Here is a 57158-nt window from a genome sequence, read left to right as displayed (position 1 = left end):
GATAACGCAGGACCATGCGGCGCGGGGTGGGGTCGACTCGCGCAGGCGCAGCAGCGCTGACAGCGCAATCATGATCGGCAGGGTCATCACCAATAGGGTGATCAATGACAACAAAACAGGTGACATGCCGGGGGCCAGTTCTGCGATCAGCGGTGTGGTGTGCATGTCTGTTCCGTCTTCTCCGGCCTTTTGGTTCTGGGGTCGTTCATCTTGGGGGCGTATCGCCCCAAGTCTTTGTTTGCCCCAGACTGCGCTTAGCGCACGGCCTCAATCGGGCCGTCGGCGCGGCCATTGATAAACTGATCCAAATATGGATCGCCCGATGTGTCCATGTCTGCAACGGGTCCGGTCCATTTGATCACACCGTCATGCAGCATTGCAACGTTGTCGGCAATGGCGCGAACCGAGGTCATATCGTGGGTGATGGTCATCGCCGTGGCGCCCATTTCCACCACAATTTCACGGATCAGGTCGTTAATGACGCCGGACATAATCGGGTCGAGGCCCGTCGTCGGCTCATCAAAAAAGATGATCTCTGGCTCGGCCGCGATGGCACGCGCCAGCCCCACACGTTTCTGCATTCCGCCGGACAGCTCAGACGGGAACAAATCCGCCACATCCGGTTTCAGGCCCACGCGGCGCAGTTTCTCAATCGCGATTTCGCGGGCCTCGGTCTTGGGGCGTTTCAGGCTGCCGCGCATCAGACGGAAGGCGACGTTCTGCCAGACGCTGAGGCTGTCAAAAAGGGCGGCGCCCTGAAACAACATGCCAAAGCGCGCAAGGAAAGCGTCACGGTCGCCGACGCCAACGTTCTGACCATCCAGCGTGATCTGGCCGCTATCCGGTGTGATCAGCCCCAGAACGGATTTCAGCAGCACCGATTTCCCGGTGCCCGACCCGCCGATGATCACCATGGAGCTGCCCTTGGCAATCGTCAGGTTGGCGCCGCGCAGAACCTGCTTGGGGCCAAAGGATTTGTGAACGTCGCGTAGTTCGATCATGCTGAGAAAAACACCTCGGTCAGAATGTAGTTCGCGGCAAAGATCAGGACCGAGGCCGCAACAACCGCCGATTTGGTCGCAGCACCCACGCCCTGCGCCCCACGGCCAGAGTGCATGCCGTAAAAGCAGCCCACGGTGGCGACGATGAAACCAAAGACCGCACCTTTGACAAGGCCGGACATCACATCGCCAAATTCTAGGAAATCATAGGTGACCTTCAGATAGGTGGCAGCGTTGAAATCAAGGCGGGTCACCCCCACCAGATAACCGCCCATGATGCCGATCACATCGCCCACGCCGACCAGACAGGGCACTGCAAGCGTTGCCGCCAGAACGCGGGGCAGGGTCAGGTATTTCATCGGGTTGGTCGACAAGGTGACCAAGGCATCAATCTGTTCGGTCACTTTCATCGTGGCAATTTCGGCCGCGATGGAACTGGCAACGCGCGCTGCCACCATCAGACCGCCCAGAACAGGGCCAAGTTCGCGCACCATGCCAATGGCGACGATGGAGGGCACCACAGCCTCTGCCGAAAAGCGTGCGCTGCCTGCGTAGATCTGCAATGCCAGCGCACCGCCGGTGAACAGTGTGGTCATGCCCACCACAGGCAGGCTCAACCAGCCGATTTGCACCAAGGCGTTCAGAAATTCGCGGCCATAAAACGGTGGGCGCAGCAGATGGGTCACCGTTTCCAGCGCAAACAGGGTCAGACGCCCCACCACTGCCAGCATCGCCAGCACCTGCGCCCCAAAGGCGCCCAGACCACGTAGCAAGATCATCCGCCGATATAATGGCGCCCATAGCGCCGTCCCAGAGAGGTGAGGATTTCATAACCGATGGTGCCTGCGATATCCGCCAGATCATCCACGGTTTGTTGCGCGTTCAGGATCTCAACCGCCTCAGGTTCCGCAGCCAGATCGGTGACGTCCACAGTGATCAGGTCCATCGACACACGGCCCACCACCGGACAGGCCACGCCATCCGCATAGACGTTCAGCGATGCGCCGTTCAGCCCGTTGCCGATCACGCGGTGCAACCCGTCCGCATAGCCCGCCGCAACTGTGGCGATGCGGCTGGGGCGTTTGGCGATCCAGTTGTTGCCATAGCCCACGCTTTCGCCTGTCGCGACATCGCGCACTTGGATCACGGGCAGCGATACGGTGACAACCGGCTGCGCCTCCTCAAACGGGAAGCCGCCATAAAGGCCGATGCCCGGACGCACCAGGTCGAAGTGGTAGTCAGATCCCAGAAGGATGCCGCCGGTGGCCGACAGGGCGCGCGGTACGGTGACGCCTGCGGTCATCTCTTTGAAACAGGCCAGTTGCTGGGCGTTCATCGGATGATCCGGCTCATCCGCACAGGCCAGATGCGACATCACCAAGCGCAGATCGCCACACTCAGCCCGTTGGCGTTGTTCGGCCCATTCCGCAGGTTCCATGCCCAGACGGTTCATGCCGCTGTCGAGCTGCACGCCATAGCCGCGATGGGGTAGGGCAGAGCGGTGGCGGTCGAGTTGCGCGGTGGAATTTAGCATCGGGATCAGATCCAGATCGCGGATCAGATCGGTGTCGCCCGCGCCGTGGCCGGAGAAGACGCAGATCTCGGCCCCGTCACAGATTGCATCGCGGATTGGCACTGCTTCTTCTGCGGCGGCCACAAAGAACCGGCGCACGCCAGCCTGACACAGGGCCTTGGCCACATTGGCCGAGCCGAGGCCATAGCCGTCCGCCTTGATCACCGCAGTGGTTTCCACAGAGGCGGCGGATTTTGCATTAAGCGCCCGCCAGTTGGCAATCAGCGCGTCAAAGTCGATGGTGAGGGTCGATACTGTCATGCGCCTGTTTTGCCAGACCGTTGTTGCGGGTCAAGGTGAAAGCGCATGGCAGGGATCAAAACGCTGCGCGTTGTGGCGCGGCTGTGCGATTTGAGTATTTGGGGATCATTGAAAGGGGGACAGCGGTGCCCCCCAGTATGCGTCAGGATCAGTGATAACCCTGATCGTCCTGCTGCCATTTTTTGACGAGGTTGCCAAAGCGGGTGAACTGCGCCTCAAACGACAGTTCAACCGTGCCGATGGGACCGTGACGCTGTTTGCCAACGATCACCTCGGCTTTGGCGTGCAGGCGTTCCATGGCCTCGCGCCATTCCTGCATTTTTTCCAGCTCTTCCTCGCCGGGTTTTTCCCGTTCCTTATAGTATTCCTCACGGAACACGAACATAACCACATCCGCATCCTGTTCGATTGACCCGGATTCACGCAGATCCGACAGCTGCGGGCGTTTATCGTCGCGGCTTTCCACGTTACGCGACAGCTGGGACAGGGCAATCACCGGGATGTTCAGCTCTTTGGCGATCGCTTTCATGCCCATCGAAATCTCGGCGATTTCGTTCACACGGTTGTCGGACATACCACGGCAAAGCTGCAGATAGTCGATCACCAGTAGGTCGAGGCCATGCGTCCGTTTCAGGCGCCGCGCGCGGGCGGCAAGCTGGCTGATCGGGATCGCCGGCGTGTCGTCGATGAACAGCGGGCAGGCTTCCAGCTCTTTTGCGGCCTGCACGAAACGGCGGAATTCTTCCTCCGTCATGTCACCCTGACGGATTTTGTGGGATGAAATTTCCGAGGCTTCGGCCAGAACACGACCCGCCAGCTGTTCGGCGCTCATCTCGAGCGAGAAGAAGCCGACAACGCCGCCTTCAATCGCGCCTTCGGTGCCGTCCTGTTTCAACCCGCGTTTATAGGCCTTGGCCACGTTGAACGCGATGTTGGTGGCAAGCGAGGTTTTCCCCATCGACGGACGACCGGCAAGGATCAAAAGGTCCGACGGGTGCAGGCCGCCCAGCTGTTTGTCCAGATCCACCAGACCGGTGGAGATACCAGCCATGCCGCCGCCACGCTGATAGGCCTCGTTGGTGACGTTCACCGCTTCGGTCACAGCCTTCAGGAAGGATTTGAAACCGGATTCCGTTTGACCCTGTTCAGACAGCTGGTAGAGCTTTTGTTCTGCCTCAACGATCTGCTCTTTCGGCTCTGACGCCACGTCCACACGGCGCGCCTTTTCCGAGATGTCACCGCCAAGGCGGATCAGCTCGCGCCGGATCGCCAGATCATAGATCATCTGCGCATAGTCACGCACCGCAAAGGCCGAGATCGACGCACCCGCCAGACGCACCAGATAGGCGGGGCCGCCAAGGGCCTTCAGCCCCTCATCCTCTTCCAGAAACGCCTTCAGCGTGACCGGTGTGGCCAGCTGGTTCTTGGCGATCCGTGCGGCGGCCACCTCATAGATGCGCTGGTGCACGGGTTCGTAGAAATGATGCGCGGTGATGATCGACGCGATCTTGTCGTAGACATCGTTGTTGGTCAGCACCGCGCCCAGAAGCTGCTGTTCAGCCTCGATGGAATGCGGCATCGGATCGCTGGCATCACTTGCCTCTGGCTGCATTTCAGCCGGTGCGGTTTGGTTGATCGGTGCGATTTCGTTCATGGAATGATGTCCCCCGCTAGGGCGAGGTTCTACGCTATGGGACCAAGGGGCGGCAAATGGTATATTTCTGGGGGTTAGCCTGTGAATAGGCTGGGGATAACCCGTTTTCCTACCGCATTTTGTCGTGTGGTCGCTGTCTGTGTCAATATCTGGGTTCTGGATGGTCCCAGAGGTGACAAAGGCACGCCTGATGATCCTATGCGGATCGGCGTGCCTTTGCTGATGATTGCGGCGAAAGACTTAGTCTTTCTTGTTCGCTTCCTGCCAGGCGCGGGGATCGTTGAGGAAGGCCTCGACCTCGCTCAAGGTTTCCTCATCAAAGGCTTTCTGCGCTTTGGCTTCGGCCAGAACATCCCACCAGGTGCAGAGGTAGTGCAGTTCCACGCCGTGATCGCCCAGACGTTTCGTGGTTTCTGGGAAGATGTCGTAGTAGAAGATCACTGCGGTGTGGCCACAGTCGGCCCCCGTGTCACGGATCGCATCGACGAAGGACAGTTTGGAACCGCCGTCGGTGGTCATATCCTCAACCAGCAGAACGCGCTGACCTTCGCTCATCACACCTTCGATGCGGGCGTTGCGACCGTAGCCTTTGGGTTTCTTGCGCACATAGGTCATCGGCAGCGCCATGCGTTCGGCAACCAGCGCGCCAAACGGAATACCTGCGGTTTCACCACCTGCGACGTTGTCAAACGCCTCAAACCCCGCGTTGCGCATGACGGTCACGGTCAGGAAGTCCATCAGCGTGGTGCGGATGCGCGGGAAAGAGATCAGTTTGCGGCAATCCACATAGCTGGGCGAGGGCAGGCCAGAGGCCAGCGTATAGGGTTCACGCGCGTTGAAATTCACCGCACCGATTTCCAGCAGCATACGGGCAGAGAGGCGGGCGATTTCTTCTTTCGACGGGTAGGCGGTGGGGATCATTGGGCAGAACCTTTTGGATACGATCAGCAGCTTGCGCGCTGATAGCCGATCTAGGGCCGCGATGTCGAGAGGGGTTGCGCGCAGGCTACGATAGGCTTCTGATTTTAGTCCCGCCCAACAGGCACTGTTGGGCCGCGCCGTTGCGCCCCCGTCAAACCAAAGGTTTGCCTCCGGCAAAACGGGCGGCGCGATTGCGCCTCCCCTCGGAACGGCGCTCGGTTGCAAGATCATGCCAAAAAATGCGGGCTGCGCCTACCCAGACAGGCGCAGCCCTTTCGTTCAAATGACGACTTACGCCACTTTCCAATGCACCGGGAAACCGGGGTCGAAGACGGTGACGGGGCCGTCTTCGCTGACGATGTGGCTGGGGAACGTGGTTGCAGCGTCGTTCTTTACCAGTGTCAGCGAACCTGCGTTCACCGGCAGGCGGTAGAAGGCGGGGCCGTTTTCACTGGCGAATTTGGCGAGGTTGTCCAGCTTGCCCTCTTCCTCAAATACATGTGCCAGAAGCGGCATGGTGTTTGTGGCGGTGAAACAGCCAGCGCAGCCGCAGGGTTGCAGCTTGTTTTCATCCGTGTGCGGCGCGGAGTCGGTGCCGAGGAAGAAACGCGCATCGCCCGAGGTGGCGGCGGCGCGTAGCGCCAGACGGTGTTCTTCGCGTTTGGCCACGGGCAAGCAGTAGTAGTGCGGCTTGATCCCACCGGCCAGAATGTGGTTGCGGTTGATGATCAGGTGGTGCGTGGTGATCGTGGCGCCCAGATCGCTGTCCTGACTGCGCACATACTCAGCTGCATTGGCGGTGGTGATATGTTCCATCACCACCCGCAGGCCCGGCGTGCTGCGGCGGATTGGGTCCAGCACGCGGTCAATGAACACCGCTTCGCGATCAAAGATGTCGATGTGGTTGTCCGTCACCTCACCATGAGTGCACAGGGGCAGGCCAATCTCGGCCATCTTTTCCAGCACGGGGCGGACCTTGTCGAAGTTGGTCACACCGGATGCAGAGTTGGTGGTGGCGCCTGCGGGATACAGCTTCACCGCTTTGACCAGACCGCTGGCATGGGCGGCGGCGACGTCTGCGGGATCTGTATCCTCTGTCAGGTAGAGGGTCATCAGCGGTTCAAACGCCATGCCTTCGGGCAGGGCCGCCAGAATGCGGTCGCGGTAGGCGCCAGCCTGCGCACCGGTCACAACCGGCGGCACCAGATTGGGCATGATGATCGCACGGCCAAAATCGCGGGCGGTTTCGGGCAGGACGGCGGCCAGCATCGCGCCATCGCGCAGATGCAGGTGCCAGTCATCGGGGCGGGGGATGGTGATCGTGGTGCTCATGCCCCCGCGCTTACACAAAGAGAGGTGTAAACGCTAGGGGCAGGGCATTCATTCTGCGTCTTTTGCAGGGGCTGTTGTTGGCGCGGTTTCAGGCGCAACCTCGACGCCGGGAATACGGATCTTGCCGGCGCGCGCCGCACTCTCCAGGGCGTTCAAGCGGCGCTGGATACGTGGGGCGTGCATGCGTTTGACCACGTTTTGACAGATCAGCGCTGTCATCCACGGACGTTCGGCGCTGTCCATACGTGCAATCAGGCCACGCAGATAGCGCGGGTAATCGCGACGCGCCCGCAGCAGGCGCGCAAATTCCATCTCATCAAAACGCCCCTCGCCAATTGCTTCGATCATTGGAAAGAGAACCTCCATCGACATCAGGTCCGATTGCAGCACGCTGCCCATGTTTGGCATCCGCAGTTTTGTCACATTGCGGCGGGTAAAGAGTGCGGCGTGCATGGCGTCAAATTCTTCGCGGGGATCGTAAACGATATAGCCCTGCTGTGCGGCATCCATCATATCGGGCGCATAGCCGAAACGATCGGTAAAGGAGGTGCGGCGCATTTCGATGAAACGTGGGTCCCATTCGGTGACGCGCGGGTCCAGCGTGGCCTGCGGTTGCACTGCCAGAACATGTGCGCCGGGCGCGGCAACTGAGTAGGCGGCGGCGGCATAGCCACAGGGGCCAGCGCCGTAAAATACGACACGATCGAATTCCTCAAAGAAACCATCATCGATCAGACGGTCAAAGAAGCCGTAAATTTCAGGCGCACGGAACCAGGTGTCGCCATCACTGACAACAGACAGGTGTGACCAGCCCAGGGCACGGGCAAAGTCCCACCCAAGCGGCTGTGCTTCTTCCGAGAGGGATTGAATGCCTGCCAGCGTTTCAAAGGTGACCAGCAGAATGGGTTTTTCGTCCACAAACCCAGCCACATGGCGTTTGCCTAGCGGCTGAAAGAAACCGGTTTCTTCGGTCACTTCGCGGTAGCGTTCCAGCCATTCAGCCTTTTTCAGACCGTTTAGCGGGGTATCTAGCGGGTTCGGGGCGTCCAACATCACTCAATTCCTCAACAACCTGGCCCTTTTGGACCTGACTTATGCAGGCCGGACCTTGGGGCTTTGGGTGAAATGTGCCGCTGATTTGGGGCAAAAATGCGGAGAATTGGCGGGAATAGCGGGGCTTTTGCCGCACAATGGGGCGGCAATAAGGCAGATTATTTGGCTTTGCGGGCTTTGTTGGCGTGATGCAACAGAAACCGCGCGGCCTGTTCGCTGACAGGTTGGCTGGGTGGTGTCATCACCAATCTGGCAAAAAGTGCGCGATAGGGTTCTTCGTCCATCAGCGCATCAAAGCGCGCATGACGCCATGCAACTGCCTGATCGTGCAGACGGGCCAGATCGGCATCCGCCCTAAGTGCGCCAAGGGCGGCCTGCATCTGCGGGGCAAGCGCAGTTATGCTGCGATCCTCGCTGGTGTTGAAGTTGCGTTCAACCCAATAATCCATGCCCAATTGATCGCCGTCATGCACCGCGCGGCCGCGGTCGGATTTCAGCACATAGCTTTCCATCGCGCCCAGCGGGTAGTGGTTTAGCTGCGCCAACGCGTAGTTCGACCGCCCGAAGGGGGAAAAGATCTGGCTGCGGGCAAATTTCGGCGGCAACTCGCGCCCCTCGCCATCAAACCAACGTTGGTCTTGCAGCCGGTCGGGATCAGGTTGGCGGGGGCGGTGGACGCCTAGTTTGCCGTAGCTGCCGTCATTGCGATAAAGGGTTTTGAACATCGACGCGCGCCATGGCCAATACATCACCACGGGGGCGGCGCGGAAAAACGTCTGTGTGACAGGGGCATCCACAAACCGTGCTTGCCCCGCGTTGCCAAACAGCCGCCATGTCAGCGGGATCGCGGTGGCATCGGGCAGGGCGTCCAGCAGCGCAGACAGGGTGTGATCACCCACATGGATGTTCACAAATTCATCAACGTCCAAGGTCATCACCCAGTCTGCGGTCTGCATCAGGGGATGTTTTTCCGCCAGCTTGTAAGCAGTAAACTGAATGCCGCCTTTGCCATAGGGGCCATCATTGCGCACATGGGTCAGCTGTCCCATGTCCTGCAAACGGTCCAACATCAGGTCGGTGCCATCCTGACAGTCGTTGGAGAATACGAGAAAATCAGTGAAGCCGACCATCCGGTGATGGGCCAACCACTCCAGTAGAAAGGCACCTTCGTTGCGTACGGTCAGAACCGCCAGCGCGCGCACCGCCTAGCTCTCCATATCAAGGGCCAGCGCATAGGCCACGCGCTCGACCTCGCTGAGTTTTAGCTTGATCGCCTGCTGGTAGAGGTCTTCGAACTCATCCATGCCATGCAGCTCTGCCGCTTTAGCCTGGTGCCAAGCATAGCCCTTTTTGTGCCATTCGCGCAGGGTGTCATCCTGCATCAGCCGGTCATATTCTTCCTGCAAACGCGGCAGGTTGCGTTGGATGGTGACATCGGTGAAATCGGACCAGTCCATGCGGATCCAGTAATTGAGCCCGATCGAGCGATCCACATGCAGGGCGCGGCCCCGCTGGCGTTTGACCAGATAGCTTTCGGCGCTGCGCAGGGCGTAGTGGTTCAGCTGGATCAGATCATACCCGATGGATTTCTTGGAGCTGCGCCAGCCCTTTTCAGCCGCCTCACGGGTCATATCCTTGCCCGATCCGTTGACCCATTTGACCTTCGTTTTGAACCCGTCATCCAATTTGTTCGGACGGTGGCAAGAGATTTTCTCATAGGCGCCGATGTTCTTGAACATCGTCTTGAATCCCCAAACGGTGTGGGGTTTCGGGCAAAACTTGGGGGCGGCTTTGTCGAACTGACCGATGACAAACTGATCGTTCAACGCGCGCACATCGTTGTGGCCAAACAGCCGCCATGTCATCGCGACATTGGTGGCATCCGGCACCTCCTTGAAGAAGTCCTGAAGCGTGCCATTGCCGCAGCGCACGTTGATAAATTCGTCCACATCAATATGCGCGATCCAATCGGCGTTTTGCAGCACTGGTTCCTTTTGCGCCTGATTAAGGGCGTATTGCTGGGGCGAATTGCCTTTCCAGTCGTCGTTATTGCGATGCTGCAGCACGCCCATCTCTTGTAGGCGGTCCAAAATCTCGCTGGTGCCGTCGGAACAATCGTTGGTGTAGATGAGGAAGTTATCCACCCCCATTGCACGGTGATAGGCGACCCATTCGACGATATAGGGGGCCTCGTTTTTCATGCAGCCAACGATGATGTTGCCGGTAGAGCCCTTTTTCAGCTTGCGCGGTTTGATCGCCTTGTAGGGCTTGCCCAGCTTGGTTTCCTCGACCAAACCGATGTCGTTGTGCGGTTTGAAGGATGAGGTTTGCAGCTTCTCAAAATTCTGCACCGCCAGCGGCGGCATGATTGCGCGCGCGGCGTCGGACAGGCCGTCCTTGGCTTTTGGTTTGTCAGCTTTCGGCGCTGCCTTTTCGGGTGCGGGTGCGGGTGCGGGGGCTGACGACGCAGCGGCGTGCAGTTTGTCCAGCTCCGCCTGTTTTGCGTCGCGCTCTTCACGGGTGAATTTGTTGATCCGGTGCAGGAAAGACAACAGATACTGCGTGGCACGGAACCCGCGTGTCGGGTCAGCCTCTTCCCAGTCAGGCAGGGGGGCGTCGGGTTTCAGACTGTCCTTGGTCAGCGCGGGGTGCGCCTTGATCAGCGCCTTGTTGGCTGCCGTGAAGCCATCCGAAATGGTCGACAGGCTGCCTGCAGCCAGCGGCGGGCCGTCGACCTCAACCTCTGCCATGAACTTGCGCCACATCTGGCGGTTGATCAGCTTGTTCGATTTCTTCAGCAGATGCAGGAACAATTCGTTCATCATCCGTCCGCGCGTCAGCCATGCGGCGGCGGGCTGCTGTGGCGCCGGCGCGGCATTTGCGCGACCGATGGTTTGGTCGATGTCAAACATGGCGCGGATTTCATCGGTGACGTTTTCCGAATAAATCAATGCCTCATCATAGGGGCGGAACCGAACCGATCCTTTGCCAAAGACCGCTTCCCATTCGGCTTGCAAGCGGGTGTAGTCCAGCCAGAACGGCGGGTGCTGGATTTCCAGAAACTCGCCATGTTCGGGCACGATCTCATGCGCCTCCAGTAGGGCGTCATCCCACCAGTCGGCGGTGCCCGCCATATCCATTTCACGCGACAGAGAGGTTGCGCGCCCCTCCATCACCTGCGCGCCATAGCGGCGTGCCAGTAGGCGGGCCTGTTCGTCGATATGGGCGACGACGATGACCTCTGCCTCCAGTGGGGCCAGCAACTCTTTCATGCGTTCGATTTCCGAACGGCGCGCCAGCGATTCACCCAACTGGCTGGCCGACAGGATCAGCTTGTCGGGGCGCACGGCAGCCACATCGCGCACAATGGCGCGCTGCACCTCCAAAAACAGCTCGCGCTGCTTGGCGGGATCAATCTGGCCCCGGTTGTAGCGCAGGGTGTCAACGTGATCGGGATCAGTCACCGCCATATAAAGGCGGGTGTGGTTTTTGCCACCTGCGCCGCGCGGAAACAGGATGCCTTTGCTTTCCAGCTGTTCGCGCTTTTGCGCCATCACGTCCTGAATGCGGGCCGCGCCCACCTGTTCCAAACCAATGTGCAGGTAAATCTGCATCAGACGGCCTCCGTCTTGTTGGTGTCATCGTTGTCGGGGTCGGATGCGTCCGTGCCCTGAGCGTCGGTGGCGGGTGTTACTTTGGGGTTGGTGCGGTTGCGATTGGCGTGGCCCCACCAGGGCACTTTGCGCCCGATCAATGCGGCCAGTTGCGCACGTGCAGCGCTCGTCCGGATATCAAGGCGCAGGTAGGCATCGCTGCCAGCAAAAATCTGGTCTAGGTGGTCATAATGCGCGCTAATCCAGCGCTGGCGCTCATGATCCGCGCCGCCATATCCCTGTGGTAGACCAGGTTGATCATGTCCCGGCAGACGTTCCGACCCCAGATTGGACCAGCGGAGCATTGAATCCGAGATGTCCGCCACAGGCCGCCAGCTGGCAAAGAACTTTGCCTCGGGGTGGTGGGTACGGATGGCGGTGATAATGCCGAAATCCATTTGCGGCCACAACGATTGCCCCGCGCGCAGCAGGCTGATTTCGCTGAAGGCATCAAATTCATCCAAGTAAGCCAGCGGGTCGCCAGTGCGGTAGTAGGCCTCATAGATCAGGTTGGCGACATATTCGTCTTTCAGGTGATCATCCTTGGTCTGGCCTGCACGAATGCGATGATCCGCTGTGTGCAGACAGGCCCGTCGCAGGGCGCGCGCCACTGTGGTGGTGCCCGTTTTCGGCAATCCCAGATTGATGACGCGCAGCCGGCTCATACCGGCAGGTCCAGACGTTTGATCAGATCTTCTTCTTGCGGGGGCAGTGTCGAGGCCGCGCGCAGCTGATCGCGCATTGCCTGATAGGCAGGTTGCGATAGCAGCTCATCCCGCTTGGCACGGTGCAGTTCGCAGGATTGATCGTGCAGCGCCTTGATCTCAGGGTCGGATTTCAATTCTTCCAGCGCGGCTTCCAGATCGGGCAGATAGCGTTGGATGCTGGTATCTTCCCATGCGGGGTCATTGCGTTCGCGCCAATAGGTGTCATCAAACGCACGGTTTTCGCGGTTCACATCCCCACGGTCGTTTTTCACCAGATAGCTGTCCAGAGAACGCAGCGCGTAGTGGTTCAGCGTTGCAAATCGGCGCGCACCCTGGGCGGGGAATTTGCGGATGCGGCGCGGGTTGGCTGCGACCAGAAACTTGTGCTGCACATCGCGACCTGATCCATCGGTCCAGCTGGGCCGTTTACGCGGCGGGAGTTTTTCACGGAAAAACGGACGGTGCGCGCCGAAATACTGCAGCGGGAAATCATGACGCATCAGTGATTTCACCTCGATCGCAGTATCACCGCACCAAAGGTCAGGATTGTGGGACCGGGTGAACTGGCTGATCACCGGGCGATCTTCGAACGCCTCAATTCCGTCGCTGGCAAAAAACTGAAAGTTGAGAGAAATAGCTTGCGGATTGCCACAAGCCTCGACCAAGGCAGGGATCGTGTGATCGCCCACGTGAATGTTCAAAAACTCATCCACATCTGCAACCCAGACCCAATCTGCCTCTGTCACGATTTCCTGTTTGGCGGCGTGTTTCAACGCCTCCATCTGGTAATTGCGCCCTTCGGCGGGGTTTGGCAGGTGCTGTACAATGCCCCGCACCGCCAGAGCATCCAACATGGTGTCGGTGCCATCGGTGCAATCGTTGGAATAAAACAGGTGATCGGTGACCCCGATCAGCCGGTTGAAAGCAATCCATTCCAGCAGAAACGGGCCTTCGTTTTTCACGCAGGTGACAGCCGTTATTCGCATCTGCCTGCCTCTCTGTCCGATATGCGGATCACTGGGGAACTCTCTGCTCTCGAAACGACTGATATTGTTGATGGTTTAGTCGTCTGTTTCCTGTTTGTGTACAATTCCACAACGGGTGCGTCAATTGTCCGACGGCTGCTTTCGCCTGCCTGTCGCACGGGATCCACACTGGGCGTTGGGGGCAGGCGCCGCGGTATCACATCTAGGTCAGGGGGATCACCATGCTTGACCTTTCGCGGGGAACGCGCATCTCTTGGCGGTAGGGAGGACGGCAATGGAACATGTGACGTCGATTGAGGATTTACAAAACCAACTGGCAGGGCAGGGGTATGTCTGTGGTCGCGCGCTGGCGACGGTGGGGTTTTTATCACTGCGGCTGGGCCGTCCGCTGTTTCTGGAAGGTGAGGCAGGCACCGGCAAGACCGAGATCGCCAAGGCCATCGCCGCCGCACTGGGGCGTCGGTTGATCCGGTTGCAATGCTATGAAGGGCTGGATGCAGCATCGGCAGTCTATGAATGGAACTTTGCCGAACAGATGATTGCCATCCGCACGGCAGAGGCCGCAGGGGGCGCTGATCGCACCGCGTTGAAGGCAGAGCTGTTTTCCGATGACTACCTGATTGAACGGCCCCTGTTGCAGGCCATGCGCCCGCAGGAAGGTGGCGCGCCGGTACTGTTGATCGACGAAATCGACCGCACCGATGAACCGTTCGAGGCGTTCCTCTTAGAGGCGCTCAGCGACTATCAGGTGACGATCCCCGAGTTGGGCACCGTGCAGGCGCAGGAACCGCCCATCGTGATCCTCACCTCCAACCGCACGCGCGAAGTGCATGATGCCTTGAAGCGACGCTGCCTTTATCACTGGGTCGACTACCCCGATTTCGAGCGCGAGCTGGAGATTTTGCAAGCCCGCGCGCCCGAAGCCGCGGAAAGCCTTAGCCGCGAGGTGGTGGCCTTTGTTCAACGTCTGCGGACCGAGGATCTGTTCAAAAAACCCGGTGTTGCTGAAACCATTGATTGGGCCAAATGCCTGCTGGCGCTAGATGTGCTCACCCTCAGCCCAGAGGTGATTGCAGATACCTTGGGCGCGGTGCTGAAATATCAGGATGATATCCAAAGATTGCAGGGCAGCGAGGTGAAACGTATCTTGGATGATGTCAATTCAAGTCTGGATACCGCATGATTTTATTTCGCCCCACGGGTTACAAAGAACTATTGCTGATCAAAGAAAGTGGCTGGAGTGACTGGCCGCCTCGTTTGCCTGATCAACCCATTTTCTATCCTGTGATCACCCAACTCTACGCCGAAAAGATCGCGCGGGATTGGAATTCGGTGCTCGCTGCACCGGACAATTATGGATTTGTTACCAAGTTTGAAATCGATGAAGACACCGCAGCGCGATATCCTGTCGAGCAAGCTGGAGGCAAAGCACATGAGGAACTCTGGGTCCCTGCAGAAGATTTGATTGCGTTTAATCGTGGTATTGTAGGGCAGATCACACCTGTTAAGGCGTTCAAGGACAAAGCCGCCTATCCTCTGGATCAAGCGCTGGTAGAGATCGGGGCGACATGATCTGTCCTCATGCTGACAACATACGCAAGTGGATCCCGTATGGGATAGGTTGGCAGCTTTGTTTCTGGCCTTCAATATGACCCAGCTGCCGGATCTGGACCTGCCTGAGGTTCCCAAGCTTAGTCACAACATCATCTATTTCGCCCGTGCCCTGCGCAAGGCGGGGTTGGCGATTGGGCCGGGGCGGGTGATTGACGCGATCCGCGCGGTGGAAGCGGCGGGGTTTAGCCGCAAAGAGGATTTCTATTGGACCCTGCACGCCTGTTTCGTCAGCCGCCCCGAACAGCGCGCAGTGTTTTCGCAGGTGTTCCGCCTCTACTGGCGCGATCCGCGTTATCTGGAACATATGATGGCGATGCTGCTGCCTTCGGTGCGCGGCGTGCAAGACGAACGCAAAGCCCGCGCCGCTGAAAAACGCGCGGCAGAGGCGTTGCTGGAAGGGCAACAGCCCGATACGCCCCCCGATGTACCAGACGCCGATGAAGTGAAGATCGAGGTTGATGCCAGCCACACCGCCTCTGCCGAGGAAAAGCTGCGCTCTTTGGATTTTGAACAGATGAGCACGGAGGAGATTGCGGCCGCGAAACGGATGATCGCCCGTCTGAAACTGCCGGTGCAGCCCATACGGTCGCGTCGGGTGAAACCCTCGCTGAGGGGGCACGCGATTGATTGGCGCCGTAGCATGCGACAGTCGCTGCGGATCGGGGGCGAGGTGCAGCAACTGATGCTGAAACAGCACCGCACCCGCTGGCCCAATCTGGTGGTGCTTTGCGATATTTCGGGATCTATGTCGCAATACAGTCGGATGATTTTGCATTTCCTCCATGCAGTCGCCAATGAAAAGGGTGCAGGCTGGGCGCGGGTGCATGGGTTCACCTTTGGCACGCGGCTGACCAATATCACCCGTCATCTGGGTACCCGTGACGTGGATCAGGCACTGGCCCTTGCAGGGGCAGAGGCACAGGATTGGGAAGGTGGCACGCGCATTGGCGACTGCCTGCATCGGTTCAATCAGGATTGGTCGCGTCGCGTCTTAGGTCAGGGTGCGGTGGTGTTGCTGATCACCGACGGTTTGGATCGCGGTGAACCGCAGGCGCTGGGCCGCGCGATGGAACGGTTGCATCTGTCGTCCCGTCGGCTCATCTGGATCAATCCCTTGCTGCGCTGGGATGGGTTCGCGCCGCGTGCGCAGGGCATCCGCGCCATGCTGCCCCATGTGGATGCCTTCCGCGCGGGGCATTCCATCGCCTCGCTTGAGGCGTTGGCCGAAGTTATCACAGATGCGCGCGATCACGGCGAAAAGGCGCGGTTGATGCAGATGATCGCGCCTTGATGTCACCCGTAGCAGCCGCCATGCTACAGTATCGAATAAACGGAGCCTTTGCTATGGACCGCTTTGACAACATTCCTGAAATCGCGCTGGACTGGCACCGCGCAGGCAAGGGCGCTGTGCTGGCCACGGTGGTGGAAACTTGGGGCAGCGCGCCGCGCCGGGTGGGCAGCCAGTTGGCGATTTCTTCTGAGGGAGAGATCGAGGGCTCCGTTTCCGGCGGCTGTGTCGAAGGCGCGGTGGTGGTTGAGGCGCTGGAGGCGTTGGAGGACGGCAAAGCGCGGATGCTGGAATATGGCATCAGCGATGGCGATGCCTTTGCGGTAGGCTTGGCCTGTGGCGGCACGATCCGTGTGTATGTGGAACCGATTGGCGCTGTGCTGCCAGAGGCAATGCTGGCCGATCTGGTCGCGGCGCGCGCTGCGCGGCGGGCGATGGCTTATGTCGTGGATGTTGACAAAAACACGCGCACTCTGACCGATCAGGGGCATTCCGAACGGTTCCGTATGGATCGCTCGGGGTTTGAGGCGGACGGTCAGACCTTTGTGGCCATTCACAACCCGCCTCTGCGTATGCTGATCGTGGGCGCGGTGCATATCGCGCAGGCGCTGGTGCCGATGGCGCGGCTGGCGGGCTATGATCCCACATTGATTGATCCGCGCGACAGTTTCGGGTCCGAAGCGCGCTTCCCCGGTGAAACCATTCTGAACGATTGGCCGGATGAGGGTGTCAGCGCCTATGGCCTTGATGCACGCACGGCGCTGGTACTGTTGACCCATGACCCAAAACTGGATGATCCGGCGCTGGAACAGGCGCTGCGGTCTGATGTGTTTTACATCGGCGCGCTGGGCTCTACCCGTACTCATGCGAAACGGGTGGAACGGTTTCAGGCCAAGGGATTTACTGAGGCAGAGATTGCGCAGATCCACGGCCCCGTCGGTCTGGACATCGGGGCGGCCAGCCCGGCAGAGATTGCGCTGTCGATCATGGCAGAATGCACGGCGGTGTTGCGGCAGGGCCGTATCCTAGGGGCGGTGTGATGCAGTTCGGCCCCGTTCCTATTCAACAGGCGCTTGGCACCATTCTGGCCCATTCCATGCAGGTCGGCGATCAACGTCTGCGCAAGGGATTGGTGCTGGACGCAGACCATATCGACGCGCTGGCCGCAGCAGGCGTGGCAGAGGTGACGGTGGTCCGATTGGGCGCTGATGATCTGGACGAAGACAGCGCCGCCAGCCGTATTGCCGCAGCCCTTGTTCCTGATCCTGATGCGGTGGGGCTTACCCTGACCACGGCCTTTACAGGACGGGTTAATGTACTGGCTGCAGGTCCAGGCGTGGTGGGAATGGATGCGGCTGCGTTGCGCCGTCTGAACGATATCGATCCAATGATCACCGTCGCCACAGTACCGCCTTTGCAGCAGATGGCCGCGGGGGGCATGGTCGCAACGATCAAGATCATCTCTTACGGGGTGGCCGCGGCTGATGTGGAACGTGCTTGCGCCGCTGCGGGTGGATCATTGCGCCTGCATGCGCCCGTCTATCGTACTGCCGCGCTGATTGTCACTGACATCGAAGGCGGCGCTGGGCTAAAGGGGCAAGAGGCGGTGGCCAACCGGGTGAGCGCCTTGGGAATGGAGCTGATCGACACCACAGTTGTGCCGCATCAAGAGGACGCATTAGCCGCGGCCTTGGGTGCCGTGACAGCGGATATGGTGCTGATCCTCACCGCCTCGGCCACATCGGATGCGCATGATGTAGCGCCGCAGGCGGTGCGACGTGCAGGCGGGCAGGTCACGCGCTTCGGCATGCCAGTGGATCCGGGCAACTTGCTGTTCCTTGGTCATCTCAATCATAGGCCGGTGATCGGCCTACCGGGCTGCGCGCGTTCGCCTGCCTTGAACGGCGCGGATTGGGTTTTGTCGCAGCTTGCCTGTGGGATCGAGGTCAGCGGCGCGGATATCGCCGCGATGGGGGTTGGCGGTCTGTTGAAAGAAATCCCAACCCGTCCGATGCCTCGCAGGTCCAGACGCGGATGAGCGGCACACAGTCACGCGCGTGCTGAAATAACGGGCAACTCTTGTTCTTCCACCGTGGGTTATTGCGGCATCCCTGAAAAAATCGCAGGCTGCAACACTATGTTACGTACCGTAGAGATACGATAGGTGGCATTCCTGCGCGACTGCCTCTTGGCTTGGGCGAATGTGTGCGCTAGCATTTTCAAGAGATGGGCCGGAAGCGCCCACATTGGGAGGAAAATCATGAAGAAATATCTGGCACAGGCAGCAGTTGCTGCGCTGGCAGTAGGCTTTGCAACCGAAACCATGGCCGAAGAGTGGAACGTGTCCCTTTGGGGTAAACGTCGTGCATTCACGGAACACGTTGAAAAGCTGGCTGAGCTGGTTTCGGAGAAAACCGGTGGTGAGTTCACACTGAACATTTCTTACGGTGGTCTGTCGAAGAACCGTGAAAACCTCGATGGTATTTCCATTGGCGCGTTTGAAATGGCGCAGTTCTGCGCGGGTTATCACCGTGACAAGAACCCCTCGATCACCGTGCTGGAACTGCCCTTCCTGGGTGTGAACACGCTGGAAGAAGAGGTGGCCGTCAGCCACGCCGTTTATGATCACCCTGCAGTGCAGGCGGATCTGGCGCGCTGGAATGCGAAACTGCTGATGACCTCGCCCATGCCGCAGTACAACATCGTCGGCACCGGCGAAGCGCGCGATGAACTGGCCGAGTTTGAAGGCATGCGCGTACGCGCCACCGGCGGCATTGGTCAGGCGTTTTCCGCTGTGGGCGCCGTGCCCACCTCTGTGACCGCGACCGAGGCGTATAATGCAATGGAAAGCGGCGTTGTTGACACCGTTGCCTTTGCCCAGCACGCGCACTTTGCCTTCCGCACCATTGATCAGGCCACTTGGTGGACTGCAAACCTGAACCCCGGCACTGTGAACTGCCCCATCGTTGTGAACACCGACGCCTATGAGGGCCTGTCGGACGCCCACCGCGAGGCGCTGGACAGCTCGGTTGATGAGGCGATCGCGCATTATCTGGCCAACTACGGCGAACTGCTGAACAAGTGGGACAGCGTTCTGGCAGAAAAAGGCGTGCAGAAGGTTGAGCTGGCCGAAAGTGAGATCAACAAGTTCCGCGACGTGGCCGCTGGCCCGATCCGTGACAAGTGGATCGCTGACATGACCGCACAGGGCCTGCCCGCGCAGGAACTGTATGATCTGGTCGTTTCGACACTGGAAGCCAAACGCGCAGAGTGATCTGCCGCACCGCGAAAAAGGGCCGCGCCGGATCCGTTCTGGCGCGGCTTTTTCATAATAAAAACAAACATTAGGGGGAAGATATGGCTGGATCTGCTTCGGTGCTGGAGGATGGGTCGCGCCTCAGCCAGCTTGATCGGGGGCTGTTGCGGCTGGAACGGCTGATGGCGCTCTTGTGCGGGCTGGCGGTGTTTTCACTGATGTTTTTGGCGGTGATCTCGGTCTCTGGGCGCAACCTGTTTAACGCGCCTTTGCCGGGTTATGTGGATTGGATCGAACAGGCGATGGCGCTGATTGCCTTTCTGGCGATCTCCTACACCCAACGCGATGGCGGCCATATCCGCATGGACATACTGGTGGGGCGCCTCAGCGGCCGTGCCCTTTGGGCGGCGGAGTTTTTGACCACTTTGGCGGCTTTTGCGCTGATGGTTCTGCTGGTCTGGGGGACCTGGTCGCATTTTGACCGCAGCTTTGATTTCAACGCGCCTTTGTGGTCGCGTGACAGCTCTATCGACATTGGTATTCCGATCTGGCCCGCGAAATTGCTGGCGCCGATTGCCTTTGCCGTGCTGAGCGCGCGTATGGCGTTGCAACTGTGGGGCTATGGCCGGGCCTTCGTGTTGGGGCTGGTCGAACCTGTGGCGGTGCCTTTGGTGCAATCGGCGGCGGCGCAGGCCGCAGAAGAGGCCGCACATGTGGGTGATTTGGGCGATAACGGGGGGCAGCGCTGATGGAACCGATTGAAATTGGCCTGTGGGTTTCGGGCTTTATGCTGTTGATGGTTGTCTTGGGTATGCGTGTGGCCTTTGCCGCCGGTATCGCGGGCATGGTCGGCCTCATCTGGATTTTCTGGGCCAAGAAGGGCTATGACCCCGAAGATTTCGGCTGGGCGTTGACCGTGGCGGTCAAAACCGCAGGGCAGGTGCCTCATTCCAAAGTATCCAGTCAGGCGCTGTCCCTGATCCCGACCTTTATCCTGATCGGCTACCTGGCCTATTACGCGGGCCTGACCAAGGCGTTGTTTGAGGCCGCCAAACGCTGGGTCGGCTGGTTGCCGGGCGGTCTGGCGGTGTCTACCGTGTTCGCCACCGCTGGCTTTGCCGCCGTGTCCGGCGCATCGGTTGCGACCTCTGCCGTGTTTGCCCGTATCGCCATCCCCGAGATGCTGAAAGTGGGCTATGATAAACGCTTCGCCGCGGGCGTTGTGGCGGCTGGCGGCACGCTGGCGTCACTGATCCCGCCCTCAGCCATTTTGGTGATTTACGCGATCATCGTCGAACAGGATGTGGGCAAGCTGCTGCTGGCAGGTTTCATTCCCGGTGCGTTTTCCGCGCTGATCTATGGCGGACTGATTGTCACGCTGGCGCTGGTTTTGCCCAAGTTCGGCCCGCCGGTGCGCGGCTATACGTGGAAACAGCGCTTTGCGTCGATCCCGCCAGCGTTCCCGATCTTCTTCGTGGTCTTCATCATCATCTTCTTCATCTACAACCCCTTTGGCGGTGACGCATGGGGCACACCGACCGAGGGTGGGGCGCTTGGCGCCTTTGTGGTCTTTGTCATGGCGGTGCTGCGCGGCATGGGCTGGGCGCAGCTGAAGGATGCGCTGTTGGAAACGGCCAAACTGTCGGCGATGATCTTCACCATCATTTGGGGCGTGCTGATTTATGTTCGCTTCCTTGGCTTTGCCGATCTGCCGGGCGCGTTTTCCGATTGGATCACGGGGTTGGAGCAGAGCCCGATGCTGACGCTGATCCTGATCCTGCTGGCCTATGCGGTTTTGGGGATGTTCATGGACGCAATCGGGATGCTTTTGCTGACGTTGCCGGTGGTTTATCCGGCTGTGATGGCGCTCAACGGGGGCGAGTTCGTGTCGGCGGCAGACAGTGCCTTTGGCATGTCGGGGCCGATGTGCGCGATCTGGTTCGGCATTCTGGTGGTCAAAATGGCCGAGTTCTGTTTGATCACCCCGCCCATCGGCCTCAACTGTTTTGTGGTCGCGGGGGTACGTGACGACATTTCAGTTCAGGATGTGTTCAAAGGCGTGACGCCGTTCTTCATCGCCGATGCGCTGACCATCGCGCTACTGGTGGCGTTCCCTGCGATTGTGCTGTGGTTGCCGAGTTTGGCGTAACCCGAAAATTGGCTCGGGCGATAGCCCGGGCCGCGCCCGCGCCAAGGTTTCTTGTTGCTAATCAATGATTTCCTTCCGGATCACGAAGTGAGCCGGTTCGTGCCCGACCCGCCCCCAGGGCGGGCGCGAATTTCCAACAATTGCCAAATGTACAGCGCATAGAGTGATTGAGAGGTCGGCGCATTTGGCGGCCCCGCCCTCGGGTCGGGCACGAACCTCTGTTTCGGCCTTCAAACCGCGATCAGGTGGTTATCAAACGCCAGTTCATGCTGCACCGGCGCCGTCTCGTCCCCGATAGTGCGGATCACACCCGTGCCAGATGTGGCGATAAAACCGTCACCAGAGGCTGATAGACCGCACACATCCACCTCATCCACCTGCCGCACAAACGCGCCTGTCGCCGCATCAAACAATTGCACCGCATTGCCGCGTGGTGAGGTGATAGCGACCAGCCGTCCGTTGCCGCTGAACGCGATGGAGCCTGCGTAGTTCTGCATCCCTTGATGCAGCGCCTTAGGTGCGCTGAGCAGACGTGGCGCTTCGCCCGCGCGCATCAGACCCAAGAGCGGCGGATGCTGTCCATCCTTGCCCTGCCATTGCATCGCAAAACCGATCAGCCCGTCAGCGCGCACCGCCAGATGACGGATGGAGTTGAGGCGCAGGTCAATTTCCAGCTCTGTCACCTCTAACCCGCCCTTCAGATCCATCAGCGCCAGATTAGAACGCATGGTGGGCAGGTTCAGCGGGCTGCGGCCGCTTTCGGGGTGGGTGTCGATGCCGCCATTGGCAATGACGAAACGATCCTGACCGGGCAGGCGTTGCATATCATGCGGCCCAACCCCGCCAGAGGGCAGATCGCCCACGCGGCGATAGCCCTGACGGCGATCCCAGATGGCGATGCGACCCTCCCCAGCCTCATAATCGTTCTCAGGCGTCAGCAACAGATCACCGCCCAGATCAAAGACGCCGTGGCCCATGAAATGGCGACCCTCGGGGCTGTGCAGTTCCGCCAGAACTTCGCCATCCTGACAGTTGATCACATGGGCAAAGGTGCCGGGGCGACGGGCAAAGGCCACGGCCTCGGCCCGTGTGGGATGGGCGCAGGCGGCGTGGCCGCGACCGGGCAGGGGGTGGTCAAAGAGGATTTGCCCCGTCCCATTCAGGCCATAGATGCGAAAGGTACCATCAGGCGTCTTCGCTGCCGACAGATACTGCGGGGCGCCGACGCTGGCCCAGCTGATCGCCGGTGTCATGCTGCTGGCCAAGAGGCCCGCCAGAAATCCCCGCCGCGATCCTGCCAGCATGGGATCAATCCCCGTCCAGTGCGTTGAACCCGGCGGGCACGCCCAACTCTTCGCCCAAGGGGGGCATCAGTTCTTCGGTAATGCGGCTATGCAGGTTCAGGCGCACGATGTCGGCCTGCAACCAGCCAAAGGGTGTGGCGACCGAGGACAGATCAGGGCTGTCGATGGCATCGATCGCCTGATGCGTATCCTCAAACGCCACCGCCAGTTCCGCCTGCAGGCCCGACCCTTCGCGGGCCAGCATCAGCGCCAGCTCTTCCAACTCATCCACCGCCAGCGCGATATGGCGTGTGCTGCGCTGCGACCGGCGCGCCTCGGCCCTTTTGGGGCGGGGACGATCAAATGTGCCCAGCGGACGGCCAAGGCGCATGTCGGTGGTGAACTGCAGGCCTGTCAGCAGCGCTTTGAACAGTTCTTGCGTGGCCTCGGCATTGGTTTTGTAGGGGCCATCTGCATGGGGCGCGCGCATCAGGTCGGCATAATCTGCCCAATCCGCATTGATCGCCGCCGACAGTCGCGCGATATCGGCGCTGCCCGCCTGCACCAGCGCACAGGCGTAGGCGGCAGGTTGTTGCAGCTGCGGTTCATACAGAAGGTATTCCAGCGCGTAGAACCCGCGCGCGGCGATGCTTAATTCGGTGTATTCCTCAGGCGCCAGTAGGGCGACATCCTGATCGGCCAGCAGGCGTGCCAGTGCCTTGGGGGTTTTGTTGCGCGGATCGGGCCAGAAGGCCAGCGCAAACGCGCGGTTCTGCACCTCGCTCGGGCCAAACCGCAGGTGGCTGACGCGCACCCATGCATCAAAGGCACGGCCGTAGGCTTCGCGCAGATCCTCATTGTCGGGGCTGCAGTTTTGTGCCGCAACCATCGCCAATTGGCTGGTTGCTTTGGCCAGATCGTCAAAACCCGGCAGGATGTGTTGATCCAGAACCCGATCCACCAATCCCACCCGTTCCGGCGCAGGCTGGGCTGTCAGCGTTGCTGGCAGCAGCAGGGCAAGAGCGGTGGCAAAGGGTTTCAACATTTCAAAGGCTTTCCAAAAAGGCGATCAAAGCCGCCCGGTCGGTTTCATTCAATTGGCGCACATGGGCCTGCGATGCCGCTGCTTCGCCGCCATGCCAAAGCACAGCTTCCATCAGGGTGCGGGCACGGCCGTCATGCAGGAACCCAGCCTCGGCCGAGGCGGTCTGCGCCAGACCAATACCCCAAAGCGGCGGGGTGCGCCATTCCCGTTCTGTTGCCAGACCCTCAGGGCGGCTGTCCCTAAGGCCATCGCCCATGTCATGCAACAGGAAATCGGAATAGGGCCAGATCAGTTGGAAAGAGCGTTCTGGCTGATCGGGCAAGCGGTGGGTGACAAAACTGGGCGTATGGCAGTCAGCGCAGCCTGCGGTATGGAAGATCTCTTTGCCACGCAGCACGGGGGGCGCGGCGGCATTGCGCCGTTCCGGCACGCCAAGGTTCGCGGTGTAAAGCGTCATCAGATCCAGCCCGATATCGTCCACCTCGTGCACGCGCACGTCCTGATCGCCATGCGGTGCCGTACGGCAATCGGTTTGCGCCTCTGTGCAATCGCCCCACGGTGCGGGGAACAGCGGGGTGGATAGGCCCAGATCGGTGCTCAGCGCGCCAGCCACCTGTTGGCGCACGGTGGGTTGCGTGGCCTTGTGGCCAAACCGGCCCAGCATCCATGTGTCATGTTCGACCGACCATGCCACAGCTGCGCGGCCCGAAATGCCGTTGCCATCTGCATCCTCAGGGTCCGCTAGCGCCAGAATATCGGCGGCAGGGATCGCCTCAATCAGGCCCAGACCGGCAAGGGGCGGTGCGATGCGCGGGCTGAGCATCACGTCATCATGCAGCGCCCCGTGCGTCATTTGGGTCAGCGACACATCAGGACGGCGCAAGGTGACCACGGTGCCATCGCCCAGCGTCACCGGATGTGGGTTGTAGGTGACAATGATCTGCGCCTCGGCGCCTACGGTGGCGGTGGCGAAATCCTGTATCTGGCTGCCATAATTCGGTTCCGGCTGGGTGGCGATCCAGCCCTCAATCTCGCTCATCCGATCGTCCAAAGGCGCGGGAATGGACAGCTTCAGCGCAAAACTCTTCGCATCATCTTGCGGCGACGATGGCGCGTGGCCGCGACCATCGTTGATGTGGCACCCCGAACAGGCGCGCGCGTTATAGATCGGCCCCAACCCGTCAGAGGCACGGGTGGAGGACGGCGCCGCCACCCACAGTTTTTCAAACAGCGACCGGCCCAGTTCGAAATCCAGCGTTTCGTCTAGGCTTGCTGCTGGGTGAGACAAGACCTTTTCATCCGGTGCGATGGCCACTGTGGCGCGCCCTGCGCTTAAGGTCTCAAACGGCTGAGGGGTGGTGAAATCTGTTGGGGCCTGACGCACAGCGTCGATGCGCGCGGCCTCTGCCGTGGTGCGCGGCTGCAGCGACAGGTGCAGATCCTGCGACAGGTCCACGGCCATTGCGGGCAGGGCAATCGTTGTTGTCAGGAAAAGAGCGGCAAGCGGGGCATGCGGCGTGGGGCGCAAGAACATGTTTTGTAACCGTAGCGGGGCGCGTGATCGGAAAGGATATGCGCAGGTGGCTGGGCAGGGGCGTGCCGCAATTGACAAAGCGAGGGATGCCAACGCGGCACAAGGTCGGCCACGGAGATCCGCAGCCGACCTGTTTCTATGTGTTTATTCAAACACAGCCTTGGGGTTGTCGAGGCTGTCGGAACCTTCAAATTCCAGCTGGTTCAGGCCCAGCACAGCAACAACGCGCTCGATCGATTTGGTTTGATCAACCAGACCGTTTACGCCACCCATGATCAGTGCTTCGCCTTCGGCGTTGCCGCGTTCCAGCATCTGGTCATAGGCGAAACCGTTGTCGGCTGCGTCCTTCATTTTGCCCAGAGCGGCCATGGTCACGTCCAGCTTGCCAGTCATTTCCGCATCCAGCGCTGCGTCTTTGGCTTTCACCAGATCGGACAGCGAGGCGCCGGAAACAACGGTGCCGTCAACGCGGGTGTAGCTGCCCAGATAGACGTTCTGGATGCCTTTGCCGTCGTAGTAGTGGCTGTTGTGGGTGTTGTCGGAGAAGCAATCATGCTCTTCCTCGGGATCGTTCAGCATCAGGCCAAGGCGCATACGCTCACCGGCCTGTTCACCGTAGGACAGCGAACCCATGCCGGTCAGCATGGCAACCAGACCGTCGTTTTCATTGGCCATGACAGTTGCGCGGCCTTCGCCGCCTTCTGCCCATGCACCCGCCATGAATTCCAGATCGGAAACCAGCAGATCGGTCGCTGCCTTCAGGTAGGCGGCACGACGATCACAGTTGCCACCGGTGCAGGCGTCACCTTTGGCGAAATCGGTTGCCGGACGGTTGCCCGCGCCAGCGCCGTGGCCGTTCAGGTCCTGACCCCACAGCAGAAATTCGATGGCGTGGTAGCCGGTGGCCACGTTTGCCTCAACACCGTCTGCTTCGTGCAGGGTTGCTTCCAGCAGTTCAGGGGTGATGTTGGTTGCGTCGACTTCGGTGCCCGACAGGGTGAAAACGGGGGTCGCAACAACGTTCAGCGCGGCGTAGTCGTTTTCTTCCGACAGGCCGTAGGAGGCGTCAACATAGTCGATCAGACCTTCGTCCAGCGGCCATGCGTTAACCTTGCCTTCCCAGTCATCAACGATGGCGTTACCGAAGCGGTAAACTTCGGTCTGCTGGTACGGGTTGCGCGATGCCAGCCAGGCGTCTTTCGCTGCTTTCAGGGTCTCGTCCGAAGGCGAAGCGATCAGCGCGTCAACTGCGGCCTGCAGCGCTTTGGCGGTGATCAGGCTGTCCTGATATTTTGCCTCGGCGATGTTGGCGTAGTTTTCCAGAACCGCTTTGGCACTCGGGGCCTCTGCAAGGGCGGAGGTGCCCAGCGTCAGTGCCAGCACAGAGGTGCTCAGGTAGGTGGTTTTCATATCGGACTGTCCTTAGTTGGTATGTCGGTTTGTTAAATGATGGGCGCGGCCACGTTGGGCTGCGATGGTTTATTTGGTCAGGATCAGCTTGCCAGCGCGGGTGATGCGCAGGCTGTAGACTTGATCGTTCAGCACGATCAGCGCCTGATTGCCGCCTTGGGTCAGGTCTTCGGCACGGTGCGTTGGCAGGGTGGGCAGCTCAATCGAAGTGGAGCCGGTTTGGTTCATTTGCATGGTGGTCATCACAGGGTCTCCCGTTGGTCGAGCCGGTCAATCATCCGTTCCAGCGAATAGCTGTCGGACAGGCCAGTGTCGAAAATGCCGGTTTCGGAAAGGATCGACAGCAAGAGCGGGCGGTCAGCGCTGCGGTTCGCGCGGTGATGAGCGGGGCGGCCAGCCAGAGAGGAAGCGATTTGTCGCATGTCAATCAATCCCAAGGTTTCAATGGATTCGGGCTACCGCGGTGCGGATGGCTAGACTGCGGCTTTTCTGACTAAATCACTTGGGATAGTCAAGTTGACTTTTTCAATCAGGTTTAAAGTTTTTGCGCAAGTGTCCTTCAAGATGCTGGAGAATTGAAGCGCAAGCCATTAGAAATAGGGTGAATTCACACATCTCTGCGAAAGGACGTCGCATGGTTGATCGGGTCACCTTCTCTTGTCTTGCGGATATCAAGGCGGCGGGTTTTGACGATATTATCGACGTCCGTGCCCCGGCAGAGTTTGCCGATGACCACCTTCCGGGGGCCATGTCCTTGCCGGTGTTTAGTGATGCAGAACGGGCTGAGGTGGGCACGATCTACGTGCAAGAGGATCCGTTTAAGGCGCGCAAAGTGGGTGCTGCCTTGGTCGCGAAAAACGCGGCGCGGCATTTGGAAACCGCGCTGGCAGATCGCCCCGGTGGCTGGCGACCGTTGGTTTATTGCTGGCGCGGTGGGCAGCGTTCGGGGTCGTTCGCGTCGATCCTGCATCAAATCGGCTGGCGGGTTAGCTTGATTGAGGGCGGTTATAAATCCTATCGTCGTTTGGTGGTGCAGATGCTTTACGACGCGCCCTTGCCGGATCAGCTGGTGTTGATTGATGGCGGCACGGGTACGGGCAAAACTGCGCTCTTGGCAGAACTGGCGGCGCAGGGCGCGCAGGTTCTGGATCTGGAGGCGCTGGCGCAGCATCGCGGATCGCTGCTTGGTGGACAGGCGGGCGGGCAACCCAGTCAGAAGACGTTTGAAAGCCGTCTGGCCATGGCGTTGGTCGGCATGGATCTGGCCCGTCCGGTGTTTGTCGAGGCAGAAAGCGCCAAGATTGGCCGTCTGCGTCTGCCGCCCAGTCTGTGGCAGGCGATGCTGCGCGCGGATCATATCCGGCTAGAGGCCCCGCTGGCGGCACGCGCGCAGTATCTGGCGGGTAGCTACGGGGATGTGGTTGCCGACATGGCCGAATTGCAGGCGCGGTTGTCCCATCTGGTGCCGTTTCACGGACATGAACTGGTAGAGCGATGGCAGGCAATGGCCCTAGGCGGTGATCATCAGGCCTTGGCGGCAGAACTGGTCGCGCAGCACTATGACCCGAGTTATGCGCGCGCCACGCGGCGGGCGCGTGATCCGCTGGCAGTGATTGAGCTGGCAGGGATGGGCCGAGCGGAGCTGTTTGCGGTGGCACAGCAAGTGTTGGCGATGGAGTTCAATGCGTCGGCGGAGGGGTGAAGCCCTTCACCGACAGCTGATCTGATCCCCCGGCACGATGGTGCCGATCTGGCGGGCGGGCACGCCTGCCTCTGCCATACGGTGCAGTATGTCGTCGGCCTGTTCCGCCGCCACCGCTGCCAGCATCCCGCCTGCGGTCTGCGGATCATGCAGCAACATGCCGCGCGGGCCGGTGGCGTTCTGTACGGGGGCGTATGTTAGGTTCGCCTCAAACAGCGTAGATGTGACGCCAGAGGCCGCCAGTTCTTCTGCCCCCTCATAAAGCGGCAGCGCTTTCACCCACAGTTCTGCACCTGTGCCCGACGCCTCACATATCTCTTTCAAATGGCCCGCCAGACCAAAGCCTGTCACATCGGTCATGGCGTGCGCCTCTGCCAACAGCGGCGCGGCGACCATTTGCGGCTCTGCCATCTGGCGGAGCATCGCGGCCACATGACGGCCATTGGCGCGCCCCTGCATTTCTGCGGCCAGCAGCGTGCCGCTGCCAATCGGGCGGGTCAGGATCAGCGCGTCCCCTGCGCGGGCACCGGATAGGGCGATCGGCTGCCGCCCCTTGGCCAAGGTGCCGGTGACGGTAAACCCGATAGTCATTTCCGCGCCTTGCGTTGTGTGGCCGCCGACCACTTCGGCGCCTGCATCGGCAAAGATGGCTCCGGCATGTGCCATCACCTCTTTCAGCGTGCGTTCCTGCAGGGTGGGGGACATCCGCGGCAGGATGATTTGCGCCAGTGCAGATTGGGGGCGTGCGCCCATCGACCAGATATCGCCAAGCGCATGCACCGCCGCGATCCGGGCCATCAGCGCCGGATCATGGCTGAAGGCGCGCAGATGATCGGTAGAAATGACCTGCGTCACTTCCCCCATCTGCAACACCGCCGCATCATCGCCCGCGCCCTGCACCACATCCTTGTGCGCCTGACGGGGTAGCGATTGCAGCGCCGCGCTGAGCGTTCCGGGCCCAACCTTGGATCCGCAGCCCGCACAGACAGGGCGGCCACCGGACAGTTCGTCTGCCACACCAAGCGCTGCGGTTTTGGGGGCGGGGGGCGCCTCCATAACAGGCAGATCCTTGAACTGCGCCATAAAGGTCCGGTCGATCCGATCCTTCCATCGCCACAACAGCGGGCCGCTGATGGGGCGTCCCCAACGTTCTGCGAGGGCTGATTTTCCACCCAATGCGATCAGCTTCAGATAGTTCTTCTGCGGCTCAAACCGGCGCAGCGCGGTGCCGATCAAACGGGCCTCAAGGTTGTCGCGTAGCACAGGCGCGGCGCGGACGGCAAAAACACCTGCCTTGGGGCGCGGGGCGTGCATCAGGTGGGCACAGTCACCACTGGCAAAGAGGTCTTCGTGCCCCTCAACCTGCAGGGTTGCGCCGACCTTGATGAAGCCGTCTTGCAGCGGCAGCGCGGTCTTTGTCAGCCACGGATGCGGGGTGGCACCTGCGGCGCCGATGGTTAGTTTGGCTGGGACGATCGCGCCATTCGTCAAGCGCGGGCCTTCGGGTGTCATCTCGGCGATTTCTGCGCCGCTCCAGACCTTGACGCCTGCCTGATCCAGTTTCGCGCTCAGCGCTTTGCGGGTCGCTTCGCTGGTGCCGGTCAGATGATCCTGCGCCTCCAGCACGGTGACATCCGCCTGACCGGTGGCTTGGCGCAAACCATGCGCCATGGTCAGCGCCAGTTCCACGCCCGCAACACCGCCGCCAATCACCGCGACGGGGCCAGCGTGGCCCGCGTCCTGCGCTGCGGCCAGATAGTCGCGCCATACGGCGGCGTATCGTGCCAGCGGTTTGGCGGGCACGGCATGGTCGGTAAAGCCCGGCAGTTTAGGCAGATCAGAAGTGATGCCGATATCGACCGAGGCCACATCATAAGCGATCACCCCATGCCCTGTGACGTGTACGGTTTTGGCAACAGGATCAATGTGATCCGCTGCGCCAAGGATCACACGCGCACCGGCGAAACGGGCCAGTTGGATCAGGTCAATCTCCAACTCGTCCTGCGTATAGTCGCCAGCGATATGGCCAGGCAGCATACCCGTGTAAGGCGCGGTCGGGCCGGGGTTGATTACCGTGATGCGCAGGCCGGGCAGGGGGCGCATGCCCATCATCCGCAAGACCAGCGCATGGGTGTGGCCGCCGCCGATCAGCACCAGATCACGGGTCAGGGGAATATCGCTGGACGTGGAGTTTTGCATGGCGCGGCCTCAGGTTACTTGCCCACGTAGCTACCTCAGCTGTGCGGGCAAATCTAGGCGACAGCCTGTCTCAGCCATTCAAACTTTGGCGATAGCTTGCGGCGTCTTTGGGGCAGCGGATCATCAGAACGGCGGGGTTTGCAATGCCCTTGGCCGTGATAGCTTCGGCCATTTCGTCCAGGCTGCATTCAAGGATCTGTTCATCCGCATGACTGGCAGAGGCGACAACAGACACCTCCGTATGGGGCGGCAGGCCACCGGCCAGCAGGTTTTTCTGTACTTCATCCGCCTTATGCACCGCCATGTAGAGGACCAAGAGCGATCCGGGTAGCGCCATTTGTGCCCAGTCGGGTACGCCGTCGCCGTCCCGCAGGGTGCCGGTGGTCAGGGTCACGCGGTCGGTTTCACCGCGTTCGGTCAGTGGGCGTGCGAGGGCGGCTGCAGCGGCGGAGGCAGCGGTCACCCCCGGCACAATTTCCACCGGCACACCGGCAAGACGGGCGGTTTCCAATTCCTCTACCGCGCGGCCAAAGATTGACGGATCACCGGATTTCAACCGCACCACGCGTTGGCCCTGTTGGGCGGCGCGCATCACAACCTCGTTGATGCGGTCCTGCGGCCATTGGGTGGTGCCCAGCACCTTGCCCACATAGACCCGTTCAGCGTCACGCCGCGCCAGTTCCAGCACGTCGGGGTCGACCAAACGGTCGTAGAAAATGATGTCTGCCTCTTGCAGGCGTTCCACCGCACGCAGGGTCAGCAGATCGCGCGCACCGGGGCCCGCGCCAACCAGAGAGATTTGGCCAAGGTCAGAGGAGGTAGGCGCGCCGCCATTGGCAATCGCCTGTTTCAACAGATCCGCCGCCTGACGTTCGGACCCACGCTTGTGTGCTTCCCACGGGGCATCCTTGAAGGTCCAGCGCCAGAAATCGCGGCGTTTGTTCTGGGGCACCCGACGGGCCACCGCATCGCGCAATCGGCCTGCCAGCGCGGCAAAACTGCCAAGGCGCGGGTCCAGCATGGTTTCCAGATCGGTTTTCAAACGGCGCGCCAGAACCGGCGCGGTGCCTTCGGTGCCGATGGCCACCACCACCGGATCGCGATCCACGATTGAGGGCGTGGTGGCGTCGCACAGATCGGGTTGGTCGACGACGTTCACAACCGCGCCCGCATCTTTGGCAATCGCGTGCAGCGATGCGTCAAGGCCGGGGCAGCCGGTGGCGATGAACACCAATGCGGTGTCGGCAAATTCTGTGGCGGTGATGGGACCGGGGTGATGGTGCGCGCGGCCCTCATCGACCAGCGCCTGCAACTCATCCTCCAGTTCGGGCGCCAGAAGGGTCAGCGCGGCCTCTGTCTTTAGAACCAGACGGGCCTTTTGCGCGGCCTGTTCGCCGCCGCCTGCGATGACTACGCGGCGACCTGCCATTTTCAGAAACATCGGAAAGAATTTCATCGGGGTCGCCTTTGATCTGTTGCTTGCTGTGGTCTACAGCGGGCTGGGCGCTAAAATAGCGTTTTCGCTACATGTTTTAAAGGGGCAGGCGCCGTCACTCCGCCGCTTCGCGGTGTTGGGCTGAGGCCAGAATTGCCGCAAGTTCCGGCCTGCAAGAACCGCAGTTCGTGCCAGCGTTCAGCGCGGCACCGATTTGTTCCACGCTGATCAGGTTTTGCAGATTAATCGCCTCAATTATCGTATTCACGCCCACGTTGAAACAGGCGCAGATCGTGGCGCCCGGATCGGGCTGATTGGCCCCTGCACGGCCCGCTAAGGCGCCCGAATCATTGCCGCCCAGCTGCCCGATCAGATGGCTGCGAGCCAGTTCAACAGGGGCGGGGGCGATGAACAGTGCGGCGATCAGTTGGCCGCCCCGATGCGCGGCCAGTCGGAACAGGCCGCGCGCGGGATCCTGCACCACCTGTACATCTGCGCCCGCTAGGTCAAAGAGCCTGCGCGCCTCGTCCTCCCAATCCTCAGGCGCGGTCATGCCTGCCAATTCCGCCTGCCAGCCGTTGCCGACGCGGGCGATGGCCCAATAATCTGTGTCGACCACCGATTTGTCATGGGTCACCGCATATCCGTACCACGCCGCCTGCAGCTTGGTGATTTTCACTGGACTTGCCTTGCTTTCGGGTTGGCCGGACACCGGGTCCACCTCCGCCGCGACCAGCGCGTCGATGCGCCCGTCAGAGGCATGGGTGCCGGTCCAGTGCATCGGGGCGAACACCTCCCCACGGCGCATTTTATCGCTGATCAGCACCCGCAAAACGGCGCGGCCATGGGGCGATGTCACCTCTGCCAGATCGGCAGCTTTCAGGCCCAGATCCTCAGCATCGCGAGGATGAATTTCCACATAGGGCTCGCCCATATGCTGGCTGAGGCGCGGCGCAAGGCCCGAGCGGCTCATCGTGTGCCATTGGTCACGAATGCGGCCGGTGTTCAGCACAAAGGGATGCGCGGCCGTGGGGGCATTTGCAGGCGAGCGGTGGTGCAGGGGCAGCATATTGGCCTTGCCCGAGGGGGTGTAGAATTGCCCATCGGCAAAGAACCGTCCGCCGTTGCGATCCGCGCTGATTGGCCAGTGCTGCGGGGTGAAGTCGTCATAATCCTCATTCGACAGATCGCTGAGGGCCGAGATATCGAAATCCCGCCCATGACCAGCCGCCAGACCTGACAGCGCCGCATATTCGCGCAGCACCTCTGCCGGTGTTTCATAATCAAACGCCGCCTGCCAGCCCATGCGCCGACCCACGTCTGCCAGCACGTCCCAATCATGGCGTGCCTCACCGGGCGCAGGTAGGAAGGAACGTTGCCGCGAAATGCAGCGTTCGGAATTGGTGACGGTGCCGGTTTTTTCGCCCCAGCCGGTGGCGGGCAGCAGCACGTCGGCCAGTTTTGCGGTGTCTGTGTCGCCGTACATGTCCGATACCACAACGAAATCACAGCCCTCGATCGCCTCTTTCACCCGGTCCGCCTCTGGCAGGGAAACGACGGGGTTCGTGCACATGACCCACAGCGCCTTGATCCGTCCATCGCCCACGGCGCGGAACATATCTACGGCCTTCAGCCCCGCCGCGTCGGGCATCTGCGGGGCCTGCCAAAACTCGCGCACCGTGGCGCGATGGCCTGCGTTTTCCAGATCCATGTGACAGGCCAGCATATTGGCCAGCCCGCCCACCTCACGTCCGCCCATGGCATTGGGCTGTCCGGTGACGGAAAAGGGCCCCATGCCCGCGCGGCCAATGCGGCCTGTGGCCAGATGACAGTTGAGGATGGCGTTGACCTTATCCGCGCCAGCAGTGGATTGGTTTACCCCCTGCGAATAGATTGTAACAACCTTTTCGGTGCCGACCCATGCGCGGGTGAAGGCGTCGATGTCGGCGCGGGGCAGGCCAGTGACCGACACATCACCGGAACTGGCGGCCTCTAGCGCCGCATCAAACCCATTCACATGCGCCGCGACATAGGCGCTGTCCACCGCGCCCTGTTCGTGGATGGCGCACAAAAGGTGGTTGAACAACGCCACATCGCTGCCGGGGGCCACGGCCAGATGCAGATCGGCCAGATCCGACGTCGCGGTGTGGCGCGGGTCGATGTTGATGATGCGCATGTTCGGGCGCGCCGCCTTGGCCGCTGCAACCCGTTGATACAAAACAGGATGACACCATGCGAGGTTTGATCCCACAAGAACCAGCAGGTCCGCCTGTTCCAGATCCTCATAATTGCCGGGCACAGTATCGGCACCAAAGGCCCGTTTGTGCCCTGCAACCGAGGATGCCATGCACAGCCGCGAATTGGTGTCGATGTTGGCGGTGCCCATGAAGCCCTTCATCAGCTTGTTGGCGACATAGTAATCCTCTGTCAGCAACTGGCCCGAGACATAAAGCGCAATTGAATCCGGTCCGTGTTTGGCAATCGTCTGTTTGAACCGCGTCGCCACCTCATCCAGCGCGTTGTCCCAAGTGGTTTCCGCGCTATGTACCACGGGTTTCAACAACCGTCCGTCCAGCGCCAGCGTTTCGGCCAAGGCCGATCCCTTGGAACACAGGCGGCCCTTGTTGGCGGGGTGGTCAGGATCGCCCTTCACGCTGACCTGACCGTCTTTCAAGGTGGCCAGAACACCGCAGCCGACGCCGCAATAGGGGCAGGTGGTCTTGATCGTTTTGCTCATATCGGGCGGTCCTGTTGCAGTCGTTTTGGCAGAGGCCCCGGATCACGTCCGGGGCGGTTGCGCGTTTTGGAAACCTGCCCCGGACGTGATCCGGGGCCTCACCCCCAAGTTAGCGACCCTGAGTTAGCGGCCTGTGCTAAGTTGGGGCTTTGTCAGGCAGCGGCAACCGCCTCAAACCGGCTGGTGTCGAGCAGGATTTTCCCACCCTCGACCCGCACGGCGTAGGTGTCGATGGATCCCTCATCCGCGCCCTGCGCCTGACCGGTTTCCAGCGAAAACACCCAGTTGTGCAGCGGGCAGGTTACCGCGCGGCCATGCACGATGCCCTCTGACAGCGGGCCGCCCTTGTGCGGGCAGCGATCCGAGGTGGCGAACACCTCATCCACCGCAGTGCGAAACAGGGCCACGCAGCCGACGCGGGTTTTCACAACGCGCGCGCCACGCAGGGGGATTTGGTCAACGGGTCCGATATCAAGCCAGCTCATTCCGCAGCCTCCAGTGTCAGATCAGCGATCGGGGTGAATTGTTTGGCGGGTTCGGGGCGTGCCTGTTCGGCCCAGGGATCGGTGCGATAGACCGACTGCGACACCTCAAACCGGTCTGCCAATGCGCGGCGGTTTTCCAGATCATCAACCACCTGTTCCTTGCACCACTCAAGGCCGACCTTGGCGACCCATTTATAGATGCGGTCCAGATATTTGGCCTGTTCACGGTAAAGCTGGGTAAAGGCGCAGATCACCTCCATCGCCTCTGCCTCGGTGGCGACTTTGCACAGGAGCTCTGTTTCCTTGACCTCCATCCCCGCAGCCCCGCCGACGGAGATTTCATAGCCCGAATCCACGCAGATCACGCCGATGTCTTTGCACGTCGCCTCAGCACAGTTGCGCGGACAGCCAGAAACCGCCAGTTTCAGCTTGTGCGGCGTCCAAGAACCCCACAGCTCCTTCTCCAGCTTGATGCCCAGACCGGTGGAATCCTGCGTGCCAAAGCGGCAATGGTCGGTGCCCACACAGGTTTTCACCGTGCGCAGCCCCTTGGAATAGGCGTGGCCTGATACCATGCCAGCCTGATTGAGGTCGAACCAGATCGCGGGCAGATCCTCACGTTTCACCCCCAACAGGTCGATGCGCTGTCCGCCTGTGACCTTGACCGTGGGGACGTTGTATTTGTCCGCCGCATCGGCAATCGCGCGCAGCTCATCCGGTGTGGTGATGCCGCCCCACATGCGGGGAACCACGGAATAGGTGCCGTCCTTCTGGATGTTGGCGTGGCGGCGTTCGTTGACAAAACGGGACTGTGGATCGTCGGCATACTCCAGCGGCCAATCGGCCAGCAGGTAGTAGTTCACCGCCGGGCGACAGGTGTGACAGCCGTTCAACGTCTGCCAACCCAGTTCCTGCCAGACCGCTTCCTGACTTTTCAGTTCTTGCGATTTGATCAGGCGGCGCAGCGCCTCATGAGTCAGATCGGTGCAGCCGCAGATGGCCTGATCGGTGGGAATGACAAAATCATCGCCCAGCGTGGTGCCCATCAGCTGTTCCACCAACCCCGTGCATGTCCCGCAAGAGGCCGAGGCCTTGGTCGTGGCGCGAATGTCACCCAGCGTGGTGGCGCCGCCCTGAATGGCGGTCACGATGTCGATTTTGGAAACGCCGTTGCAGCCGCAAATCTCTGCCTCATCCGGCAAGGCTGCAACGGCCGCCATAGGGTCCAGCGCGGCCCCCCCTTGGTAGGCTGGCCCAAAGATCAGCGTATCGCGCATGTCCGACACATCGGTGCCATCCTTGATCATGCCATAGAACCACGCGCCATCGGCGGTGTCGCCGTACATCACCGCCCCGATGATGCGATTGTCCTTGAGGATCAGGCGTTTGTAGACGCCACGGGCCGGATCGCGAAAGACAATGTCTTCGCGGTCGTCGCCTTCGGCGAAATCGCCAGCGCTGAACAGGTCACAACCGGTGACCTTCAGCTTGGTCGACACCTCTTTGTTCACAAAGGTGGCCTCTTGGCCCAGCAGGGTCTGCGCCAGCACCTTCGCCTGATCATAAAGCGGCGCGACAAGGCCGAAGACCGCGCCGTTGTGTTCCACACATTCCCCCAGCGCCAGAATATCCGCGTCCGAGGTCACCATCTGATCGTCCACATGGATGCCGCGACCGGTGGCCAGACCAGCCGCCTCACCCAAGGCGGTGGCGGGTCGGATGCCCACGGCCATGACCAGCAGATCGCAGGGCAATTCGGTGCCATCGTCCAAGAGCAGCGCGCGCACCTTGCCATCCTGCCCAAGGATTTCCTTGGAATTGGCGTTGCACATCACGGTGATGCCCTTATCCACCAGCGCCTTGCGCAAGAGGTATCCTGCTGCCGGATCCAGCTGACGTTCCATCAGGTGGCCCATGATGTGGACCACGGTGACGTCGACGCCCTGTGCCGCCATGCCAGCGGCCGCTTCCAGACCCAACAGACCACCGCCGATGACCACGGCCTTGGACCCCGTCTTGGCGCCAAGGCCCATCATCCGCTCGGTGTCTTCCAGATCGCGGTAGGGGATCACGCCGTCCAGATCATGGCCAGGAAGCGGGATCATGAAGGGGGTGGAGCCCATGCCAAGCACCAGCTTGTCATAAGGCACCTCACCGTTTTCGCCTACAACCACCTTGCGGTCGCGGTCGATATGCACCACCCGTTCGCCAAAGCGGCAGGTGACGTTGTGCTGTGCGTACCAATCGTCATCATGGGTGACGATTTCCGCGTAGGTTTTTTCGCCCGACAGCACCGGCGATAGCATCAGCCGGTTGTAGTTGCCACGCGGCTCAGTGTTGAACAGGGTGACATCATAGGCGGCTGGATCTGCGTCAAACAGGGTTTCCAGCATCCGCCCCGAGGCCATTCCGGCCCCAATTACGACGAGTTTTTTAGACATGACTGCCTCCTTGCCCGATGACGCGGGCAGGGGGCTGCCCGTTTATGACGCCTTGGAGTAGGCCGTTTCGATCATCGTGTTGGAAATTGCGGTGTAGATTTCGACCCAGAGCGCCCGTTCCTTGTCGGGCAGCCCGCCGGGGGTGATATCGTTGAGGGCAAAAATCAGCGCCTCGCCCACCAACGCGTAGTGTTCTGGCTGCGCCCCATAGCCGACATGGCGTTTGGCCAGCCGTTTCAACTTGCCCATGAAGAACATCGGCTGGTGCAGGTTGTCCACCAACAGGTCCAGCATGTGTTCCAGTTTCTTTAGCTGTTCGTCCATATCCTGCGGGAACAGCGGGCGTGCCTGCGGCGCGATGGCGAACAAACGACGATAGAAACTGTTGGTCAGAAAACCTTTGCTGGGTCCAAGCGCCCGATAGGCCCCTTGGATCAGGGCAACCTCGTCCTTGCTGAGCAAATTCATCCGCATCCTCCTTCGGTGTTGAGAAGGGCAGGCTGGCAGCAAATGCTTGCGATATGGTGAAGGAAACGCTCATTGTGACCCTCAGGCTGCTTTGGGTTTGCCTGTTGCGGCGGCTTGGGGTTTCGGTTTCGCGCCGTGTTCGTATTCCTCAAGGAAATCAAGAACCTCTTGGCGGAAGGTGTAGTAATCTGGATGGTCCAGCAGCGCCTTGCGCGTACGTGGACGCGGCAGATTAACGTCGACAATTTTACCGACTGTGGCCTGCGGCCCATTGGTCATCATCACCACGCGGTCTGCCAGCAGGATTGCCTCATCCACATCATGGGTCACACAGATCGCGGTCACCTTGGTGCGGTCCCAGACCTCCATCAGCACCTCCTGCAACTCCCAGCGGGTCAGGCTGTCAAGCATGCCGAAGGGTTCATCCAAGAGCAGCAATTTGGGCGACAGGGCAAAGGCGCGGGCGATGCCTACACGTTGCTGCATGCCGTTTGACATCGAACTGGCAGGGCGGTCCATCGCATCGGCCAGACCCACACGTTCCAGATAGTATTCCACCACGTCCTGACGTTCGGCCTGCGACGCCTTGGGGTAAACCTTATCAACGCCAATGGCGCAGTTTTCGCGCGCGCTGAGCCACGGGAACAGGTTTGGTGATTGGAACACCACCGCGCGTTCGGGATCTGCGCCTTCAACATGGCGGCCATCCAGACGGATACCGCCTTTGCTAATCGAGTTTAGACCCGCTGCCATAGTCAGCACGGTGGATTTGCCACAACCCGAATGCCCGATGAGCGAGATGAACTCCCCACGATTCAGTTTCAGGTTAAAATCCTCCACCACGGTCAGCGGACCCTTAGGGGTGGGGTAGATTTTATGCAGCTGGGAAAAGTCGAGGAAGTTGTTGTCGATCATACCCTTCTGCGCGTCAGCGACAGCGGCCGGAACACCGTGGATCGGTTCCACGTTGGGCAGGGTGCGGGTGGCCTCTGACTTGGCCTCGATGCCTACATCCATCAGGTATTTGGTGATCTCACCGCGCAGTTTCTTGAACCCGTCGTGGTGGTTCATCTCCATCCGGTCGCGGGGGCGGGGGATGTCAACGGTGAACGCCTCACCCAAGGTGCCATCAGGGTTCAGCGGGATGATGCGATCAGCCATTATCACCGCCTCATCCACGTCATTGGTGATCAGCACGCAGGTTTTCTTGTCTGCATCCCAGATCTCCAGAATCTCATCCGCCAGATTGGCGCGGGTCAGCGCATCCAGTGCCGACAGCGGTTCGTCCAGCAACAGAACCTCTGGGTTCATCGCCAGCGCACGGGCCACGTTGACCCGTTGGCGCATACCGCCAGACAGTTCCGCCGGACGACGTGTCATCGCGTGGCTGAGGCCCACCATTTTCACGTAATGCGCCACCTTTTCAGCGCGGTCCGCCTTGCTGAGGTTGGGGAAGATCGTGTCCACCGCCAGCCCCACGTTGCCCGCAACGGTCAGCCATGGCATCAGGGAATAGCTTTGAAAGATCACGCCGCGCTCAGGACCGGGACCGTCGATCGGCTTGCCCTTGAACGTGATTTCCCCGCTGGTGGGGGTATCCAGACCCGCCATCATATTCACCAAGGTGGTCTTGCCAGAGCCGGAGAAGCCGAGGAGGACCAGAAACTCCCCCTCTTTCACGTCGAGGTTGATGTTTTTCAGCACGTCATGGCGATGTTGGCCTTCGCCATAGGATTTGCAGAGGTTTTTGAAAGAAATCATAGACATGTCGATCACCGGTTGTTCGTGAAGGTGAACAGGGACTGCAGGGCATACATCACACGGTCCAGAAGGAAGCCGATGATGCCGATGGTAAAGACGGCGACCATGATCTTGGCCAGTGACTGACTGGACCCGTTCTGAAACTCATCCCAGACGAACTTGCCCAGACCGGGGTTCTGCGCCAGCATTTCAGCGGCGATCAGCACCATCCAGCCCACACCCAGGCTGAGGCGCAGCCCGGTAAAGATCAGCGGCAGCGCCGAGGGCAGGACCAGTTTAGTGATCTTGGTCCATGTGTTCATTTTCAGCACCTTGGAGACAGAGACGAGGTCTTTGTCGATGCTGGACACCCCCAGCGCGGTGTTGATCAAGGTGGGCCACAGCGAACAGAGCGTCACGGTGATCGCCGAGATCAGGAAAGACTTGGAGAACATGCCGTCATTGGTGGTGTAAACCGCCGATACGATCATCGTCACAATCGGCAACCACGCCAGCGGCGACACGGGTTTGAAGATTTGCACCAGCGGGTTCACCGCAGCGTTCGCGGTTTTGCTGAGGCCAGCGGCGATGCCAACGGGAACAGCGACCACCGTGGCGATGAGGAAGCCGAAGAAGACCGTGGTGATCGAGGTCCAGATTTGCTGATAATAGGTCGGCTTCCCAGTGTAGGTGCGTTGCTTGACCTTATCGGCTTTGCCCGCCTCGATCAGCTTGGCATTGCGGGCGTCTTGGCGTTCATAAAACGCGGCAGCCTTGTCTTTTTCGCGCAAATGATCGGCGTGAAGGTTGCCTACCTGCTCCCATACTTGCACAGGACCGGGGATTGCCCCCAGCGAGGTCTGCACCTTGGGCGCCAGCGTACCCCACGCGATGAGGAAGACCGCGATGGCGATCAGCGGCACGCCCAACAGCTGCCAGACCTCTTTCATCTGGGCACGCGGGTTGTCACCGGCGGCGGCTTTCAGGATCGGGGTCAGCCACGCCAGACCCAGCACTTGAAACCAGCCGTCCATGCGGTTGATGCGGGTGAAAATGCGGGCCTGTCGGGCTTCTTTCTCGGCGGATTTCTCCGCTTCGGAGAGGGTTTGCGGGTCGATGGCAGTCATGGCGAGGTGTCCTGGCTGGAGCGATCAGTGAAGGGAAAAGGCGGGGGCGGGCTGTGCCGCCCCCCTAGTTTTTAGGGCCACTCGGGGAAGAGGTGATTAGCCCTGAATGTCGCTGCCCACGACCTTCTGTTCGCCTTTCAGGCCGATCGGCAGGCTGTCCAGATAGGCGTTGGGGGTGCGACCGTCGTAGGGGATGCCGTCAATGATGTCGGCGGCAGGCGTCGCGGCCTTGTAGCCGTCGCTGTCCCAGGGGAAGTCTGCTTCATCCGCCAGACCTTCTTCGACCAGCATTTTGGCTGCTTCCAGATAGATTTCCGGCTTGTAGACCGACTTGGCGATCTCATCGTACCAGCTGTCAGGCTTGGCCTCGGCGATCTGACCCCAGCGGCGCATCTGGGTCAGGTACCAGACAGCGTCCGAATAGTAGGGGTAGGTGGCGTTGTAGCGGAAGAACACGTTGAAATCGGGCACGTCGCGCTTGTCCCCTTTTTCGTATTCAAAGGTGCCGGTCATCGAATTGGCGATCACGTCATAATCCGCGCCCACGTATTCGGACCGGCTGAGGATTTCCACCGCTTCGGGGCGGTTGGCGTTGTCGTTTTCATCAAGCCACATGGCGGCGCGGATCAGCGCTTTGGTGATGGCCAGCGTGGTCTGCGGGTTTTCCTGCTGGAACTCAGCCGACAGGCCAAAGACCTTTTCAGGGTTGTTCTTCCACAGTTCATAGTCGGTGATCACCGGCACACCGATGCCTTTGAACACGGCCTGCTGGTTCCACGGCTCACCCACGCAGTAGCCGTAGATGGTGCCTGCCTCCATCGTGGCTGGCATCTGCGGCGGTGGGGTTACAGACAGCAGAACATCGGCGCCGATCTGGCCGCTCACATCCTCTGGCGAATAGAACCCCGGCTCCAACCCGCCAGCGGCCAGCCAGTAACGCAGTTCGTAGTTGTGGGTGGATACGGGGAACACCATGCCCATGTTGAACGGCTTGCCCTCTTCGGCGTAGGCCTCGACCACCGGTTTCAGCGCAGAGGCAGAGATGGGGTGGATCGGCTTGCCCGCGTCATCATGGGGGATGTGCTGTTTCATCTCAGCCCAGATTTCGTTCGATACGGTGATGCCGTTACCGTTCAGATCCATCGAGAAGGGGGTGATGATATGCGCCTCGGTGCCATAGCCGATGGTTGCGGCCAGCGGTTGACCGGCCAGCATGTGCGCACCGTCCAAAGTGCCAGAGATCACACCGTCCAGCAGCACCTTCCAGTTGGCCTGTGCTTCCAGTGTGACAAACAGGCCTTCGTCCTCGAAATACCCCTTTTCATAGGCCACGGCGAGGGGCGCCATGTCGGTCAGTTTGATGAAGCCGAATTTCAGCTCATCCTTTTCAACGTCCAGCAGTTCCGCCATCGCAGGCGAGGTCAGGAGGGTGCTGGCAGCAAGCAGTGAAGCGGTTTTCAAAGTAAGGCGTTTCATATCAAGTCCTCTGTTGCAGTTCTTTGGCGGGCGTCCCAAGTCCCTGTGGTGAAAACGAAAAAAGCCGCTCGACTTCTCTGCCTCGGAAGGGTGGGCAGATTGGTCGAGCGGCTTTGCTCCGGTGTAACGCGACCCCAAAAGGGAGGAGAGGGGTTGCGCTATATATCGGAACGCCATTGTTCCGGTTGAGTACGATCCTGAGGCCTTCACGGCAGTGCAGCAAGGAAATTGATCCGATTTTGCTGCGCTGCCGCATTTGACGTTGGGGTCTGCTCATTTTTTAGTCAGACAATCTGTTCAAGATCAAAAATCCGGCCATCAAAGAAGGAATCGGGCGGCAGGATCAGCCGCCCATTTGCCGATCCCAGCGCGCTGGGATGGGTCAATGCGCCTTCGACTTTGGAGGATGCACCGGGCAATCCACGGGTCACCTGCGCCAGATGTTGGCGGTGCAGATCACTGCGGAAGACGCCTTTGGCAATCTCTGCGGCTTTGACAGGATCGCCGCCATGGCGACGCGCTAGTTGCACGCCGATCCACGCGGCCTGCGATTGCCATGGGAAGGTGGCGGCCCCTTCGAAGAAGTCGACAAAACGCGGCACCTGCCGTTCCTCACCGCGTGCGGAGATCACCAAACGCCCCGACAGGGCACGGTCGATCAGGTCCGGCGATACGCCCAGATGTTCGGGGCGCGACAGGATTTCGGCGCAGGTGGTCATGTTCTGTGCTTGACCCAGCCAGCGACCTGCGCGCCACAGGCTGCGGATCAGCCGGCCAGCGATGTCGGGGTGTCTGTCGGCCCAGCCGTGGCGCGTGGCCAGCACCTTTTCCGGGGCGCTTTGCCAGATGGCCTGACCCGGCAGCAGCAATTCCCCAACGCCGTTTTCAACTGACATCGTGCCCCACGGTTCGCCCACGCAGAAGGCGTCGATTTCGCCCTTGGCCATCGCTTCGGCCATCAGGGGTGGGGGGACAGTGTGGATACTGGGGCGGCGGTCTTGTGGCAGGCCGATGGCATCCAGCCAGTAAAACAGCAGCTCCGCGTGCATGGAAAACGGGAAAGGGATGCCAACGCGCAAGGGCTGATCAAGGCCCAGCAGCGCTTGACCGGCCGCGACCGCATTATTGAAGTCAAACCCATGTCCGCTGCGGCGCAATTGATCGGCTACGGCTGGGCTCAGCCCGATGACATTGCCGTTGAGCGAAAGAACCGACAGCACCTCCAGCGGCTGTGCCGATCCGCCGAGGCCAAGGGCGGTGGCAATCGGCAGCGGTGCCAGTAGGTGCGCCGCCTCCACATGTCCCAGTGCCAGATAATCGCGCAGCGCCGACCAGCTGGGCGCGCGGTACAGGTCCAGTTGTAGCCCTTCTTCCTCATCAAAACCCAATTCGCGGGCAATGATCAGCGGCGCCGCATCAACAAGGGGGATATAGCCCACAGGCACACGCATATTCATGACAATAGCCCCGCTGTGCTGACCAGTGCCTCTGCCACCTCGGGCAGTTTGCGGCCCTGATCCATCGCCGCCTTGCGCAGCAGCGCGTAGGCCTCATCCTCGCTGATGCCGCGGGCCTTCATCAGGATACCCTTGGCGCGGTCGATTGTTTTGCGTTCCTCAAGGGCGCGGCGTGTCGCCTCCAGCTCAGTCCGCATGCGGCTGACCATGTGGAAGCGGGTGATCGCGGCATCCAGAATGGGGGTCAGGCGTTCCTGTTGCAGGCCGTTCACGACGTAGGCGGAAACACCCGCCTCAATCGCCGCTTTGGTCAGCGCACCGTCGGATTGGTCGACAAACATCGCCACGGGACGTTCCATCGGGCCAGAGGCTAGCGCCAGCTCTTCCAGCGCGTCGCGCGAAGGGTTGGCCATGTCGATCAACACCACATCAGGATCAAGCGCGGCGATGCGTCGGGCGAGCCCACTTTCGTCAGAGATAACGGTGATATCGTGATCACCCGATGCGGTTAGACCATCGACGATCTGGCCCGCGCGGTCGCAGTCCTTTTCGACGATAATGATAGAGAGGTTCTTGGGCATGGCGGCGCGGTTCCGTGGCTATGGCGCCCGGATTTTCCGCATCGCAGCATTTTTGTGCAAACTTAACGCGGGGGTGCCGTGGGTTTACGGCATCCTGTGCTGAATTTTTAAGCGACCGCTATAAGTGTGGGCAGATTTCTGGATCAGAAATCCAGCCCCAGATCCAAGGTTTGCGCCGAATGGGTCAGCGCACCGGAAGAGATATAGTCCACACCGGTGGCCGACACGTCGGCGATCCGCTCCAGCTTCATATTACCAGACGCTTCCAGCACCATTTTGCCCGCGTTCATTGCCACCGCCTCACGAAGGGTGGGGGTGTCCATGTTGTCCAGAAGCACCACGTCTGCGCCACCAACACTCAGCACCTCGTCCAGCTGGGTCAAGGTGTCCACCTCAATCTCCACCCGCACCATGTGGCTGGCGTGGGCCTTGGTGGCCTCCAGCACGGCACGCACACCACCGGCGGCGGCGATGTGGTTGTCCTTGATCAGGATCGCGTCGGATAGGCTGAAACGATGGTTGAATCCGCCGCCATGCAGCACGGCCTGTTTTTCCACGATGCGCAGGCCCGGTGTGGTTTTGCGGGTGCAGGTGATGCGGGTTTTGGTGCCTGCGGTCTGTTGCACGAAGCTGGCGGTCAGGGTGGCGATCCCCGTCAGGCGACCGGCAAAGTTCAGCGCCACACGTTCACCGGATAGGATTGAGGCGGCGGGGCCTTCGATTTCCATCAAGGTGTCGCCCTTGGCGATCGCGTCGCCGTCCTGTTTCAGCGGGCGAATGTCCAGCGTGGGATCGACAAGGCGAAAGGCAATCGCCGCCACCTGCATGCCCGACACCACACCGTCAGCGCGGGCGTTCAGCCGTGCGGTGTAGCGCACATCGGCGGGGATGACCGCGCGGGTGGTGATGTCGCCATAGGTGCCCAAATCCTCCATCAAGGCGGATTTCACCAGTGGTTCCAGGATCAGGTCAGGCAGGGTGGCATAAGTCATGATGGATCACTCGTATCTTTGGCGCAGCGCGAGCGCCTCTGTCAGGGTCAGGCGGCTACGCTGTCCGGTGTCGCCGTTCGTGTCTGGGAAATCAAGCCGGCAGTGGGCGCCACGGCTTTCCTGCCGCATGAGGGCTGCGGCAGTGATCAGCGTGGCGGTGGCGGTCATGTTGGTGAAATTGGGGCAGGGGGCATGGGCGGCCTCCAGCGTGGCGATCTGGTGCAGCGCCTGTTCTAGGCCGCTTGCATCGCGCAGGACGCCGACGTTATCGGTCATGCATTGGCGCAGCGCTTCGACAGCCTGCGGATCAGGATGTGTGCCGGTGCCGGTGAAGGTGAGGTCGACGGCTTCGGCATCCTTCGTATCCGGCACCGAGGCGGCGATGTCACGGGCGCAGATGCGGCCATAGACCAGCGCCTCTAGTAGCCCGTTGGAGGCAAGGCGGTTCGCCCCATGCAGACCGGTTGAGGAGGCTTCGCCACAAACCCAGAGGTTTTGCAGCGATGCACGCCCTTCGGCATCTACAGCAATCCCGCCCATGTGATAATGCGCGGCGGCGGCGACGGGGATGGTCTGCACCTCTGGGTCCAGACCGGCACGCGCGCAGGCTTCGGCCACCGCTAGAAACTGCGTCTTGATTGCCGCACCGATGGCGTCGCGGGTGTCCAGCGCGGGTTTGCGGCCTGCTTGGGTTTCGGCGTAGATCGCGCGGGCGACCACATCACGGGGCGCCAGTTCGGCGTCAGGATGCACGTCGGTCATGAAACGGTGACCGTCTGCGTTGACCAAAACCGCGCCTTCCCCGCGCAGCGCCTCGGTCGCCAGTGGTGCGGGATCTTCGCCCATGTCGATGGCGGTAGGGTGGAATTGCACAAATTCGGCATCGGCAATCACCGCACCGGCGCGGGCGGCCATGCCGATCACCTGCCCACGAATGCGCGGTGGGTTGGTGGTCAGTTTGTAAAGCCCGCCAGATCCACCGCCCGCCAGCAAAACCGCAGGGGCGTTGATCAGCACTGGTGCTTTGTCGCCCGTGGCGGGGTCGACCCAGACGCCGGTAACGCTGTCGTCCGTCGTTTCCAGACCAGAGGCCAGCACGCCCTCCAGCACCTGAACAGATGGGGTTGCGGCCACCTCTGCGATCAGGGCGCGCATGATCTCGGCCCCGGCTTGATCGCCTTTCACACGGACCACGCGGGCGTAGCTGTGTGCGGCCTCACGCGACAGGACATAACCGCCATCTGCGTCGCGGTCGAACGGCGTACCAAGGCGGGTGAGGTCCAGAATGTGATCGCGCGCCTCACGCGTGACCCGCGCCGCCACCGCTGCATCCACCGTGCCTGCCCCTGCTGCCAAGGTGTCGCTGGAATGGCTGTCGGGACTGTCGGGATCGCGCATCGCAGCCGCCACACCGCCCTGCGCCCAAGCCGACGATGCCCCTTCGCCCAACGGATCGGGGGAGATCATCAAAACAGGGCGCGGCGCCAGATGCAGCGCCGCATAAAGCGCCGCCAATCCGGCGCCGACGATCACGATGCGATCGGTGGTGATAGGCTGTGAGGATACGGCCAAGTCTGTCTTCCCGTTTGGGCTTAGAGGCCCATCTTGCGGCTGACGTCGATCATCCGCTGCACCGCCAGACGCGCGCCTTCGGCGACCTCTGGGTCCACTTCCACAGGGGTGGACATGGTGTGCAGGCTATAGAGGACCTTTTCCAGCGTGATCTTCTTCATGAAGGGGCACATGTTGCAGGGTCCGACAAAATCCACATCCGGCAGCGCGTCCGAAATGTTGGAGGCCATGGAACATTCCGTCACCAGCATCGCCTTTTCGGGGCGCTCTTTCTCGACATAAGAAATGATGCCCGAGGTCGAGCCGGAGAAGTCCGCTTCGTTTACTACATCAGGGGGGCATTCGGGGTGCGCGATGATGCGAGTGCCGGGGTTCCATTCGCGGAACTCGCGCAGGTCCTGCGCGGTGTAGCGTTCATGCACGATGCAGGACCCTTCCCACCAGACGACGTTTTTCTGCGGCACCTGTTTCGCGACGTTTTGCGCCAGATACTGATCCGGCGTCATGATCACCGTGTCACTATCCATCGCCGCGACGATCTGCGCGGCATTGGATGAGGTGCAGCAGATGTCAGACGCGGCCTTCACCTCGGCGGTGGTGTTCACATAGGTGACAACCGGCGCACCAGGATATTTGGCGCGCATTTCTGCGATCCCTTCGGCCGTGATGGAAGAGGCCAACGAACAGCCCGCTTCCATATCCGGCATCAGCACTGTTTTCGACGGGTTCAGGATTTTTGAGGTTTCCGCCATGAAGTGCACGCCCGCTTGGACGATGACGTCTGCTTCTACCTTGGTAGCCTCGATCGCCAGTTGCAGGCTGTCCCCTACAACGTCAGAAATACCGTGGTAGATATCGGGCGTCATGTAGTTGTGGGCCAGAATGGCTGCGTTGCGCTCTTTCTTCAACTCGTTGATCGCCTTGACGTAGGGCGCATAGACCACCCAGTCGGGGGGCGACACAACGCGGTCCATGCGCGCGTAGATGTCAGACATGCTGTCGGCGAGTTTCTGATTGGGGCTAAGGTCGTAATGCGCGCCAAGTTCAACGCGCAGATCGCTAAGATCGAGCAAGCAACTGTCCTCCTTGAAGGTGCCTGGCCGGATGGCTTGGGGGCGGGGTATATGTGGAAAACACGGGCCTCGCTAGTGAATTTGTTGATATATGACTGTGCTTGTCATCTTTTTGTTACGATTTGACGCGGCGGAGTTTCCGAAAGGGGACGTTCTGGCGGGCCTTGTTGTTTTGCGCAAAGAGGGGTTTTCTGGCGGCACATCGCAAGTAGCAGGAGTGCGCCCATGTCCGAATATGTGTTTCAGCCATCAAATGTCGTGTCCGTAGCCATGCAGGGCGAAGCGGCACGCTATCCGGTGCGACGCATTTTCTGTGTGGGGCGCAATTACGAGGCGCACGCCCGTGAAATGGGGGCCGAGGTTGACCGCGAGGCGCCGTTTTATTTCACCAAATCGGCCCACTCGGTGATCGAAAGCGGTACCCGGCTACCCTATCCGCCGGGCACTGCGGACCTGCATCACGAAATGGAATTGGCCGTAGCGCTGGGCGGGGCCGTGGATCGTTCCAGCCCTGAGACTGCATTGCAGTCGGTGCTTGGCTATGGCTGCGCGCTCGACATGACGCGCCGCGATCTGCAAGCCAAAGCCAAGGAAAAGCGCCGCCCGTGGGATCTGGGCAAGGATTTCGAAGGATCTGCGGTATTGGCGCCCTTGGTACGTGCAACAGATTGGGGCCCTGTGGCCGAACAGTCGATCACGCTGGCGGTCAATGGCGACATGCGGCAGTCGGCACAGCTGGATCAGATGATCCATGGGGTTGGCGCGGTGCTGATGGACCTGTCGCAATTTTATACATTGGGCGCGGGCGATGTCATCCTGACGGGCACACCAGCAGGCGTTGGCGCGGTGGTCGCGGGCGATCAGCTGGTAGGGCAGATTGACGGCCTGCCACCCGTGCAACTGACGCTCGCCGCGCGCAGCTGAGAGCGGCAAAAGACGCGCCGCCAAGCGCTGTGGGCGGTGTTCTGCATGTGGGCGTTCGGGTGGTCTGGATTCGTGCGAACACAGAAAGATGAGCGGATTTGAACCCATTCACCGTGTGTTAAGGAAATAAATACATACTTTCGTTGGTAGTCCCAGACGAAATCGCCCGTTTGGTCGCCCTATGTGATCTGGCGCTGGCGGGGTGGTTTGCGCAATGCTGGGTACATCGAAAACATGCACAGCACAGGCTGGCATTCAACGAAAGGACGGACGCCATGTCGACACAGATCCAAAACGCCGCTTTCGGGACGCAGCACCCCGTTGGTTTCGGTTCTGATGTGAACAAGCGTCAGGATGATGCCTCTCCGATCTTGCCGTCAGGCTGGTGGATGGCGCCCTTCCTGCTGACCGGGACGATGTTCTGGCTGTGGTTTATTCCTGTCCTGTCGAACACCGTGATCTGATCCAGCGCGGGTTTTCTAACAAAGTTTCCTCAAGTCTGCGGGGGCGGTTTGTCCCCTAAAAATACCGCCTCCGCAGCAATATCTCTCTCTCCGACGAAAACGGGTGGTCCCCTCGGCCACCCGTTTTCTTTTGGTGTCTCTTAAATGTTGCTGCGCTGGGCAGTGGCTGTCAGGCAGACATACTGACGCTCGCTGACGAATAGGGTAATGATTGCGAAATGCGCGATCATTCTCGGCCCAGCCAAGAGGCCACGCGCGCGATTTGAAATCGCACTGCGCCAGCAAGGGACAACACTGCGCAAAATCCCATAAAGGCCACCTTCAGGGGTTCACCTTCGCGCACGGCTACCTCGCTCAGCAGGAACAGGCCAACGCCGGCAAAACACAGTGTGGAAATCATCTGGCCGTAAGAGCCACGTTCACGGTTCAGCATCAAATTGTCCTTTCATAAGGGCGCCGATTGGGGCGGTCACGATCATCATGCAGCTTTCTTGCCATGTTCGTTGAAGCGGAAGTCATCGGGCAGATCTACGTCCGGCAGATCGGCATCGGGGTCCTGATCCAGATGGTAGACGTGGGCCAGAATGGTCGCCACTGCCGCATAAAGACCGGGGTGAATTTCCCCACCAAGCGGTGAGGTAAAGTAAAGCGCACGGGCCAGCGGCGGCACCGGCAGGATGGTCACATCATGTTCCTTCGCCAGTTCGCGGATCTGGAACGCCATAGCGCCTTCGCCCAATGCCAGAACGCGGGGGGCGTCATCCTCACCGGGAACATAGCGCAGCGCGACGGAGAAGTGTTTGGGGTTGGTGATGATCGCGGTGGCGTCCTTCACATCGTCCAGCGCGGCACGGCGCGAGGCACCGTTTTGCGCGGCCTCCATCTGTTTGCGGCGGATCGCGCCTTTGACCTCGGGCGAACCTTCGGTCTGTTTGCTCTCATCCTTGATTTCCTGCAGCGACATTTTCAGCTGTTTGTTCATGCTGTGGATTTGCCAGATCAGGTCCACCGCACCGATGATCGCCAGCGCCAGAACCAGCGCCATCAGCACCTGATAGGACACCGACGACAGCATCGAAAACTGCGATCCTGCCTCCATGAACGCGGTGGTGGACAGTTGCGGCAGCCATTGCCACAGAACCAGACCGGCGGCGGCGCTGAGCATGGTCACCTTCATCACCGCCTTCAGCAGTTCCACCAGCGCTTTGGCGGACACCATGCGCTTGATGCCCTTAAACAGGTTCAGTTTGGAAAACTTGGGCTTGAGGTTCGAGGTGGCGAACAGAATCCCGCCACCCATCGCCGCCTGCATTGCCACGGTGGCAATCAGCATTGGCACGCCCAGCACCATGCCGATGATCAGCACATGACGCAGTGAGTCATGCAGGCGCGTCATAATCAGCGTGTCAAAGTTGGCGGCGGTGCCAAAACGGAAAAAGCTGGCAAAATCACGGGCCAGAATGGGCCCTGCGAAACTGCCAGCCATCAAAATCACAATGGCGCTGAGCATAGAGGCGAAGACGAACATTTCTTTGGAGGTGACTGTCTTGCCCTCCTTTCTAGCGTCCGCTTTCTTTTTTGGGGTTGGCTCCTCAGTTTTTTCCTGACTGTCGCCTGCGCCACCTTCAGCCATTTGCCGCTCCTGTTAGCATCTGGGTCAGCGCGTCGATCGCTGCCTCGATCAGTTTGTCGTAAGCCAGCCCCATCACCGGCGCGCCAAGGTACAGAAGAACCATGGTGACCGAGAGGGTGAGGGGGAAGCCGAATGAGAAAATGTTCAGCTGCGGGGCCGAACGGGTCATCACGCCGATGCCCATGTTGACCAGCAGAAGGACCGATACCACAGGCATCATCAGTTTCGCCGCATGGGCAAACATATGGCCGCCTGCATCAATACCCGCCTGCGCAATGCCGGAGAAGTCAAAGACCGTGCCGGGCGGGATGTGGTTGTAGCTGTCCAGAACCAACCGGAACGCGGTCAGATGGCTGTCGGTTGACACAAACAGCACCAAGAGGCCAAGGCTAAACAGCTGCGAGATCACGGGGGCGGTGGCACCGTTCGTCGGATCCACCTGCGCCGCAAAGCCAAGGCCCGCGGTGGTCGCGATCCGATCGCCAGCCACCGTGGCGGCGGCAAAGAAGATGGACAAGATGAGGCCAGCAGAGGCACCCAGCGCAATTTCACCCAGCACCATTCCCACGATGGCGGGGCTGGTCAGCGCCTCGACCGTGGGAAGGTCGGCATAGGCCATCACCGGGATGGTCAGGATCACAGAAGTCACAATGCGCACCTGCACCGGCACAAAACGGGCGCCAGTGATCGGCGCCGCCATGATAAAGGCCCCGATGCGGATCATCGCAAACATGAAGAGGAGGAGGATATCAAGCAGTCTTGATATTTCGATCCCCGGCACGCCAGAGTCATATGTGACCAGATCAATAAACATCAGCGGATATTCGCAACCAGTTCAAAAATATGGATAAAGTAGTCTGACATCGTGGTCAGCATGAACCCGGATGCCAGGCCCATGGTCAGCAGCACGATGGCCAGTTTCGGCACGAAGGACAGCGTTGCCTCGTTGATTGAGGTGGCAGCCTGAATGATACCAACGGTCAGACCAACGGCCAGCGCGATGCCCAGAACGGGGCCAGCGGTCATCAGGATCTTCCAGTAGGCGATCTGTAGCTGTTCGATATTTGCGTCAAAATCCATCTCTTATCCTCCGACACCGCTGGCGAATGAATTGACAAGCGACCCCATGGTCAGCGCCCAGCCATCGACCAGCACAAACAGCAGCAACTTGAACGGCAGCGACACCAGCATCGGCGACAGCATCATCATACCCAGCGCCATCAGGATCGATGCGATCACCATGTCGATCACCAGAAATGGCAGGAACAGCAGGAACCCGATCTGAAACGCGGTTTTCAGTTCCGAGGTGATGAAGGCGGGCAGCATCACCGACAGCGGTACATCCTCATTTGTCTCGTAAGGGCCACTGCCCGACAGATCCATGAACATCATCAGGTCGTTCTGGCGGGTGTTTTCGATCAGGAAGCCGCTGATTAGCACACGGGCACGCTGCAGCGCCTCGGGCGCGGCCATGTTGCCATCCAGATAGGGGGCAACGGCGCTGTCATACACTTGCGTCAGCATCGGCTGCATGACGAAGAAGCCAAGGAATAGCGCGATCGCCACCAGCACCTGATTGGGCGGCGTCTGCTGTGTGCCCAATGCCTGACGCAGGATCGACAGGACGATGATGATGCGGGTAAAGGCGCTCATCCCCAGGACAATCGACGGCAGCACCGTCAGCGCGGTCATCAGGGCGAGGATCTGCAGGGAGAGGGAGTATTTCGTACTTTCACCGCCGCCTGGGCCGATCAGTTCCAGCGCGGGCAGGCCCTGCGACAGGGCGGGGGAGGCGGTGAGCGTTGCCGCCGTAATGAGGAGGAGGGGGGCAGTCACGCGCATCATGCGGCCACCTGTGCGATCTGGGCGACCTCTGCAGGGGCTGCGGCTGCGGCTTTGACATTCAGCGGGGTCACAACCGGTGCCTGACGTTTGGCGGTGACGATCAGAAACTCTTGCCCGTCTACATCCAGCAACATCGCGCGGCTGTCTGCCCCCAGCGCGGTCACCTCGGTAATCGCCATGCGGCGATCTGTAGACAGTTTGCCCTTCAGCTTGCCCTTGTTGGCCTGCACCACATAAAGCGCCGCCAAAAGGACAGCCAGAAAGCCCCCCACAGTCAGCAGCTGATCAATTGTGACAATATCCATAACACGCCTCTCCTATCGGCCTTGATGACCAATTGGGGGCATGTTTCGTGCCAAGTGATCGCGCGATTTGCCACTGGCGCAGCAAAATTCGCACGGGCGCATGGCCTGCGTGATTTTAGGGGATGGCAGGGGGCGGGCGCCCCCTGATTTTAGGGCTTATGGATCAGATGTTCACCCGATCCTTGGGGTCGACAATATCGCCAAACCGGATGCCGAAGCGTTCGCCGATCACCACGACCTCGCCCTTGGCGATTGTGGTTCCGTTGATCTGGATATCCAGCGGATCACCCGCCATGCGGTCCAGTTCCACAACCGATCCTTCGTTCAGTTTCAGCAGATCCTCGATGGTGATCTGGGTGCGCCCAACCTCCACCGTCAGGCGTACCTTGACCGAGTCGAGGACGCCCAGCCCGCCGAGCAGGCCCTGATCCGTGGTATCCGGCAAACCCGCGCCAGAGGTGGCGGGCAGACCTGCGGTTTCTTCCATCACGGTGTCATCACTCATCACAACGATCCTTTTACTTCGGGGTCTTTGCCGGTTGCGGGCATCTTAAGAGGTGGTTTCCGCCAGACGGCGGGTCAGGTTCAGGGCAGATTTGCCAGAGGCTTCGCCAAGGTCGGCATCAAACAGGGGCCGGCCTTCGACGATCAGTTTCGGGGCAGGGGTCATCGCCACCGGCACCACGTCGCCCGCCGCGACCTGGCCAATGCGGCCAAGGGGCAGTTGCGGTTCGGCCAGAATGGCGGTGACGTCCAGCGGCACCTGCAGCACCGCTTGTTCCAGTTTTTCGCGCCATGTCATGTCCTCTTCCATCAGGTCAGAGTGCATGCGCGAACGCAGCTGTGCGGCAATCGGTTTCAGCGTTTGCAGCGGGTAAATCACATCAAAGTTCGCCGGATCCGTATCGGGCAGCTGCACCATAAAGGAACAGTTGATCACCATATCATCGGCATCCGCGAAGGAGGCAAAACTGAGGTTCTCTTCACGTGCCTGCAATTCGAAATGGATAGGCATCAGATCGCGCCAGGCCAGTTCCAGCTGTTCGTTCAGCCCGTTGGATACCAGTTCGATCACCCGCTGTTCGGTGCCGGTAAATTCCGTGCGCGCCACCTGCAGGGCGCTGATATCGCCACCATAATAGCTATTGGTCAGCATCGACACGAAATCCGGCGGGATCACCAGCATCTGCGATCCGCGCAGCGCTTCAATCCGACTGGTGGTCAGCGAGACAAAGTTTTCCACCTGATCGGTGTAATCCGAAAATGTCTTGATCTCGGGCGGGAAGGACGAAATCCGCGGCTGTAGACGCAGCATCGGTAGAAAAACGGAACGCGCCAGACGGCAGAAGCGTTCGTTGATCATCCGCATCCCGTAGTAGTCGCCCATCAGCGACAGGTTGTTATCCCCGAATTTGTACGGTTTGTAACTTATGTGTGAACGGCGGAGCAATACTCGGCCACGGTAGCGACGGCATAGTGTTGTCGCGGGCGGCGTAAAAGTCGTCCACTTTTGCCCTTTCGGATTTCGGGAGGGCTTGGGGATATACACCGTGGACTTGTATTTGAAGGTGCGTCACGCTCATTTCCAGGATGGATTGAGCGGGCGTCAGATTGCCCGGGATTTTGGGATCAGCCGGGACAGTGTTGCGAAGATGTTGGCCTATTCGGAACCGCCGGGATATCGGCGGACAGCGCCGATCAGGCGCCCGAAGCTGGATGCGTTCACCAGCCAGATGGACCAATGGCTTGCTGAAGACAGGAGCCGCCCTCGCAAGCAGCGTCACACCGCCAAGCGTATTTTCGAGCGGTTGCGGGACGAGTGCGGTTTTGATGGCAGCTACACCATCGTCAAGGATTACGTTCGAGACCGGAAGCGGACCGGCAAGGAGATGTTCGTGCCGCTGAGCCATCCGCCCGGTCATGCACAGGCCGATTTTGGTGAAGCGCTTGTCGTGATCGGCGGCGTCGAGCAGAAGGCACACTTCTTTGCCCTCGATCTGCCGCACAGCGACGCATGCTACATCCGGGCCTATCCTGCGGCCAATACCGAGGCGTGGCTTGACGGCCATGTCCATGCCTTTGCGTTCTTCGGCGCGGTTCCCCAGTCGGTTCTTTATGACAATGACCGCTGTCTGGTGGCCCGGATTCTGCCGGATGGCTCCCGGCAAAGAACCCAGCGGTTCAGCGCGATGTTGTCGCATTACGTGATCCGGGACCGCTATGGCCGTCCCGGCAAGGGCAATGACAAAGGGGCCGTGGAGGGGCTGGTCGGCTACGGACGTCGCAACTTCATGGTGCCGATCCCGTCCTTTCCGGACTGGCACGCGTTCAACGCTCACCTGGAAGAGCAGTGCCGCAAGCGCCAGGGTGATGTTCTGCGTGGCCACAAGGTCAGCATCGGGGAACGGCTGAAGGCCGATCTCGCGGCGATGCGGGATTTGCCCGGCACCCCCTTTGAGGCCTGTGAGTTGCAAAGTGGCCAGGTCACATCGACATCGGTGGTGCGTTATCGCGGCAATGATTACTCGGTGCCGGTTGCCTACGGCCACCGTGCGGTCTGGATCAAGGGCTTCGTGACCCGGGTTGTCATCGGCTGCGGCGCCGAGGTGATCGCTGAGCATTCGCGCTCCTATGACACCGGCGACATGGTGTTTGATCCACTGCATTACCTGGCGCTGATCGAACGCAAGATCATGTCCTTCGATCAGGCCGCGCCTCTGCAGGGCTGGGAGTTGCCCGAAGCGTTCAAAACCCTGCGCCGACTGCTGGAAGCCCGGCAGGGAAAGGCCGGCAAGCGCGAGTATGTGCAGGTCCTGCGCCTTCTGGAGCGCTTCGAGATTGACGTGCTGCATCTTGCCGTCAAAGATGCCCTGCGAATGGGAGCGGTCAGCTTCGATGCAATCAAGCACCTGATCTTGTGCAGGGTCGAGCAAAGGCCTCCGAGGCTGGATCTGGATGTCTATCCCTTCCTGCCCAGAACCAACATCACCACCACCTCCGCCGCATCCTACATGAGCCTGCTGGCAGGAGGTGGGGCATGACGGATGCACCCGAACTGCTGCTGGCCCACCATCTCAAAACGCTTCGGCTGCCCACGTTCCTGCGTGAACATGACAAGCAGGCCCGTATCTGCGCCGCTGAAGGCGTAGATCACGTGCGTTACCTGGCCCGGCTGACCGAGCTGGAACTGATCGACCGGGAACGGCGCATGGTGGAACGCCGGATCAAGGCCGCAAAGTTCCCGACCATCAAAAGCCTGGACAGCTTCGACTTCAAGGCGATCCCGTCGCTCAACAAGATGATGGTGCTGGAGCTGGCGCGCTGCGAATGGATCGAACGCAAGGAGAATGTGATCGCGCTCGGTCCCTCCGGCACCGGCAAGACCCATGTCGCCCTCGGGCTGGGACTGGCTGCCTGCCAGAAAGGATTGCCTGTCGCCTTCGTGACCGCCGCAGCCCTCGTGCACGAGATGATGGAGGCCCGCGACGAAAAACGCCTCCTGCAACTCCAGCGCAAACTCGCCAAGGTCAAACTGCTGATCATCGACGAGCTGGGATTCGTCCCCTTGAGCAAAACCGGCGCCGAGCTTCTGTTCGAGCTGATCTCACAGCGCTACGAGCGAGGGTCGACCCTGATCACAAGCAACCTGCCCTTCGAGGAGTGGACCGAAACCTTCGGCACCGAACGCCTGACCGGCGCGCTGCTGGACCGGCTGACACACCACGTCAACATCCTCGAGATGAACGGCGAAAGCTACCGCCTCAATCAAAGCCGCGCCCGCC

At 60.4% G+C, this 57158-nt stretch carries 53 protein-coding genes (1 of these 53 running past the window's edge); 13 read left to right on the top strand and 40 right to left on the bottom strand.

Annotated elements, in window-relative coordinates; genetic code table 11:
* The 12 genes from TM5383_RS13870 to TM5383_RS13815 all read right to left on the bottom strand — a co-directional run.
* A protein-coding gene (locus TM5383_RS13870) for a hypothetical protein (protein WP_058319650.1) crosses the window boundary here: on the bottom strand, positions 1 to 165 show its 5' end (the start). The gene continues 222 nt to the left of window position 1, outside the view; the window shows 165 of its 387 coding nt (coding positions 1–165); it begins with the start codon at positions 163 to 165; its stop codon lies off the left edge, out of view.
* A gap of 89 nt (positions 166 to 254) precedes the next feature.
* Entirely contained in the window at positions 255 to 1001 is a 747-nt protein-coding gene (locus TM5383_RS13865; protein WP_058319649.1) for an ABC transporter ATP-binding protein, read from the bottom strand.
* On the bottom strand, positions 998 to 1780 hold the full coding sequence (locus TM5383_RS13860; protein ID WP_058319648.1) for an MlaE family ABC transporter permease: 783 nt from the start codon (positions 1778 to 1780) through the stop codon (positions 998 to 1000). Before TM5383_RS13860 ends, TM5383_RS13865 begins: the two co-directional genes overlap by 4 nt.
* The gene (gene alr, locus TM5383_RS13855) at positions 1777 to 2835 is read right to left on the bottom strand and encodes an alanine racemase (protein ID WP_058319647.1); all 1059 of its coding nucleotides are present in this window, start codon (positions 2833 to 2835) and stop codon (positions 1777 to 1779) included. Before alr ends, TM5383_RS13860 begins: the two co-directional genes overlap by 4 nt.
* A gap of 148 nt (positions 2836 to 2983) precedes the next feature.
* Complete coding sequence (locus TM5383_RS13850) at positions 2984 to 4489, bottom strand: replicative DNA helicase (protein ID WP_058319646.1); 1506 nt, start codon at positions 4487 to 4489, stop codon at positions 2984 to 2986.
* A 240-nt stretch (positions 4490 to 4729) separates the two neighbouring features.
* Entirely contained in the window at positions 4730 to 5410 is a 681-nt protein-coding gene (locus TM5383_RS13845; protein ID WP_058319645.1) for an orotate phosphoribosyltransferase, read from the bottom strand.
* A 291-nt stretch (positions 5411 to 5701) separates the two neighbouring features.
* The gene (pyrC, locus tag TM5383_RS13840; protein ID WP_058319644.1) at positions 5702 to 6742 is read right to left on the bottom strand and encodes a dihydroorotase; all 1041 of its coding nucleotides are present in this window, start codon (positions 6740 to 6742) and stop codon (positions 5702 to 5704) included.
* Positions 6743 to 6790: 48 nt separating this feature from the next.
* Complete coding sequence (locus TM5383_RS13835; RefSeq protein ID WP_058319643.1) at positions 6791 to 7795, bottom strand: hypothetical protein; 1005 nt, start codon at positions 7793 to 7795, stop codon at positions 6791 to 6793.
* Between the two features lie 158 nt (positions 7796 to 7953).
* Complete coding sequence (locus TM5383_RS13830) at positions 7954 to 8997, bottom strand: glycosyltransferase family 2 protein (RefSeq protein ID WP_058319642.1); 1044 nt, start codon at positions 8995 to 8997, stop codon at positions 7954 to 7956.
* Between the two features lie 3 nt (positions 8998 to 9000).
* Positions 9001 to 11409 carry a glycosyltransferase family 2 protein gene (locus tag TM5383_RS13825; RefSeq protein ID WP_058319641.1) on the bottom strand — a complete coding sequence of 803 codons (2409 nt, stop codon included), beginning with the start codon at positions 11407 to 11409 and terminating at the stop codon, positions 9001 to 9003.
* Entirely contained in the window at positions 11409 to 12113 is a 705-nt protein-coding gene (locus TM5383_RS13820) for a sulfotransferase family protein (RefSeq protein ID WP_076400051.1), read from the bottom strand. The genes TM5383_RS13825 and TM5383_RS13820 overlap by 1 nt, the downstream gene beginning before the upstream one ends.
* Complete coding sequence (locus TM5383_RS13815; RefSeq protein ID WP_058319640.1) at positions 12110 to 13141, bottom strand: glycosyltransferase family 2 protein; 1032 nt, start codon at positions 13139 to 13141, stop codon at positions 12110 to 12112. Before TM5383_RS13815 ends, TM5383_RS13820 begins: the two co-directional genes overlap by 4 nt.
* Positions 13142 to 13415: 274 nt before the next feature.
* Between TM5383_RS13815 and TM5383_RS13810 the strand changes: the two genes are divergently transcribed.
* From TM5383_RS13810 to TM5383_RS13775, 8 genes are all read left to right on the top strand, one after another.
* A complete protein-coding gene (locus TM5383_RS13810; protein ID WP_058319639.1) occupies positions 13416 to 14324 on the top strand; it encodes an AAA family ATPase in 909 nt (302 codons plus the stop codon).
* Positions 14321 to 14713, top strand: a complete 393-nt coding sequence (locus TM5383_RS13805; protein ID WP_058319638.1) for a hypothetical protein — start codon at positions 14321 to 14323, stop codon at positions 14711 to 14713. Before TM5383_RS13810 ends, TM5383_RS13805 begins: the two co-directional genes overlap by 4 nt.
* Positions 14714 to 14789: 76 nt before the next feature.
* Positions 14790 to 16046, top strand: a complete 1257-nt coding sequence (locus TM5383_RS13800; RefSeq protein ID WP_058319856.1) for a vWA domain-containing protein — start codon at positions 14790 to 14792, stop codon at positions 16044 to 16046.
* Between the two features lie 53 nt (positions 16047 to 16099).
* The gene (locus TM5383_RS13795) at positions 16100 to 17083 is read left to right on the top strand and encodes an XdhC family protein (protein ID WP_058319637.1); all 984 of its coding nucleotides are present in this window, start codon (positions 16100 to 16102) and stop codon (positions 17081 to 17083) included.
* Positions 17083 to 18081: a molybdopterin-binding protein gene (locus TM5383_RS13790; RefSeq protein ID WP_058319636.1), complete on the top strand. Its 999-nt coding sequence runs from the start codon at positions 17083 to 17085 to the stop codon at positions 18079 to 18081. The genes TM5383_RS13795 and TM5383_RS13790 overlap by 1 nt, the downstream gene beginning before the upstream one ends.
* A 222-nt stretch (positions 18082 to 18303) precedes the next feature.
* The gene (locus TM5383_RS13785) at positions 18304 to 19317 is read left to right on the top strand and encodes a C4-dicarboxylate TRAP transporter substrate-binding protein (protein WP_058319635.1); all 1014 of its coding nucleotides are present in this window, start codon (positions 18304 to 18306) and stop codon (positions 19315 to 19317) included.
* A gap of 83 nt (positions 19318 to 19400) precedes the next feature.
* On the top strand, positions 19401 to 20048 hold the full coding sequence (locus TM5383_RS13780; protein ID WP_058319634.1) for a TRAP transporter small permease subunit: 648 nt from the start codon (positions 19401 to 19403) through the stop codon (positions 20046 to 20048).
* Positions 20048 to 21448, top strand: a complete 1401-nt coding sequence (locus TM5383_RS13775; RefSeq protein ID WP_058319633.1) for a TRAP transporter large permease — start codon at positions 20048 to 20050, stop codon at positions 21446 to 21448. The genes TM5383_RS13780 and TM5383_RS13775 overlap by 1 nt, the downstream gene beginning before the upstream one ends.
* A gap of 230 nt (positions 21449 to 21678) precedes the next feature.
* Here the strand turns inward: TM5383_RS13775 and TM5383_RS13770 are convergent, their stop codons facing one another.
* From TM5383_RS13770 to TM5383_RS13750, 6 genes are all read right to left on the bottom strand, one after another.
* Entirely contained in the window at positions 21679 to 22752 is a 1074-nt protein-coding gene (locus TM5383_RS13770; RefSeq protein WP_058319632.1) for a DUF1513 domain-containing protein, read from the bottom strand.
* Positions 22753 to 22756: 4 nt separating this feature from the next.
* A complete protein-coding gene (locus TM5383_RS13765; RefSeq protein ID WP_058319631.1) occupies positions 22757 to 23776 on the bottom strand; it encodes an imelysin family protein in 1020 nt (339 codons plus the stop codon).
* 1 nt (position 23777) lies between these two features.
* Positions 23778 to 25310 (bottom strand): di-heme oxidoreductase family protein, encoded by a 1533-nt coding sequence (locus tag TM5383_RS13760; RefSeq protein WP_058319630.1) that lies wholly within the window; start codon positions 25308 to 25310, stop codon positions 23778 to 23780.
* A 144-nt stretch (positions 25311 to 25454) separates the two neighbouring features.
* A complete protein-coding gene (locus TM5383_RS13755) occupies positions 25455 to 26720 on the bottom strand; it encodes an imelysin family protein (RefSeq protein ID WP_058319629.1) in 1266 nt (421 codons plus the stop codon).
* 69 nt (positions 26721 to 26789) lie between these two features.
* Positions 26790 to 26948, bottom strand: coding sequence for a hemin uptake protein HemP (gene hemP, locus TM5383_RS16625; protein ID WP_076400068.1), 159 nt, complete (start codon positions 26946 to 26948; stop codon positions 26790 to 26792).
* A 14-nt stretch (positions 26949 to 26962) separates the two neighbouring features.
* Positions 26963 to 27142, bottom strand: a complete 180-nt coding sequence (locus tag TM5383_RS13750) for a hypothetical protein (RefSeq protein WP_058319628.1) — start codon at positions 27140 to 27142, stop codon at positions 26963 to 26965.
* Between the two features lie 212 nt (positions 27143 to 27354).
* Here TM5383_RS13750 and mnmH point away from each other — a divergent pair, with 212 nt between their 5' ends.
* The gene (mnmH, locus tag TM5383_RS13745) at positions 27355 to 28422 is read left to right on the top strand and encodes a tRNA 2-selenouridine(34) synthase MnmH (RefSeq protein ID WP_058319627.1); all 1068 of its coding nucleotides are present in this window, start codon (positions 27355 to 27357) and stop codon (positions 28420 to 28422) included.
* Positions 28423 to 28428: 6 nt separating this feature from the next.
* Here the strand turns inward: mnmH and selD are convergent, their stop codons facing one another.
* The 14 genes from selD to nadA form a co-directional block, all read right to left on the bottom strand.
* Complete coding sequence (gene selD, locus TM5383_RS13740) at positions 28429 to 30621, bottom strand: selenide, water dikinase SelD (RefSeq protein WP_058319626.1); 2193 nt, start codon at positions 30619 to 30621, stop codon at positions 28429 to 28431.
* 70 nt (positions 30622 to 30691) lie between these two features.
* A complete protein-coding gene (gene cysG, locus TM5383_RS13735) occupies positions 30692 to 32077 on the bottom strand; it encodes a siroheme synthase CysG (RefSeq protein WP_058319625.1) in 1386 nt (461 codons plus the stop codon).
* A gap of 94 nt (positions 32078 to 32171) precedes the next feature.
* Positions 32172 to 34793: a nitrate reductase gene (locus TM5383_RS13730; RefSeq protein ID WP_058319624.1), complete on the bottom strand. Its 2622-nt coding sequence runs from the start codon at positions 34791 to 34793 to the stop codon at positions 32172 to 32174.
* A 152-nt stretch (positions 34794 to 34945) separates the two neighbouring features.
* On the bottom strand, positions 34946 to 35278 hold the full coding sequence (gene nirD / locus TM5383_RS13725) for a nitrite reductase small subunit NirD (protein WP_058319623.1): 333 nt from the start codon (positions 35276 to 35278) through the stop codon (positions 34946 to 34948).
* The gene (nirB, locus tag TM5383_RS13720) at positions 35275 to 37719 is read right to left on the bottom strand and encodes a nitrite reductase large subunit NirB (protein ID WP_058319622.1); all 2445 of its coding nucleotides are present in this window, start codon (positions 37717 to 37719) and stop codon (positions 35275 to 35277) included. Before nirB ends, nirD begins: the two co-directional genes overlap by 4 nt.
* 42 nt (positions 37720 to 37761) lie before the next feature.
* On the bottom strand, positions 37762 to 38187 hold the full coding sequence (locus tag TM5383_RS13715) for a globin domain-containing protein (protein ID WP_058319621.1): 426 nt from the start codon (positions 38185 to 38187) through the stop codon (positions 37762 to 37764).
* Between the two features lie 81 nt (positions 38188 to 38268).
* Positions 38269 to 39954, bottom strand: a complete 1686-nt coding sequence (locus tag TM5383_RS13710; protein WP_058319620.1) for an ABC transporter ATP-binding protein — start codon at positions 39952 to 39954, stop codon at positions 38269 to 38271.
* Between the two features lie 5 nt (positions 39955 to 39959).
* Positions 39960 to 41054 carry an ABC transporter permease gene (locus TM5383_RS13705; protein ID WP_058319619.1) on the bottom strand — a complete coding sequence of 365 codons (1095 nt, stop codon included), beginning with the start codon at positions 41052 to 41054 and terminating at the stop codon, positions 39960 to 39962.
* A gap of 96 nt (positions 41055 to 41150) precedes the next feature.
* A complete protein-coding gene (locus tag TM5383_RS13700) occupies positions 41151 to 42530 on the bottom strand; it encodes a CmpA/NrtA family ABC transporter substrate-binding protein (RefSeq protein ID WP_058319618.1) in 1380 nt (459 codons plus the stop codon).
* 284 nt (positions 42531 to 42814) lie between these two features.
* Positions 42815 to 43987, bottom strand: a complete 1173-nt coding sequence (locus TM5383_RS13695; RefSeq protein ID WP_306345460.1) for a CmpA/NrtA family ABC transporter substrate-binding protein — start codon at positions 43985 to 43987, stop codon at positions 42815 to 42817.
* Positions 43984 to 44568 carry an ANTAR domain-containing response regulator gene (locus TM5383_RS13690; protein WP_058319616.1) on the bottom strand — a complete coding sequence of 195 codons (585 nt, stop codon included), beginning with the start codon at positions 44566 to 44568 and terminating at the stop codon, positions 43984 to 43986. The genes TM5383_RS13695 and TM5383_RS13690 overlap by 4 nt, the downstream gene beginning before the upstream one ends.
* A 143-nt stretch (positions 44569 to 44711) precedes the next feature.
* On the bottom strand, positions 44712 to 45560 hold the full coding sequence (gene nadC / locus TM5383_RS13685) for a carboxylating nicotinate-nucleotide diphosphorylase (protein WP_058319615.1): 849 nt from the start codon (positions 45558 to 45560) through the stop codon (positions 44712 to 44714).
* Positions 45561 to 45566: 6 nt separating this feature from the next.
* A complete protein-coding gene (locus TM5383_RS13680; RefSeq protein WP_058319614.1) occupies positions 45567 to 47132 on the bottom strand; it encodes an L-aspartate oxidase in 1566 nt (521 codons plus the stop codon).
* Between the two features lie 20 nt (positions 47133 to 47152).
* A complete protein-coding gene (gene nadA, locus TM5383_RS13675; RefSeq protein ID WP_058319613.1) occupies positions 47153 to 48205 on the bottom strand; it encodes a quinolinate synthase NadA in 1053 nt (350 codons plus the stop codon).
* A 225-nt stretch (positions 48206 to 48430) separates the two neighbouring features.
* Between nadA and TM5383_RS13670 the strand changes: the two genes are divergently transcribed.
* Both TM5383_RS13670 and TM5383_RS13665 read left to right on the top strand, forming a co-directional pair.
* The gene (locus TM5383_RS13670; protein ID WP_058319612.1) at positions 48431 to 49129 is read left to right on the top strand and encodes a fumarylacetoacetate hydrolase family protein; all 699 of its coding nucleotides are present in this window, start codon (positions 48431 to 48433) and stop codon (positions 49127 to 49129) included.
* Positions 49130 to 49404: 275 nt separating this feature from the next.
* On the top strand, positions 49405 to 49593 hold the full coding sequence (locus tag TM5383_RS13665; protein WP_058319611.1) for a hypothetical protein: 189 nt from the start codon (positions 49405 to 49407) through the stop codon (positions 49591 to 49593).
* Between the two features lie 226 nt (positions 49594 to 49819).
* On the opposite strand, the gene TM5383_RS13660 is transcribed toward TM5383_RS13665, so the two are convergent.
* The 8 genes from TM5383_RS13660 to fliM all read right to left on the bottom strand — a co-directional run bounded on the left by TM5383_RS13660 (position 49820) and on the right by fliM (position 54925).
* Positions 49820 to 50026 (bottom strand): hypothetical protein, encoded by a 207-nt coding sequence (locus TM5383_RS13660; protein ID WP_058319610.1) that lies wholly within the window; start codon positions 50024 to 50026, stop codon positions 49820 to 49822.
* Positions 50027 to 50071: 45 nt separating this feature from the next.
* On the bottom strand, positions 50072 to 51226 hold the full coding sequence (gene flhB, locus TM5383_RS13655) for a flagellar biosynthesis protein FlhB (protein WP_058319609.1): 1155 nt from the start codon (positions 51224 to 51226) through the stop codon (positions 50072 to 50074).
* Positions 51219 to 52040 (bottom strand): flagellar biosynthetic protein FliR, encoded by an 822-nt coding sequence (gene fliR / locus TM5383_RS13650; RefSeq protein ID WP_058319608.1) that lies wholly within the window; start codon positions 52038 to 52040, stop codon positions 51219 to 51221. Before fliR ends, flhB begins: the two co-directional genes overlap by 8 nt.
* A complete protein-coding gene (gene fliQ, locus TM5383_RS13645; protein WP_058319607.1) occupies positions 52040 to 52306 on the bottom strand; it encodes a flagellar biosynthesis protein FliQ in 267 nt (88 codons plus the stop codon). The genes fliR and fliQ overlap by 1 nt, the downstream gene beginning before the upstream one ends.
* Positions 52307 to 52309: 3 nt before the next feature.
* Positions 52310 to 53068, bottom strand: a complete 759-nt coding sequence (fliP, locus tag TM5383_RS13640) for a flagellar type III secretion system pore protein FliP (RefSeq protein ID WP_058319855.1) — start codon at positions 53066 to 53068, stop codon at positions 52310 to 52312.
* Positions 53068 to 53376 carry a hypothetical protein gene (locus tag TM5383_RS13635; RefSeq protein ID WP_058319606.1) on the bottom strand — a complete coding sequence of 103 codons (309 nt, stop codon included), beginning with the start codon at positions 53374 to 53376 and terminating at the stop codon, positions 53068 to 53070. The genes fliP and TM5383_RS13635 overlap by 1 nt, the downstream gene beginning before the upstream one ends.
* 163 nt (positions 53377 to 53539) lie before the next feature.
* Entirely contained in the window at positions 53540 to 53881 is a 342-nt protein-coding gene (fliN, locus tag TM5383_RS13630) for a flagellar motor switch protein FliN (RefSeq protein ID WP_082645494.1), read from the bottom strand.
* A gap of 45 nt (positions 53882 to 53926) precedes the next feature.
* The gene (gene fliM, locus TM5383_RS13625; protein WP_269431436.1) at positions 53927 to 54925 is read right to left on the bottom strand and encodes a flagellar motor switch protein FliM; all 999 of its coding nucleotides are present in this window, start codon (positions 54923 to 54925) and stop codon (positions 53927 to 53929) included.
* Between fliM and istA the strand changes: the two genes are divergently transcribed.
* Positions 54918 to 56417 carry an IS21 family transposase gene (gene istA, locus TM5383_RS13620; protein ID WP_139246466.1) on the top strand — a complete coding sequence of 500 codons (1500 nt, stop codon included), beginning with the start codon at positions 54918 to 54920 and terminating at the stop codon, positions 56415 to 56417. The genes fliM and istA overlap by 8 nt on opposite strands.
* Positions 56414 to 57158: IS21-like element helper ATPase IstB (gene istB, locus TM5383_RS13615; RefSeq protein WP_058319605.1), on the top strand; the 745-nt coding region annotated here is incomplete at its 3' end. The genes istA and istB, both read left to right, overlap by 4 nt.

Origin of the sequence: Thalassovita mediterranea (genome assembly GCF_001458435.1) — a bacterium.
GTDB classification, from domain to species: Bacteria; Pseudomonadota; Alphaproteobacteria; order Rhodobacterales; family Rhodobacteraceae; genus Thalassobius; species Thalassobius mediterraneus.
Note: the sequence above shows the minus strand (reverse complement) of the source record. Positions and strands in the feature narration are given on the sequence as shown.

Excerpts from the sequence above, each read along its gene's own strand:
- TM5383_RS13865 (WP_058319649.1), bottom strand. The coding sequence starts at position 1,001 with ATGATCGAACTACGCGACGTTCACAAATCCTTTGGCCCCAAGCAGGTT.
- TM5383_RS13860 (WP_058319648.1), bottom strand. The coding sequence starts at position 1,780 with ATGATCTTGCTACGTGGTCTGGGCGCCTTTGGGGCGCAGGTGCTGGCG.
- alr (WP_058319647.1), bottom strand. The coding sequence starts at position 2,835 with ATGACAGTATCGACCCTCACCATCGACTTTGACGCGCTGATTGCCAAC.
- TM5383_RS13850 (WP_058319646.1), bottom strand. The coding sequence starts at position 4,489 with ATGAACGAAATCGCACCGATCAACCAAACCGCACCGGCTGAAATGCAG.
- TM5383_RS13845 (WP_058319645.1), bottom strand. The coding sequence starts at position 5,410 with ATGATCCCCACCGCCTACCCGTCGAAAGAAGAAATCGCCCGCCTCTCT.
- pyrC (WP_058319644.1), bottom strand. The coding sequence starts at position 6,742 with ATGAGCACCACGATCACCATCCCCCGCCCCGATGACTGGCACCTGCAT.
- TM5383_RS13835 (WP_058319643.1), bottom strand. The coding sequence starts at position 7,795 with ATGTTGGACGCCCCGAACCCGCTAGATACCCCGCTAAACGGTCTGAAA.
- TM5383_RS13825 (WP_058319641.1), bottom strand. The coding sequence starts at position 11,409 with ATGCAGATTTACCTGCACATTGGTTTGGAACAGGTGGGCGCGGCCCGC.
- TM5383_RS13820 (WP_076400051.1), bottom strand. The coding sequence starts at position 12,113 with ATGAGCCGGCTGCGCGTCATCAATCTGGGATTGCCGAAAACGGGCACC.
- TM5383_RS13815 (WP_058319640.1), bottom strand. The coding sequence starts at position 13,141 with ATGCGAATAACGGCTGTCACCTGCGTGAAAAACGAAGGCCCGTTTCTG.
- TM5383_RS13810 (WP_058319639.1), top strand. The coding sequence starts at position 13,416 with ATGGAACATGTGACGTCGATTGAGGATTTACAAAACCAACTGGCAGGG.
- TM5383_RS13805 (WP_058319638.1), top strand. The coding sequence starts at position 14,321 with ATGATTTTATTTCGCCCCACGGGTTACAAAGAACTATTGCTGATCAAA.
- TM5383_RS13800 (WP_058319856.1), top strand. The coding sequence starts at position 14,790 with ATGACCCAGCTGCCGGATCTGGACCTGCCTGAGGTTCCCAAGCTTAGT.
- TM5383_RS13795 (WP_058319637.1), top strand. The coding sequence starts at position 16,100 with ATGGACCGCTTTGACAACATTCCTGAAATCGCGCTGGACTGGCACCGC.
- TM5383_RS13790 (WP_058319636.1), top strand. The coding sequence starts at position 17,083 with ATGCAGTTCGGCCCCGTTCCTATTCAACAGGCGCTTGGCACCATTCTG.
- TM5383_RS13785 (WP_058319635.1), top strand. The coding sequence starts at position 18,304 with ATGAAGAAATATCTGGCACAGGCAGCAGTTGCTGCGCTGGCAGTAGGC.
- TM5383_RS13780 (WP_058319634.1), top strand. The coding sequence starts at position 19,401 with ATGGCTGGATCTGCTTCGGTGCTGGAGGATGGGTCGCGCCTCAGCCAG.
- TM5383_RS13775 (WP_058319633.1), top strand. The coding sequence starts at position 20,048 with ATGGAACCGATTGAAATTGGCCTGTGGGTTTCGGGCTTTATGCTGTTG.
- TM5383_RS13770 (WP_058319632.1), bottom strand. The coding sequence starts at position 22,752 with ATGCTGGCAGGATCGCGGCGGGGATTTCTGGCGGGCCTCTTGGCCAGC.
- TM5383_RS13765 (WP_058319631.1), bottom strand. The coding sequence starts at position 23,776 with ATGTTGAAACCCTTTGCCACCGCTCTTGCCCTGCTGCTGCCAGCAACG.
- TM5383_RS13760 (WP_058319630.1), bottom strand. The coding sequence starts at position 25,310 with ATGTTCTTGCGCCCCACGCCGCATGCCCCGCTTGCCGCTCTTTTCCTG.
- TM5383_RS13755 (WP_058319629.1), bottom strand. The coding sequence starts at position 26,720 with ATGAAAACCACCTACCTGAGCACCTCTGTGCTGGCACTGACGCTGGGC.
- hemP (WP_076400068.1), bottom strand. The coding sequence starts at position 26,948 with ATGAACCAAACCGGCTCCACTTCGATTGAGCTGCCCACCCTGCCAACG.
- TM5383_RS13750 (WP_058319628.1), bottom strand. The coding sequence starts at position 27,142 with ATGCGACAAATCGCTTCCTCTCTGGCTGGCCGCCCCGCTCATCACCGC.
- mnmH (WP_058319627.1), top strand. The coding sequence starts at position 27,355 with ATGGTTGATCGGGTCACCTTCTCTTGTCTTGCGGATATCAAGGCGGCG.
- selD (WP_058319626.1), bottom strand. The coding sequence starts at position 30,621 with ATGCAAAACTCCACGTCCAGCGATATTCCCCTGACCCGTGATCTGGTG.
- cysG (WP_058319625.1), bottom strand. The coding sequence starts at position 32,077 with ATGAAATTCTTTCCGATGTTTCTGAAAATGGCAGGTCGCCGCGTAGTC.
- TM5383_RS13730 (WP_058319624.1), bottom strand. The coding sequence starts at position 34,793 with ATGAGCAAAACGATCAAGACCACCTGCCCCTATTGCGGCGTCGGCTGC.
- nirD (WP_058319623.1), bottom strand. The coding sequence starts at position 35,278 with ATGAGCTGGCTTGATATCGGACCCGTTGACCAAATCCCCCTGCGTGGC.
- nirB (WP_058319622.1), bottom strand. The coding sequence starts at position 37,719 with ATGTCTAAAAAACTCGTCGTAATTGGGGCCGGAATGGCCTCGGGGCGG.
- TM5383_RS13715 (WP_058319621.1), bottom strand. The coding sequence starts at position 38,187 with ATGAATTTGCTCAGCAAGGACGAGGTTGCCCTGATCCAAGGGGCCTAT.
- TM5383_RS13710 (WP_058319620.1), bottom strand. The coding sequence starts at position 39,954 with ATGTCTATGATTTCTTTCAAAAACCTCTGCAAATCCTATGGCGAAGGC.
- TM5383_RS13705 (WP_058319619.1), bottom strand. The coding sequence starts at position 41,054 with ATGACTGCCATCGACCCGCAAACCCTCTCCGAAGCGGAGAAATCCGCC.
- TM5383_RS13700 (WP_058319618.1), bottom strand. The coding sequence starts at position 42,530 with ATGAAACGCCTTACTTTGAAAACCGCTTCACTGCTTGCTGCCAGCACC.
- TM5383_RS13695 (WP_306345460.1), bottom strand. The coding sequence starts at position 43,987 with ATGAATATGCGTGTGCCTGTGGGCTATATCCCCCTTGTTGATGCGGCG.
- TM5383_RS13690 (WP_058319616.1), bottom strand. The coding sequence starts at position 44,568 with ATGCCCAAGAACCTCTCTATCATTATCGTCGAAAAGGACTGCGACCGC.
- nadC (WP_058319615.1), bottom strand. The coding sequence starts at position 45,560 with ATGACTTATGCCACCCTGCCTGACCTGATCCTGGAACCACTGGTGAAA.
- TM5383_RS13670 (WP_058319612.1), top strand. The coding sequence starts at position 48,431 with ATGTCCGAATATGTGTTTCAGCCATCAAATGTCGTGTCCGTAGCCATG.
- TM5383_RS13665 (WP_058319611.1), top strand. The coding sequence starts at position 49,405 with ATGTCGACACAGATCCAAAACGCCGCTTTCGGGACGCAGCACCCCGTT.
- TM5383_RS13660 (WP_058319610.1), bottom strand. The coding sequence starts at position 50,026 with ATGCTGAACCGTGAACGTGGCTCTTACGGCCAGATGATTTCCACACTG.
- flhB (WP_058319609.1), bottom strand. The coding sequence starts at position 51,226 with ATGGCTGAAGGTGGCGCAGGCGACAGTCAGGAAAAAACTGAGGAGCCA.
- fliR (WP_058319608.1), bottom strand. The coding sequence starts at position 52,040 with ATGTTTATTGATCTGGTCACATATGACTCTGGCGTGCCGGGGATCGAA.
- fliQ (WP_058319607.1), bottom strand. The coding sequence starts at position 52,306 with ATGGATTTTGACGCAAATATCGAACAGCTACAGATCGCCTACTGGAAG.
- fliP (WP_058319855.1), bottom strand. The coding sequence starts at position 53,068 with ATGCGCGTGACTGCCCCCCTCCTCCTCATTACGGCGGCAACGCTCACC.
- TM5383_RS13635 (WP_058319606.1), bottom strand. The coding sequence starts at position 53,376 with ATGGATATTGTCACAATTGATCAGCTGCTGACTGTGGGGGGCTTTCTG.
- fliN (WP_082645494.1), bottom strand. The coding sequence starts at position 53,881 with ATGAGTGATGACACCGTGATGGAAGAAACCGCAGGTCTGCCCGCCACC.